This window comes from Devosia sp., assembly GCF_030689745.1.
GTDB classification, from domain to species: domain Bacteria; phylum Pseudomonadota; class Alphaproteobacteria; order Rhizobiales; family Devosiaceae; genus Devosia; species Devosia alba.
This window is the reverse complement of record NZ_JAUYGL010000003.1, coordinates 1-53,075: the sequence shown is the minus strand read 5'-3', so window position 1 is coordinate 53,075 and position 53,075 is coordinate 1. Positions and strand designations below refer to the sequence as shown.

Below are 53,075 nucleotides of genomic sequence, written 5' to 3'. Positions count from 1 at the left end.
CACCGCTTTCATTTCCTCATTCTCCTCGCCCCAGGGCCTGTTCCTCGCCAAGCTCTCAGCCGCCTCCCTGCTGGCCATTGCACCCATCCTGCTCATGGGCTGGTTCAGCCAGAAACAACTGGTTCGCGGACTGACTTTCGGAGCGGTGAAATGATGGCGTGCCACCAAACGGCTATGAGCATGCGGCCTCACCCCACTCTCAATCCCTCCCCATCAAGGGGAGGGAGGCGCAAGCTGCGATGCCGGTGTTCATCGTCTCCCTCCCCCCTTGTGGGGAGGGATCAAGGGTGGGGGTCATCTCTCCTTGCCCGCCCTTTCTGTTTCGTCACGCTAAAGGACTAGAAAATGGGTTCGATCTCCCTGCAACACGTCAACAAGTCCTTCGGCGAAGTCGAAATCATCCCGGACATCAGCCTGGACATCAACGATGGTGAATTCGTCGTCTTTGTCGGCCCCTCCGGCTGCGGCAAGTCCACCCTGCTGCGCCTGATCGCCGGTCTGGAAGACACCACCAGCGGCACCATCCTGCTCGATGGCGTCGACATGACCAAAGCCCCGCCGGCGCGCCGTGGTCTGGCCATGGTGTTCCAGAGCTACGCCCTCTATCCGCACATGACCGTGCGCGACAACATCGCTTTCCCGCTCAAAATGGCCAAGGCCAGCAAGCAGGAGATCGACAAGAAGGTCGAATATGCCGCGCGCACGCTCAACCTCTCCGCCTATCTAGATCGTCGCCCCCGCGCCCTGTCGGGCGGTCAGCGCCAGCGCGTCGCCATCGGCCGCGCTATCGTGCGCGAACCCAAGGCCTTCCTGTTCGATGAACCCCTGTCCAACCTTGATGCGGCCCTGCGCGTCAACATGCGGCTCGAAATCACCGAACTGCACCAGCAGCTCAAGACCACCATGGTCTATGTCACCCACGACCAGGTCGAAGCCATGACCATGGCCGACCGCATCGTCGTGCTCAATGCCGGCAATGTCGAACAGTTCGGCTCCCCGCTCGATCTCTACCACAAGCCCGCCAACCGTTTCGTCGCCGGCTTCATCGGCAGCCCCCGCATGAATTTTGTCGATGGCCCCGAGGCCGCCAAATACAGTGCTCATTCCATCGGCGTGCGCCCTGAGCATTTCAAGCTGGCCACCGCACCGACACCCAACACCTGGAAGGGCAAGGTCGGCGTCGCCGAACAGCTGGGCTCCGATACTTTCCTGCACGTTCATGTCGATGGTCTCGGCCTGATGACCATCCGTACCGATGGCGACCAGACCTTCAGCCATGGCGACGACGTCTTTCTCACGCCCGACCCAGACCGCATCTACCGGTTCGATGCGGCCGGAAAGGCAATCTAGATGCTTGGTCAACCGGGAGATACGGCGGCTCCATCGCCTCCCTCCCCTCTATGGGGAAGGATTGGGGGTGGGCGTTCAGGGAGTGCAACAGTCTCAAGGCTTGCAGATTCCGCGGAACCGTCACTTCTGATCCCGCCTATGAAGCGGAACTGTTCGCCCTGCGGCCAATCCCTATGCGGGACGATTCTACCATGACCACCAAGCTCTCCGCCGCCGCCCTCCCCGACATCACCACGGCGTCAATCCCCGCCTATGACCGGAGTGCCCTTACGGCCGGCATCGTGCATTTCGGCGTCGGCAATTTCCACCGCGCCCACCAGGCGGTCTATCTCGATGATCTGTTCGCCACCGGGTCAGACCACGACTGGGCGCTGATTGGTGCCGGCGTGCGGGATGCCGACGAAGCCATGCGGCAAAAGCTGCTGGCCCAGGATTGGTTGACCACGATTGTCGAACAGGAGGCCGATTCCAGCAGCGCCCGGGTTACCGGCGCCATGATCGACTATCTGCGGCCCGGCGACAGCGCCGCCATAATCAACACCCTCGCCGATCCGGCCATTCGCATTGTCTCGCTGACCATCACCGAAGGCGGCTATTATATCGACCCGGCAAGCCAGCAGTTTGATCCCACGCATCCCGACATCGTCTTTGACGCCGCCCATATGACGGCGCCGCGCACCGCCTTTGGCCTGATCCTGGCCGGTCTGCTCGCCCGCCGCACGGCCGGCACCGTGCCCTTCACAGTGATGAGTTGCGACAATATCCCCGGCAATGGCCATGTCACCGCCAATGCCATCATCGGTCTGGCCAGCCTGGTTGATCTGGGTCTGGCTGCCTGGGTCGAGGCCAATGTCGCCTTTCCCAATGGTATGGTGGACCGCATCACCCCGGCCACCTCCGCGCGCGAGATCGCCTTACTGGCCAAAGAATTCGCCATCGAGGACAATTGGCCGGTGTTCTGCGAGCGATTCAAGCAATGGGTGCTCGAAGACAACTTCCCGGCCGGTCGCCCGGCGCTGGAAAAGGTCGGTGTGCAGTTCGTCACCGATGTCGCCCCCTATGAACACATGAAGATCCGCATCCTCAACGGCGGCCATGCCACCATCGCCTATCCGGCGGCACTGCTTGATATCCATTTCGTGCATGATGCGATGGCAGATCCAATGGTAGGTGACTTCCTCGCCAAGGTGGAGCGTGACGAGATCATCCCCGTGGTGCCCCCCGTGCCCGGCACCAATCTCGATGACTATTTCGCCCTCTGCACTCGCCGCTTCGCCAATCCCAAGATCGGCGACACCATCCGCCGCCTGGCCCTGGATGGCTCCAACCGGCAGCCCAAGTTCATCATTCCGTCGGCCCTGGATCGGGTAAACAACAGCCAATCCGCAAAAGGGCTTGCGCTGGTTTCAGCGCTCTGGTGCCGCTATTGCTATGGCACCACCGAGAGCGGCGCCATCATTGCCCCCAACGACCCCAGTTGGGACCGGCTGACCGTCCAGGCCAGACTGGCCAAATCCGACCCAACGGCCTGGCTGGCCATGACCGACATCTATGGCGATCTGGCCAAAAGCCCCAGTTTTATCAAGGATTTCACCCATGCGCTGACGACGCTCTGGTCGATCGGCACCAGGGCCACCCTGGAGCGCTATCTGGCCAATGGGCTTTGACATGCCCGGATCGGCATCCCGCCGGAGAACCGAGTGCGCCCAACCTGCGCCTCCCTCCATCGTGCGGGGAGGGACTGGGCGTGGTGTCCTGGCTCGCCGATCATGACTATCGACCTCGTCGTTTTTGATTGCGATGGCGTGCTAGTAGATAGCGAGCCACTGGCCATGCGGATCTTGGTAAAAGCCATTGCCAATCAAGGCATTACCATTTCCCCTGCGGACGCCTATCGCGACTTTCTCGGTCGCTCACTGGCCTCAATCTCGGCCAGCCTGCACGACAATCACGGCGCACCGCTGGGTCCCGCCGCCCTGCAGGCGATGCGCACTGACCTCTACGCCCTTTATCGCCAAGAGTTGCGGGCCAGCCCCGGTCTGCCGGCCATTCTCGATCAGCTCAAAATGCCTCTTTGTGTGGCCTCATCCTCCACCCCCGAACGCATCCATCTCAGCCTTGAACTGACCGGCCTGCTGGCCCGGTTCGCGCCACACATCTACTCAGCCAGCATGGTCGCAAACGGCAAGCCGGCGCCCGACCTGTTCCTGCACGCCGCCAGCGCCATGCAGGTCGCGCCCCAGAAATGCCTGGTCATCGAAGACAGCCCCGCCGGCATCATCGCCGCCAAACGCGCCGGCATGCGGGTGTTTGCCTATGTCGGGGGCAGTCACGCGCTGCCCAGCGGCTTGCGCCCGGCCCTTGAAGCGCTCGCCCCGGATCGTGTTTTCGATGATATGCACACCCTGCCCGATCTAGTAAGGTCACTGCGGCAGAAATAAAGGGTGCGCTGGGTTTGACGACTGACCTCCTGGTGGCAGTGGATGTGGGCACCGGTAGTGCCCGGGCAGGCGTGCTGACCGCGGAGGGCGGGCTCCTCGCGCGGGCCGAGCACGCCATCGTCATGAATCGCACCGATGCCAACCATGCCGAGCATGACAGCGGCCAGATTTGGCGCGCCGTCTGCGCCGCCGTGCGGGAGGCCATAACCAGGGCTGGCGCTGAACCCGGCCACGTCGTCGGCCTCAGCTTTGACGCCACCTGCTCACTCGTCGTCCGCGATAGACAAGGGCATCCGGTCACCGTCTCGACCAATGGCGATGACCGCTGGGACACTATCGTCTGGCTCGATCATCGGGCACTGGCAGAGGCAGACGAATGCACATCCACCGGCCACAAGGTACTCACCTATGCGGGCGGCGTCATGTCACCCGAAATGGAAGTGCCCAAGCTGATGTGGCTCAAGCGCCATATGCCCAAGTCATGGGGCCGCGCCGGGATGATGTTCGACCTGGCCGACTTCCTGTCCTGGAAAGCGACCGGCTCGCAAGCCCGCAGCCAGTCTACTCTCACCTGCAAATGGACCTACCTCGCCCACGCCGAATCCGGCTGGCAACCGGACTTCCTGGCCAAGGTAGGTCTCTCCGATATGCTGGACAAGGCAGCACTGCCGGACCAGGCCAGTCCGGTCGGCACCGATCTTGGCCCGCTGACTGCAGCTGCTGCTGCCGATCTGGGCCTGACCACCGCCTGTCGCGTTGGCGCCGGCCTCATCGATGCCCATGCCGGGGCGCTGGGTGTGCTGGGCGCCTTCACCCACGATGTCGGTACCATCGACCGCCATCTGGCGCTGATCGCCGGCACCTCAAGCTGCGTCATGGCCCTCTCCGCCGAGGACCGCCCCACGACAGGCGTCTGGGGGCCCTATTTCGGGGCCGTCCTGCCCGGTGTCTGGCTCAATGAGGGTGGCCAGTCGGCCACCGGCGCGCTGCTCGACCACATTATTCGCTGGCACGGGGCGGGCGGCGAACCCACGCCCGAGATGCACCATACCATCGCCCAGCGCATCATAGCGCTCCGGCAGCGCGAAGGTCTCGGCCTAGCCGATCGTCTGCATGTCCTGCCCGATTTTCACGGCAATCGCTCGCCGCTGGGCGATCCTTTCGCCCTGGGCGTCATCTCCGGCCTGACCCTCGACAGCGACTTCGACTCGCTGTGCCGCCTCTACTGGCGCACCGCAATATCCATCGCCCTGGGCGTACGCCACATCCTGGAGACGCTCAACACGCGTGGCTATGCCATCGACACGTTGCACGTCACCGGCGGGCACACCAAGAACGCTGTGCTGATGGAGCTTTATGCTGACGCCACCGGTTGCACCGTCGTGCAATCCGCCGCCAAGGATGCCACCCTGCTCGGCATGGGCATGGTCGCGGCCACCGCCGCCGGGCTCTATCCCACGCTTGATGCTGCTTGTGCCGCCATGCAGCAGGGCGGCCGCTCCAGGCCCCCCGACCCGGCCGCCCGCCCGCAATTTGATAAGGATTACCGGATTTTCCTCACCATGCTCGCCCAGCGCCAGACCATCGACGCCATGGTCTGATCGGCAATTTTCGATCTCACGCACCGGCGCAATTGCGATCACGGAACCAAATCTGATCTTCGTCCGTTCTTTGATCAGGCGCAACATTGCGCGGCATGATGACCGGACCCGGTCTGCTTATCGGCCATAGCGGAGGCAGTTATGACAAATATCGATTTCAAAGCGCTCGAGCAGACAACGGCCTGGACCGAAGGCTATGATGGTCAGACCCATTACAGTAATGTGCTCAAGGCGCTGGCCCCGGCTTTTGTCATTCTTGCCACAGCCGCTGGGTTGATGCTCGCCATGCTCTAGAGCGCCCCTATTATCCATTACCAACGGAGAACGACCATGGGCTTGGGTACAATTCTCGTCATCATTCTGATACTGCTGCTGATTGGCGCACTGCCAAATTGGGGCTACTCACGTGGCTTCGGCTACTTCCCCTCCGGTATTCTTGGCGTCGTGCTGGTGGTTGTTCTCATTCTGGTACTGATGGGGCGCATCTAGCGCCCCATACCGGAAACGGCGCACCCGGCTTCCGGGTCCACAAGAGTGGAGCGCGCCCGGCGGTCGCGGTTGCCCCCCGTCGTCCGCCTTGAATGCACTCCGTTGCGCCTCTGGCGTTCGGGGTGCATTTCTTGATCTCTGCCGCGCCGGGGAACTGCCGCGCCATTGCCGCGTTACATCTAGACATTAAAAGGAGCATCTCATGGCAACCACATCCGATCTTGCGCCTGGTCGCGCCACCAAGACCCCCAACCGGGCCCGCGCCGCCGCCAGCAAGCCGCGCGAAGATCAGCTTGAAGACCAGATCACGCAGCTACAGACCGACTTGAAGGCCATTGCGGCCACGCTGGCGAAACTGAGCAGCGAAAAGGTCAACGAAGCGACCGACACTGCCAAGGGCGAACTTCGTCATATGCAGCGTCAGGGTCAGCATGTCATTGACGATGTTCAGGAGCAGGCAGGGGAAATCGAGCAGCAGCTCAAGGACACCATCCGCGAAAAGCCATTGACCGCCGTGGCGAGCGCCATCGGTATTGGCTACATTCTGGCTTTGCTGTCGCGGCGCTGATTACCATGAACTTCATGGTGCCACTGGCAAGCCTGCTGGGTCTTGAGGTCGACCATATCACGGACCGCATCAAGCATGCGGTGGTGGTCAACGCCTTCATCATCGTCTTCGGCTTGATGGGGGCTGGTTTTCTGATCGCTGCCGGCTTTATGGCGCTGGCCCAGATCGTCGGCGGCATTTACGCCGCGCTGATCTTCGCCGGCACATTTCTGCTGCTGGCGCTGGCGGTCTATGCCGGCATGCGTATTGGTGAGGGCCGTCGCAAGCGTGAAATCGTGGAAAAGCGGCGCTCCAGCGAAACCAACGCCTTGTTGACGACGGCGGCACTATCCGCCCTACCCATGGTGCTACGCTCGCCGCTGCTGCGCACTATCGGCCTGCCGGTGGCTGCAGTGGCTGCTTTTTTGCTGATTCGAAGCAGTAGCGAAAACGACCCGGATTGAGAAATGCTGGGTCCGCCGTCAGGCGGGCTCAGTGGGTAGCGGCAGCCACACATCAGCCGCTACGCCTTCGGGCCGGAATTGCAGCGTCACTTCGCTGTCGATAACCTTGCTCAGCCCGCGCTCAATCAATCGCGCGCCCAGACCATATTCCTGTTCAGGCGCAACCTGGGGTCCCCCCCGTTCCCGCCATTGCAGCGTCAGCCCGCGCACCGGGTACTCCTTGAGCGTCCAGTTGATGCTGACCACGCCCTCGTCGCTCGACCACGCCCCGTAGCGATGCGCATTCGTCGTCAGTTCATGCAGGATCAACCCCAGCCCAAGCGCATGATCGGCGGGCAGCATGATGTCGTCCCCCTTCACTTCAGCGCGGTCGGGCCTGTCCCGGAAACCTGGACCAAACTGGGCGGCAATGACTTCATCCAGGTGGACGCCGGACCAATCCCGATCGGCCAGAAGTACATGCGCCTCAGAAATCGTCCGCAAACGGCCTGAAAACGCCTCGATAAAGGCTTTTGGATCTGGGTTTTGTCGTATCGTCTGCCGCGCCACGGACTGGATCATGGCCAGGGTATTCTTGACGCGATGATTGAGCTCGCGCAGCAAGAGCCGCGTCTGCTCGGCCGATTGCTTGCTCTCGCTGATGTCGATGCTCGCGCCCATCATGATCAATGGCCGACCTTCAGTATCCCGCTGATACACGCGCCCGCGCATCGTCAGCCACCGGCCTGTGCTCGCCACCCGGGCCTCGGCATTGTAGTCTACCCCATTGCTCAGGCTGGCATCTATCCCCGCCTGTACCGCAGCACGGTCGCCCACATGGGTTGCTTCGTGCACCTGGTCGATGTGAATCGGACCAGCTTCGGGCAGGTTGTACATTCGTCGGAAGGTTTCGTTGCAGGCGACTTCACCCGTTCGAATATCCCACACCCAGCTACCCACCTTGCCGGCCTCGAGCGTCAGCGCATGGCGCCATTCTTCGCGCAACAGGGCTGCCGCCGTCCGGGCACGCACCCTTGCTTCATCCTTGAGCGCAAACAGCGCAGCGGTCACCGCCGCCAGATCAACCAATTGCGTCATCATTTCGGGATCAACGCTGTCGCGCGGCGTCGCGCTGAGCACGCAGAGCGCGCCAATTTTTTGCCCCGCAACGATGATCGGTGCGCCAGCATAAAACCGCAGGAATGGCCACGCTGTGACCGGCGAAGTGTCTTCGAATCGATCATCCTGACGCGCATCGAGAACCACCAGGGTCTCGTCCTCAGGCATGCCAAGCGTCTGCGCGCAGAATGCCATTTCCGTGTCGGTGTCAATCATTTCGGCCAAGCCGAAGCACGCCCGGAGCCACTGACGATCCTGACCCACCACACTGATCAGTGCGAACTCGGTTTGGAAGATATGGGCAACAGCGCGCGCTAGCCGGTCGAAATCGACGTCCGCTTCGCCTTCCTGCCCCACAAACGCCGAAACTGCTGCAAGGCGCTTCGGGTCAGTCACAACCGTCTGGACCTGCTCGGGTAAATTGGCTCCTATTGCTACCACGTCGCGTCCTGCTTACCCAAAGCGCCCAACCAACGGTCGAAACCATCGGACAATTGACGGGAACGTCGCTCACGTCCCATTAGTTCCCAAAAGATCATGCCGCTGCCGCCTTATCTTGCTTGGGCAAGATCACCCGCAGCGCGCCTGGCCGGATCGCCAACTCCACGGAGGGTTCAAGCTTGACCAGTTCACCGTCAATCACGGCCTGTGCGCTGCGTTTGCGCTTGGGAAACCGCAACGTAACCGCGGTTACTTCCGTCTCCGACACCATTTCGTTCGATCGCCACGTACCCAGCAGGATACCGGTCGCCAGCGCGACCAGTTCTGACGGCGACACCGGGGCAGCGACATAAACACCCAGCACCCCCGCATCGAGCCGATCGGCATGGGGAATATGACCGTCACCCACCCGATTATTGGAGATGGCGACGCCCGATACCCGTCGCCTCTCGATCCCTTTGGCGGTGTGCAATTCCACTTCAAAGACCGGCGGCCTAATCACGGCGGCGGCAATCGCGCGCAGGCTGGCGAAAATCTTGCCCACGCGGCTGCTATAGGTCATGCCTTCGCGTATCCGCACCAGCCGGGCATGTATCCCAACGCCAAACTGATGCACGAATAGACGGCCATTGGCCGTCGCCACGTCAACCTCGCCCAGTTTCCCTCCAGCCAGGGCCTCCAGCGCTTCGTTCAGATCAAGGGGCACCTTGAGTGCCCGGGCAAACAGATTCATCGTCCCTGCGGGGAGCACCGCCAGCGGCATTCCCGTTTCGTAAGCGATTCCGGCGGCGGTCGAAATCGTCCCGTCGCCGCCACCAGCCAGAACAGCGCCTACCCCAGTGCGGGTTGCGGCCTGCCGCAATGCCGCTTCAACCTCATCACCCGGCACAATTTTGCATTCAACGGTATGGGCATGTCCCTCGAATGCGGCCTGCACCTGCGCACAGAGTTCATCCAGATCCATGGTCCGCAACGTCCCACCATCGCGATTCAACACCGCTACAACGTGCATGCGACAACTCCGTCAGCCGGATTCAATTTGGTGCCTGCTGCTGTTCAATTCCCGGCAGCGGCACAACCACTTTCAGGCCGCCCTCCAGGCGCCGCTCATACGCCGGCACGCCACCGAACTGATAGGCCAACTGCTTGATGATCACCGAGCCCAGGCCGCCCTCGCCCGGCTGGCTGCTCTCCTCGATCCCCACACCATCATCGATAACCGACAGTGTTGGTACGCCAGTTGCGTCCCGCTTGAGCCAAACCAGAATGCGCCCTGCCCGCCCTGCAGGGAAGGCATGTTTGAGCGCATTGGTCACCAATTCGCCGACCAATATGCCAATCGTCGTCGCATCTCGCGCACTGATCAAAATCGGCTCGAACTCACCCACCAAGGATACCCCGTCTGCATCGCACAGGGTAGTCGCCATATCTTGCAGGACCGCCTCAAGAAACTCGTCCGCTCTGGCGGTTTCGAGATCATCACCCAAACGCAGCCGACGATGGCCCGATGCAATGGCGTGAACCCGGGACCGCGCGGCCTCCAGCGCTTGCTTGACCTCATCAGATTCGCTGCGGAGCAGCTGCAGGCCCAGCAGCGACGACACCGTCGCCAGCGAATTGCCAATCCGATGGCTGGTATCCTGCAACAGAGCCTCAACCCGCTGTCGTTCGCGCTCGGCGTGTTCGCGCGCCTCTTCGACAGCCTGGGTACGCTCGCGCACATGAGCTTCCAGAGCTTCGTTCTCGCTCTGTAGCAACCGGCGATTTTGCGCCAGCATCCGCACATCGCGCTGGGCCCGCGTGAACAGCACAAAGGCCAGCGCAACCGCTCCGGCCAAAGCCACCACGATGGCCCCAACCAGCCAGAGTCGTGCCAGATCTATACTCTGGTTACGCTCGTGCAGTTTCTGGCTTTCGTCGCCGATGAATTGCTCAAGCGCCAGACGCATCGGTGTCATCGGCCCCGCACTGGCGCTGCTCAGCAGCAAGGCGCGCGCCTCGGGCATACGCTGCGCCATCGCCAGATCCATGGTGCGCTTCAACTCGATCATGCGTTGGTCAATATCGTCCAAGATCGCCGCCAACCGGGCGGACTGCTCCGGATCGTGCTTGGTCAACGAAGTCAGCGACTTTGCCCGCGTGCTGATAGCCGCCGTGGATCGGCGATAAACCTCGAGATAGTGTTGTTCCCCCGTCAGCACATAGCCCAGCTCGCTGCTCTCTGCGTCAATGAGCGACAGCGTCAGCTCGCGCGCATGGTTGCGCACTTCATGGGTGCGCGTCACATCATCGATCTGCCGGTCTATACCCTGAACCAGCACCAGCGCGGCAATCACTGCCAACACCACCAAAGTCAGCGACACCAGCAACGCCAACCGCTGCATCATACGCGGCAGCTGCCCCGGATCGTCCGCAAGAGTTTTCATGCCGGGCGCGGATTCTGGCGGCATGCTCATATCAGTGGCCGCCGCCCTGCGGGCAGCCCTTCCCAAGCGGCCAGCTTCATCAACCCGTCTACATCGATCACGTCACACGCGCGATCCAGCCAGCGGATCAGCCCGCAATCGGCCAGCTTGCGCAGCGTTTTGTTGGTATGAACCACCGACAAGCCAAGCGTATCCGCCACATGCTGCTGGGTGATGGGGATCAGCAGGCTACGCTCGGATACCAGACCAACCGAGGTTGCCCGCTGGTGCAGGAACGCCAGCAGATAGGCAGCGCGTTCCATCGCTGTCCGCCGCCCCAGGCTCAGCAGATGGTCGTCAAGCATGAGCTCTTCACGCGATGCCAGCCAGGTAATATCAAATGCCAGACCGGCGTGATTTCGAAACAGCTCCGGGAGTCGGTCACGCTGAAATACGCACAGTACCAAACTGGACAGCGCTTCTACCGAGTGCTCCATCACGTCCATTATGGAGCCCTGCAGCCCCACCAGGTCTCCCGGCAAGATATAATTGAGAATCTGCCGCCGCCCGTCCGCCAACAATTTGTAGCGAAACGCCCAGCCGGACAGCAAAGTATACAGGTGCGAACTATGCGCGCCCTCATGCACTATGGTCGCGCCAGGTTCGGCAACCAGTTCACCAGTTTTGAACGTCGACACAAAGCGCAGTTCTGCCGCTTCAAACGGCCTGAAGCCGGGCATGGCGCGCAATGGGCACTGTTCACAGGGCACGCGGCGCCCGGGGGCGGGAAGAACGACACTCACGCGACACCGGGATCTTGAAGAAGACGCATTAGAGAGCAAACGGACCGACCGGCAAAGCGTTCCTCGACATGTCAAATTTAAATGACACTGTCATCGATCGCGCCCATTGAACTGGTTTTGGCGGTGGATTTGGCATGCTCAACGGACATACGGTCCTCATCGTCGAGGCAGAGTTTCTAATCGCCCTCGACATTCAGACCATGCTCGAATCTCTGTCAGCCGGTGCACTGCTCTTTGCCCGCTCGCCGCATGAGGCTCACGCCTGCAGTCAGCAATGGCCCGCCATTGACCTGGCCATTGTCGAGCTGGCCGACGATTATCACACCACCACTGACCTGTTGCGCGGCCTGCACGAAGCGGGCGCAGCCCTCATTGTGACTACCGCCGACAGCACGATGCAGCAGGGGCATCCCGATTTCCCGGACGCCCCTGTTATTGTCAAACCGATGCTTGAAGAAGATTTCCGCCGCGCCATCGGCGCAGCTGTCGATCAACGCAACTAGAATGAATGGTTGTGGGTAGTAACCTGGGATGAGACAGCATCCGGACCATACTCGGATTCACCGACAATCTGCAGGATGTCCTGCAGTCGCGTGCGAGCGCGGCTGACCCGGCTTTTCATCGTGCCGACCGCGCAGTCGCAGATGTCGGCGGCCTCTTCATAAGAAAAGCCCGAGGCCCCAATCAGAATCACAGCTTCGCGTTGATCATCTGGCAACTGATCCAGCGCTTTTTTGAAATCCTGCATATCCATTGAGCCATACTGGGGTGGGTGCACCGAGAGCCGTTCGGTGAATACGCCATCCGTGTCCTGCACCTCGCGCCCCCGCTTGCGCATCTGGCTGTAGAACTCGTTGCGCAGAATGGTGAACAACCACGCCTTGATATTGGTGCCCATCTCGAAGCTGGTTTGCTTGGCCCAGGCTTTCATCACGGTGTCCTGCACCAGATCGTCGGCCTTGTCGTGCTTTCCGGTCAGCGAGACCGCAAATGCGCGCAGGCTTGGCAGTGTGGCAAGCATCTCGCGCTTGAAAGACGTCGGTTCGGCGGTCATGCCGTTACTCTCCGTCTCGGGGTGTGCTTGTCGCTTTTTGCTGCTGCTCGGCGCTATCAAGCTTTTCCAGCAGGTCGAGCAACTGGTCGGGAACGCCTTCGTCCTGCACGGCCCCATAAAGCGCACGCAAACGCGACCCGATATCGGTGTTTGGACCGAGCCCGTCATCTGCCCCCGCCGTCTGCGTCCGCATCCGTTGCTGGCTCAAAAGTTTGTCCTTTTTCATGCGTATCGAAACCATCAGTGTTATTTGGTAGCCTAATGCGCCACGATTAAAAAAGTTCCGCAAGCGCCGGAACTATTCATCAACGGCTCCGTTATGCAAATTCGTGTGTCTACAACGAGCTTACACGAGCCTTAAGCGTCACTGGGAGTTCATTTAATGACTTTGTCCACGCGGATCGCGCCGCATTTACCCTATCTTCGGCGGTTTTCCCGGGCGGTAACCGGATCACAAACCTCAGGTGATGCGTATGTCGCCGCCACGCTTGAGGCGTTGATTGCCGATATTTCGCTGTTTCCGGTCGCCAGCAATGACCGTATCGCGCTCTACAAGCTGTTCTCCGCATTGTTCTCTACATCGTCCGTACCGGTGCCCGAGCCGGTGTCCAGCTATGCTTGGGAACAACGCGCTGCCAGCAACCTTGCCAATTTGTCCCCGCGTCCGCGGCAGGCTTTCCTGCTGGTCGCCGTTGAAGGTTTCAGCCATCCCCAGGCCGCCGAGATTCTGGGCGTTAGCGATCAGGAATTCGCCGGGCTAATCGACGAAGCTTCAATGGAGATTTCTCGCCAGGTGGCGACCGAAATCATGATCATCGAAGATGAACCCCTTATCGCCATGGATATCGAGCAGCTGGTTGAAAGCCTCGGCCACAAGGTGGTCTGCGTGGCCCGCACCCACAAGGAAGCGGTCGCCCTGTTCGCCAAGAACCAGCCCCGCATGATCCTTGCCGATATCCAGCTCGCCGACGGCAGCTCGGGCATTGATGCGGTCAACGACATCCTCAACACCCATTCGGTACCGGTAATTTTCATTACCGCATTCCCCGAGCGGCTGCTGACTGGCGAGCGCCCAGAGCCGACCTTCCTCGTCACCAAGCCTTTCAACCCCGATATGGTCAAGGCCCTGATCAGTCAGGCCCTGTTCTTCGACGAGGGTTCACGCGCCGCAGCGTGAGTTTGCTAGGACCATAATTGACGCAAAAGGACCGGTTCGCCGGTCCTTTTTTTAAACTCGGGCCTTCTGCCTAGGGCGCAGGGAACGGGCTTTCGATCCGCCCGGTGGCCGCGTAGACCAGCAGGCCGATCCATTCGCGCATCGCCACGCCGGTAGTGGTCAGATTGAGCACCGGGTTGACCAGGTCAAACCCGATGCTCTCGGCACCCGTGCTGCGATAGTCCACCGGCCAGGCGATAACGGTCATTCCCGCCGCGCGGAACAATCCCACAGCGCGTGGCATGTGAAATGCGGATGTCACCAGTACAGTGACGCCCGATCCCGGTCCGAGGAGGGCCGCGGTCAGTTGGGCGTTCTCCACCGTATTGCGCGACTGGTCCTCCAGCAGCACCCGATCCGGCGCTATGCCCATCGCAACAAAAAACCGCTCGGCGGTGACAGCCTCTGCCTCGATGTCACCCCCCAGCGCGCCAGAGCCACCGCTCAATACGATCCTGGATTGAGGGTAGAGCTGGGCCAGACGCAATGTCTCTACCAGCCGGTCGCCGGCCTCGTTGAGTTCGGCCACGGCACGTGCCGCACTCACCCGTCCCACAGTTGCACCACCCAGCATCACGATATTTGTTACCCTCTGCGGCATGGCTGCGGGCCGAACAAAGCGATCTTCCAGCGGTGCGATCAGCAGAAAGCCCAGCGAGGTAAACGCGCTGAGCCCCAGCACCATCAAACCGGCACTGCCCAGCATCAGCCCAAATCGCCTGCGCCCCCATGTCACCAGCAGACCGCCCAGCAGCACGAGGCCGAAACTCAAGCTGATCGGCTGCACCATCAGCCAGAACAGCTTTGACACCACAAAGAACATCGCCCGGCCCTCCCGCCATCCCGTCTCAGCCGATACAGCATGCCGTACCGCCTAGCCATGGCGATTTCCGCTTGCTATCTCCTCTGCTTCTGCTTTTGTTGCAGGCGGTCAAGGTTGCCAGCCTCAGAAAAAGGCAACCACCAGTCGAGTAGACGCCTGTTCGCGCAGGCCATTGGGTGAGCATGGCGCAAGCTGCGGCCGCAAATGCGGAGAAATTGCCGGTCGTGGCCATTCGCGATCTGCACAAGTCCTTCGGTGCACTCGAAGTGCTCAAGGGCATTTCCTTTGTCGCCTGTGAGGGCGAAGTAGTTTCGCTCATCGGTTCGTCCGGCTCGGGCAAATCCACCCTGTTACGCTGCATCAACATGCTCGAAGTTCCCGATAGTGGCTCGGTCAGCATTGATGGCGAAGAAATCAAGCTGAGCGGCGATGCGCCCCATCGCCAGATTGCTGACGAGCGCCAAATCCGCCGCATCCGCTCGGAACTGGGCATGGTGTTTCAGAGCTTCAACCTGTGGGCGCATCTGACTATCCTCCAAAATGTCATGGAAGCGCCACTGATCGTGCAGAAGCGCGACCGCAGCGAGGTCGAGGCAGAGGCGCGTGCCATGCTCGACAAGGTCGGTATCGGTGAAAAGGCCGATGCCTATCCCGCCCAGTTATCGGGCGGCCAGCAGCAACGCGCTGCCATTGCCCGCGCCTTGTGCATTAATCCGCGCGTCATGCTGTTTGATGAGCCAACATCAGCGCTCGATCCCGAACTTGAAGTGGAAGTACTTCGGGTCATCAAGGTGCTGGCCGATGAAGGGCGAACCATGGTGCTGGTCACCCACGACATGGAATTTGCCCGCTCGGTCTCCGATCGGGTAATCTTTCTGCATCAGGGCGCCATCGAAGAGGAGGGCACACCTGATCAGGTCTTTGACGCGACACAGTCAGCGCGCCTAAAACAATTCCTCAATGCCGCCAAACACGACTAGGCGACAGGGTCCGCTCAATGGACGCCTGCAAAAAGCAACACGCAACGGAGAAACCCATGAAAAAGCTCATTCTTGCCGCCGCCGCGCTCATTGTGCTCGGCACCACAGCCCAGGCCCAGGAGACGGTGCGCATCGCCACAGAAGGCGCCTACGCTCCGTGGAACTTCCTCGATGACAGCGGCAAGCCCGCCGGCTACGAGATTGATCTGGCCAACGCGATCTGTGCGCAAGCCGCCCTTACCTGCGAAATCATCACCAATGACTGGGATTCCATCATCCCCAACCTGCTCGCCGGCAACTACGACGTGATCATGGCCGGCATGTCGATTACCGATGAGCGCCGCCAGACCATCAATTTCACCCAGGAATATTTCCCCGCGGATCCATCCCGCTATGTGGCCCTCGCCGGCACCGAAATCGACTTTGATAATCTCTCGGGCGTGCGCATCGGCGCGCAGAGTGGCACCATCCAGGCGACTTACGCCCAGGACAATCTGGCAGCAGACAATACAGTCATCGTCTTCAACACTGCCGACCAGGCTGTCGCCGATCTGGCCGCCAGCAATCTCGACGTCATCTTCGCCGATGGAGCCTATGTCGACCCCATCGTCGCTGCTTCCAACGGCACGATCGAGTATATCGGTCCCGAAATCATGATCGGCGATGGCATGGCTGCCGGCCTGCGCAAAGACGAAGCCGCACTTGAGGCCACGCTGAATGATGCCATCACCGCCCTCAAGGCCGATGGCACAATGGACAAGCTGATCGCTCAGTGGTTTGACGGTCGCGGCCCCTATTACGCTCAGTAAGCCCCGACCATTCCGCCCTTGATCCCTCCCCTTGGGAATGGATCAAGGGCGGGGTTTTCGTCACAGGGATGGAGGCCGGTAACAGCCCCACCCATCGCTCCCCATCAGGGGAGCGAGCGCATTCGGGATAACCCAATGATCTTGCCTATCTGGACCAGCCCATGAGCGACAATCTCGCCTTCTGGCTGAGCTATCTGACCAATGGCAAGCACCTGACCTGGTATGCCAGCTTCCAGTTCACCATTTTTGCGGCGCTCGCCGGCGGCATGCTGGCAGTGATATTCGGTCTTGCCGGCGCTACGTTGAAGAACTCTCGCTTCTTTGCGCTGCGGCTGATCGGCTCGACCTATTCCTCTATTGTGCGAGGCGTCCCGGACGTACTGTTCTTCTTGTTCTTTCCGCTGGCCTTCGAACAGGCTGTCGAATGGTTCATGGCCAGCCAGGTCTGCACCCCAGAAACCCTCGCCGCTCAATCCGCCACCTGGCCGCCCTGCAAGGAGGCCAACTGGTTTCTCGGCACGCCCGAATATCTGATCCTGGCCTCGGTCTCGCTCGGTCTGGTCTATGGCGCCTTCGCCACCAATGTGATCCACGGCGCGATGCGCTCGGTGCCCCAGGGCCAGCTTGAAGCCGCACGCGCCTATGGCATGTCGGCCACGCAGGTGCTGTGGCGCGTCCATATTCGCCAGATGTGGGTCTACGCCCTGCCTGGCCTCTCCAATGTCTGGATGCTGATCGTCAAGGCGACCTCGCTGCTGTCGCTGCTGCAGATCGCCGATATCGTGCTTTGGGCCGATCGCCTGGGCGCCCCCAATTATCTGTCCGCGGTCGGCCTGGTCCATGACGACTGGCGCTGGCGCTACTACCTGGTGCTCTTCGTTTTTTATATCCTGGTGACCTTCGCCTCCGAAAAGGCGTTTGGCGCGCTGATGAATCGCGCCGGTCGGGGCATTCTGAGCGAGGCGCGCTCATGACCTGGTTCATTGAGGAACTCGCCCTGTTCGCGCCGGCGATCGTGTTCAACATCTACTTTGCCGTGGCCTCGATCCCGCTTGGCTTCGTGGCGGCAGTGTTTCTGGCGCTCGGCAAGGACTCTGCCAATCCGCTGATCTCGCGCCTTAGTCGCGGTTTCATCTACGCCTTTCGCGGCTCACCGCTGTTCATCCAGTTCTTCATGATCTATTCGCTGACCCTCTCCTTCAATATCAGCTTGTGGAAGCCATTGGGCCTGTCCTGGTTCGTGCTGCATCCCCTGTTCATCGGTCCGCTGGTGCTGACACTGAACACGGCCGCCTATACTGCCGAAATCTTCTATGGTGCCCTGCGCGCCGTGCCACGCGGCGAAGTCGAGGCCGCCCGCGCCTATGGCATGAGCCGGCGCCAGCAGTTCCGCCAGGTAGTCTGGCCCAATCTGATCCGTCTGGCCTGGCCGGCCTATACCAATGAAGTGGTATTCCTGTTCCACGCCACCGCAATTGTCTATTTCGCGCTGCCGGTGATCGGCCTGCAGAAGGACGTCATGATCACCGCCAAGGAATTGTTCGAACGCGACTACAACGCCTTTCTGCACTTCTCGGTAGCGGCGCTGTACTTCCTTGCCGTATCGCTGGTGATCTTCTTCCTGTTCGGGCTGGTCTATAAACGGCTGATGCGGCACATGCCGGCCGCGCCGCGCATGCGGTTTATGCCCAAATGGATCAGATAGGCTCACCATGAAAATCATCGCCGATTTATGCATCGTCCCGATGGGCGTAGGCCCATCGGTCTCGGCCTATGTGCGCGAAATCCGCACCATCATCGAGGCCTCGGGCCTGGTGCATGTCATGCATGCCAACGGCACCAATATCGAGGGCGAAATGGCCGCAGTCACCACATTGGTCGAGACCTGTTGCGCCCGCCTGACCGAGCTGGGCGTCGAACGGGTATTCTGCACCATGGTGTTTTCCACCCGCACCGACAAACCCCAATCCATGGCCGACAAACTCGCCAGCCTCGACCAGTAGCATTCCACAATGTCCATTGGACGGCACCAGATGACGCTGGCCATTAGCACGTCCGCACCTCGGCCACGCTCAATTGCTACAAAGTCGACACTGCCAACGCGTCCGCGCATGGTCGCCTGCCAAACCAGGCGCCAGCATTGCCAAGCTGATCCTGCGGATTCGGGCATCTGCGCGCAGCCTACCCGGCGATTGCCGCCAACTGCCTCTCGGCTTCTGCCTTGACCACCCCTGCCCGCCCCGGCACGCGGGTCAGCAGATAATGCAGCATCTCGGCGGGGTCCAGCGGCCGGGCAAAGTAGTAACCCTGCAATTGGTGGCAGGCGAGCTCGGTCAGGAACATTGCCTGTGCCCGCGTCTCGACGCCTTCGGCGGTGATCTTGAGCTGGAGCGTGCGACCCAGCGCGGCGATGGCTTTGAGGATGTCGCGCGCCACGTCATCCTCGCCTGAGGCGTGAACAAATGAGCGGTCGATCTTGATCTTGTCGAACGGAAATTTCAGCAGATGGCTCAAGCTGGAATAGCCGGTGCCAAAATCATCCATGGCAATGATGACGCCCAGCGCGCGCAGCTCGCCCAGCTTGCGCACCACCTCGTCGGGGTCTTCCAGCAACAGACCTTCGGTGATTTCGATCTCTAGCCGGCCCGGTGCCAGGCCGGACTGGTTCAGCGCCTTCTGCACCACCTGCGCAACATCGGAACGCCGGAAGTGCTTGGCCGACAAATTCACCGCAACGTTTAAATGTTCAGGCCAGTCGACGGCCGTCAGGCAGGCCTGCTGGATGGTCCAGTCCCCAATATCAACAATCAGATTGGAGTGCTCGGCAACCGGGATGAACTCGGCCGGCGGCACGGGGCCCCGGCTCGGATGGTTCCAGCGGATCAGCGCCTCGAACCCGACCGGCTGCTCATCCTCAGCCGACACCATGGGCTGGTAGTACAGCACCAGTTCGCCCTTGGTTATGGCATCACGCAGCTCTACCTCGATCATCCGGCGCTCGCGCGCCGCATTGTCCATCTCGCTTTCAAAGAACCGGTAGACGCAGCGTCCATCGTCCTTGGCGCGGTATAGCGCCAGATCGGCGTGACGCAAGATTTGATCAGGCCGCGTGCCGTTCACCGGCGCCATGGCGACGCCGATGCTCATGCCGATATTCACCTCGTCGCCATCAAGAAGATAGGGTCGCCGGACCTCTTCGATGAGCTGGTCGGCCAGCCGGGCAACGCTGTCGGCATCGCCGCTATTGGGCAGTATGATGGCAAACTCATCGCCCCCCAACCGGGCTGCCAGACCTGGCTCCTGCACCAGGCCGGCAATCCGCTTGGCCACCTGCGCCAGCAGACGGTCACCAGCCAAATGCCCCCAGCTGTCATTGACCGACTTGAACCGATCCAGATCCAGGACCATCACCGAGAACGGCGCACCATAGCGTTCCAGTCGCCCCACGCAGCTATTGAGCTGTTCGGTGAACTTGTTGCGGTTCAACAGACCCGTCATCACATCGTAATGGGCCAGCGTCGTCATACGGCGCTCTGCCAGCTTGCGCCCGGTGACGTCCGAACCGGTTCCGATATAACCCACAAAGGCGCCGAACTCATCGCGCGCTGGGGTGCCCGTCAGGCTCCACCAGCAGTCTGTCCCTGCTGCCGTCACACGCAGCTCGATATCCTGAAATGTCTCCTGCGCGGCGATATCGCGTATCAACTGGCCCATGAGCGGGTCGTCGGGCGGCGTGATACCCTGCATGAAGTACACGAAATCCGCGCCAACCAACTCTTGCTCGGCCACACTGGTTGCCGCGGTGAAGCCGCTCGACATGCGGTTGATCGCGCCCTGGGCATCAAAGCCCCAGATCCAGTCTGAAGTGCTTTGCTCGAATTCGCCCAGCAGGAGCCCGATAATCTCGCGCTTCTCGCGCAACTGCCCCTCTGAGGCTCGATGCGCAACAAAGGCCGCCGCGTGGTCGAACGTGATCCGCGCCATGATGGCGGTGAACGCCATCAGCAACACCGCCTGCACCCACAGGTCAGGCGAGGAGCCGATCCCCAACGCCGTCCCCAGCACGCCGACAAGCAGCGGGATGGTGAACGCCGCCAGCGCCTGTGGGTAATTCACCAACGCCATCATCGAGATACAGAGCAGCCCGCCGGCCACGATCGTGGCGGCGCCGCGCACCGTGCTGTTCATATCAACCGGCAACAAATTGAACACCACACCCCACAGCGTGCCCAGCATCAACGCATACAGCACCGTGCGCGCAGGTGATGTGCCTGCCTGCTGACGGCTTTCCAACGCGGCGAACTTCCGGGCCAGAAACACGGCGTGCGCCTGCAGCAGGTTAATCATGCCAATGATAGCGGCCAGCAACCAGAACCCGGAAGCGCCCCAGCTCAGAAGCAAGAACACCGCTGACACCACGACCGTGCCACCCAGCATGGCAGGCATCATCACGCCCACTGATTCCAATTGCTGGCGCAGCAATTTCTGCCGCACAGCCAATGGCAGGACGTCCGCGCCAATGGCGCGATCAACGAACCCATTGACCAGGGAAATCAGGCCCGTCTTGCCGGTGACACTCATGCCGCGAGCTTGAACGAAAGCCCTTAATTTTACGTGAGTTTGGCGACCCGCATGCCATTCATTCGTGTCACAATGGCACATCTACAGTCCCAGTTTCTGGCAGGCCCAGATCCCACAAAAAACAACTCACGTTAAGCCGCCATTCAAGCCGCCTCACTAGGTTCGGCCGCGTGGGACCCCGGCGAATCGCGTGTGGAGAGCGTCAATGAGTGTACAATTTAAACCCGTTCCTGAAGCTGCTCTGACCGGAAGCCTGAGGGATTTTCGCTCGCCGCAGGGCACCGATCTGATGCAGCGGGTGACCGGCTTTTATAAGTGGCAGGACCTGCGCCGCGATCATGATCTGTGGCCCTACGCGCGCTCCACCGCATCGGCGCCGCAGGCACGCTGTAACGCCCTGAGTGACGCCGGCGACAGCTTCGCGGGTATCAACTTCGCCAGCCAGGACTATCTGAGCCTTTCATCGCACACTGCCATCAAGCAGGCCGCGATCGAGGCCATTGGCGAATATGGCGTGCACAGCGCCGGATCCGCGGCGCTGTTGGGCAACACCACCAACTCGCTCCTGCTCGAGCAGGGTCTTTCGGCGTTTCTGGGTGGTCGTGAGATCGTGCTCTATCCCACCGGCTGGCAGGCCGGCTATGGCTCGGTCCAGGGCTTCGTACGCAGCGATGACCACGTCGTCCTCGACATTCTCGCCCATTCCTGTCTGCAGGAAGGTGCCAAGGCCGCCACGCGCAACATTCACTATCACGGCCACCTCAACCTCGACGCGCTGACCCGCAAGCTGGAACGCATCCGCGCCGCTGATACCGAGAACGGTATTCTGGTGGTGACCGAAAGCCTGTTCTCAATGCACTCCGATACGCCCGACCTGGCTGCCATGCGCGCCCTGTGCGATCGGTTCAATGCCACCCTGCTGGTCGATTGCGCCCATGATCTGGGCTCTGTGGGCGATGATGGCCTTGGCCATCTTGGCCTGCAGAACGCGATGGATAGCGCCGACATCATCATCGGCAGCTTCTCCAAGACTTTCGCCTCCAATGGCGGCTTCATCGCCGTCAAGACCAGGGCTGCGGCCGAATATCTCAAGTATTACAGCGCCACCCACACTTTCTCCAATGCCCTGTCCCCCGTGCAGGCTGCCACGGTGCTGACCGCCCTCAAGATCGTGCGCTCTGAGGAAGGTCGCGTCCTGCGCCGCAAATTGATGGACAATATCCTTTACCTGCGCGCCGAATTGTCCCGCGCCGGCCTGGAGGTGCTCGGCGATCCATCGCCCATCGTGCCCGTCAGCCTGGGCCTGGAGGGTGTTGGGCGCTTCGCTTCGCGCCATCTGATGGCCCGAGGCGGTATTGCCAATCTGGTGGAATACCCGGCGGTTCCCCAAGGCGGCGCCAGGTTCCGCTTCCAGGTTATGGCATCGCACAGCCGGCAGGACATCGAGGAGGTCGTCACCATCCTGGCCAGCGCCATGCGCGACGCCGATCTTGAATATCGCCTGGGCCACGAAGGCGGGAAAGCCATTGCGCTTCCCGGCGCCCAGGACGCAAGCGTCTAGTTCTGATCCGTCGCCGCCATGGGTGTCTTGGTGCCCATGACTGCCGCTATCTTGCCCAGCAGGCGCGGCAGATCCACAGGTTTGGTATCGAAGTCGATGCAGCCAGCAGCCAGTGCCTTGACGCGATCGGATTCAAACGCGCTGGCGGTCAGGGCGATGATTGGCACGGCTGCGGTCGCCGGATCGGCCCGGATGCATCGCGTTGCTTCATAGCCGTCCATCTCGCCCAGCCCGATATCCATCAGGATCACATCGGGCATCAGCAATTTGGCGGCGGTAATGCCGCTTGGGCCATCCTCGGCAAAGCGAATGGCGAAGCCTCGCCGCTCCAGCCGGCGTCCCAGCACATCACGATTGATCGGGTTATCCTCGATAATTAGGATCAGAGCCATTCACCATCCATTCTAAACTGCGGCGTCTTTGGTGCGCCCGCGTGTTGCCTTGAGCGCGGCCAGAGTTGCCTTCACCTTTGCCGCGTCCAACGGCTTCATCACAATGCCATCTGCCCCCGCGGCGAGCGCCTTACCACGTTCCGCCAGAATGGAAATCATGATCACGGGGATGTCAGCCGTCGCCGGATCGGCTTTAAGCGCCGCCAGCACGTCCCAACCATCGAACCCGGGCATCAGAATGTCGAGGAAAATCGCAGCCGGCTTGACGGTTCGTGCGAGTTGCAGTGCCGACTGTGGCGCGTCCGAACAGATCGGCGTGTAATTCTCGCGGACGAACAGCCGCTCGGCTAAATCCAGAAAATTGGGGTCGTCATCAATCACCAGAATCCGTTGGCGCTTGTCGTGCTCCAGAGGCTCGCTCGACCCGGCCTTGCCAGCAGAACTCTGCTGATCATCCTCGGCCTCGTCAAGAAACTCTCTCTCCGCGGGCGTGAGCTTCTCCTCCATTGGGTTACTCTGCGGCGCCGCCGCAGCTGGCTCAACCCGCACCGGCAGACGAATGGTAAAGCGGCTCCCCCGACCCACTTCGCTCTCAATCTCAATTTCACCGCCCATCAGCCGGCACAGATTCTGACTCAGCGACAGTCCAAGCCCGGTGCCGCCATAGACCGCAGCAATCTTGGCATTTGCCTGGCTAAAATTTGAAAACAGCATCGACTGCTGCTCCCGGGAAATGCCGATACCAGTGTCGAGTACGGCGATTTCAATCCAGCTCCCATCGCGCCTGGTCGCCAGGGTGATGGTCCCATTATGGGTAAATTTGGCGGCATTCGACAGCAGGTTGAACACCGCCTGACGCAATTTGGTTGCATCGGCACGGATCACCCCGAGATCGTCACCGCGCTCGATGACGAAGCTGTTGCTGTTCTTGGCGGCCATCGAGCGGCCGGTGGATGCAACTTCGTCGATCAAATCGTGCAGATCCACATTCTCGATGTGCAGGGCCATCTTGCCCGCCTCAATCTTGGAGATATCGAGAATGTCGTTGACCATGGCCAGCAGATGTTTGCCGGCGGCGCTGATCTTTTGCAGATCGGCGATCTGCTCGCCACGCCCGTCCAGTTCGGCGTCCTCCAGCAGGAGTTCGGCATAACCCAGTACGGCATTGAGCGGCGTGCGCAGCTCGTGACTCATCTTGGCCAGAAAGTCGGACTTGGCATTATTGGCCCGCTCGGCCTCGTCCTTGGCGCTGGTCAGGGCCTTCAACGTATATTGGTGCCGGCCAATTTCCTTGATCAGCTCGGACTGGCTGTCTACCACGCTTGAGTAGTAGGCCGCCATCATGAACACATAGATATTGGCCCCCAGCGCCGACAGCACGCCGGCCACCACCATGTTTTCGATCGCAATGTGCTCGGGGAAATCGCCATAAACGTGCACCCCGTACAACCCCCCCAGACCCAGCGTGATCTGGGCCAGTACGAACACTCGGGCGGTCCAGCTCGAGCCCATATACATGAACGCCAAAAGCGGCGTCAGCACGAACCACACCAGGAATGGTGAGCTGGCACCGCCGTAATTATAGGTACCCCACAAGATGCAGAAGGACAGGTTTGTCACCGAGGCCATTGCCAGCAGCGTATAGGCGCGCGGAAATAGCTTCACCAGCGCCAGAAATGGCCAGAAACCATAGATGGATGCCGCCAGAATAAGCACATGCGGCCAGGGGTCAGGATCGGCAAACCACAGAAACAGCGGAATCGGTGTCGCGATGAACGGCCCGAAAATGTGGCTGATAATGAACATCTGCACGCGCTTGCGCGTGTGCAGGTCCTTTGCCAGATGCGGAGCGATGAACCAGTCCACCACTCTAGCGAAAGCCATCGTAATTTTCACTTTGCGCCTCACGCCGGTACTCGCCGCAGAGTGGGCACAACACTTTTAGAAGTCGTAAACTATTGCACCGCGGTACACTAAGCCCACAACCTTTGGCCGTGCACCAGCCCTATAGCTGCACAAGTTGATGCTCAAGGGCTGTCATCACACCGCGCAGTTCGGCCAGGCCTTTCATTCGGCCAATTGTCGGATAGCCCGGCTGCGACCGCCGTCCCAGATCATCCAGAATATCCTGGCCATGATCGGGCCGCATGGGGATAGAGTGATCCTTGCGGCCGGCCGCCTTGCGCTTGCGTTCTTCACGCAGCACCGCAGCGATCAGCGCCACCATATCGGTGTCACCCGCCAGATGCTCGGCTTCGTAGAACGATCCCACAATGGCGTCATTGTCGCGCTTGACGTTGCGCAGGTGCAGGAAGTGCACCTTGTCGCCGAGCCGTTCCATCATGCCGGGCAGGTCGTTGTCCGGACGCGCGCCAAGCGAACCAGAACACAGTGTCACCCCGTTGGCCGGGCTATCGACTGCATCGAGGATATAGGTGTAGTCGGCCTCGGTTGACATCACCCGCGGCAACCCCAGCAAGGCGAATGGCGGATCATCGGGGTGACAGCAAAAGCGCAGGCCCAGATCCTCCGCCAGTGGAATGATCGCCTCAAGGAAATCGACAAAATTCGCCTGCAACCGCTCGCGACTGATGCCGGCATATTCGGACAGATGTGCTCGCACATCATCCAGCGACATGGATTCGGTGGAACCGGGCAACCCCATGGTCACATTGCGTGCCAGCTGCTTCTTGCCGGCATCGTCCAGCGCCGCCGCGCGGCGACCGGCCTCATTTGCAATCGCATTGGTGTAATCGGCGCCGGCGCCGTTTCGCTGCAGAATATGGATATCGAATGCCGCAAAATCATGGATATCAAACCGCATGCATGAGCCGCCATTGGGCACGCTCCACTGCAGATCAGTGCGAGTCCAATCCAGGACCGGCATGAAATTGTAGCAGATCACCTCAATGCCGCTATCGGCCAGGTTGCGCATCGAAAGCTTGTAGTTCTCGATATGACCGCGCCAGTCATTGTTCTGTTTCTTGATGTCTTCCGACACCGGCAGGCTTTCTACTACGTCCCAGCTCAGTCCCGAGGCCATACCATCCCTGCGGGTGGCGATTTCTTCATGCCGTTTGGCGATCTCTTCGGTCGTCCACACCACGCCATTGGGCACGTGATGCAGGGCGCTGACCACGCCCTGAGCGCCCACCTGTGTGATATCGTCAATGCTGCACAGGTCTTTGGGCCCGAACCACCGCCACGTCTGTCGCAAGATAGTGCTCCATATTCTTGTATGGTAGTGCCATGCCACAACCGGGTGCGGCTGAGAAGGTCTATTTGTTGGCGGGTTCAGCCAGGGCCACGACGGGCAGGCATTGGCGCACCATGGGCACGCCCGATTTCATCGCAAATCCTTGTCATAGACAAAGCGCGGCATTTCCCATTTCCAGACAATGGCCATCACCCGCAGGGAAAAACCGATGGTCATTGCCCCGATGATCACCAGGTCAAGCGGCCAGCCCAGCATCAGGCCGCCGAAATATACAATCCCGGTCAGCGCCGACACCGTCGCGTACAGCTCCCCGCTGAACACGAGCGGGATGTCGTTGCACAGCACGTCGCGCAAGATGCCGCCGACAATCCCCGTCAGCATGCCCGCCATGATCACGATCACCGGGTGCTGTCCCATCTCCATGGCCACATTGCAGCCGATGATCGTAAACACCACCAGGCCCAGCGCATCGAGCAGCAGGAATGGCCAGCGCAGCTTGTGCACCGCGCGCGCGATGACAATGGTGAGCAGCGCCGCCCCGCAGGCCAGCACGAGCAGCCAAGGATTGCTCACCCAGACCAGCGGATAGTGGCCCAGGATGATGTCGCGCGCCGAGCCGCCCCCCAACGCCGTCACACAGGCAAGCATGCAGACCCCGAACCAGTCCATCTGCCGCCGCCCGGCCGCCAGAGCCGCCGTCATCGCTTCAGCGGTGATGGCAATATAAAAAATGGTGATGAGCATCTGGTCCTGCCGTCATAATCGGGTTTGTGCACGCTAAGCTATAGCGCACCATGCCCGTGTCCAAGCCGGAGCTCATCATGCGCCAACCCAGCAGCGTCAAGGGTCTTGAATATCTCGGTCGCGTCCGCCTGTCGTCCAACTTCTTCCTGCGTGACTTTCTCTATTCCGAGATAGCGACCATCCACGCCATACCCAATATTCCTGACGACCCCGAGCTCGCTATCGCGGCTGGCACCGCCTTGTGTCAGAACCTGCTTGAGCCGCTGCAGGCTCGCTTCGGCCGCATTGCCATTCGCTCCGCCTACCGTTCGTCGGCGGTCAACCATTTTGGCAATATCAACAAGCTCAATTGCAGTCGTAACCAAGCCAATTATGCCGGCCATATCTGGGACCGCCGCGACGCTGATGGTCATATGGGGGCCACCGCCTGCATCGTGATCAATCGCTTCGTGCCCTATTACGAGCGCACCGGCGACTGGGAGGCCATGGCCTGGTGGGTGCATGATCATCTGCCCTATGGCGAGATGGAATTCTTCCCCAAGCTGGCCGCTTTTAATCTGACCTGGTCAGAAGGACCCAGGCGCCGGATCTCGAGCTACATCCCGCCCCGCCGCGGCCTGCTGACCGACCCCGGCATGGCCAACTGGTCTGGCAGACATGACAGCGCCTATGCCGCCATGCTGGGCGAACTGGGCACATAGACCCGGCTCATCGGTCCTGCGCCCTCCCTCCCCCTTGTGGGGAGGGTGGCCCCGAAGGGGTCGGGTGGGGGTTTGCCTCCGAGAATTCCGAGCGCGTACTCCCCCACTCTTGATCCCTCCCCACAAGGGGGAGGGAAACGCAGGAGCCGAAACGTCAGCTACAGAAAATCCGCCCGCAGCGGCGTAAACACATCGATCAGCCGGCCCTTTTCCAGCGCCAGCACGCCGTGCACCAGCCCCGAGGGCACGATGAAGCTGCCACCGGTCCCCACCGTCTCGGTCACCCCGTCAATGGTCACCTCGAAGCTGCCTTCGGCGACATAGCTGACCTGGACATGCGGATGGCTGTGCAGCGCGCCAACGGCGCCCTTGTCGAAGCCGAATTCCACCTGCATCAGCTCGGGCGTGTGGATCAGCACTCGCCGCGTATTGCCCGGCGCCAGTTCGATGGTCTCGCCTTCGTCCGCCTGCGCGAACAGTTTCTGCTCAGTCATGATTCACCTCGCCAGCCAGCCGCCATCCACAGGGATGACGGCGCCATGCATATAGTTGGATGCACGCGACAGCAGGAACACCGCCGTGTCGCCAATGTCTGATGGAACACCCCAGCGTCCCACCGGAATACGGCCCAGAATAGCGGCCGACCGGTCCGGATCGGCCCGCAGTGCCTCGGTATTGTTGGTCTCGATATAGCCTGGCGCGATCGAATTTACGTTGATGCCCTTGGCCGCCCACTCATTGGCCAGCAACCGGGTAATCCCCAACACACCGCTCTTTGCTGCGGTATAGCTGGCCACCCTGACGCCGCCCTGGAAACTCAGCACCGAGGCGATGTTGACGATCTGCGCGCCACGGCCAGCGGCCAGCGACTTCCTGCCCAGCGCCTGACAAAGGAAGAACATCGATTTCAGATTGACGTCCATCACCTCGTCCCAATCGGCCTCAGTGAAATCCACCGCGTCGGCACGCCTGATGATCCCGGCATTGTTGACCAGCCCGTCAATCGGTCCTTGTTCGGCCCAGGCCGCATCAAACATCGCCTGCGCTGCCGCGGTCGAACCCAGATCGGCCTTGACCGCGACAAACGCCGCCCCCGCATCCGCCAACAGGTCCGCCGTCTCATCCATGCCCGAGCGTCCGACGCCGATCACCTTGCCACCGGCCCGCCCGACACTCAGCGCGATGCCTTGCCCGATGCCCGTATTGGCACCGGTGACCATCACGGTCTTGCCCATAAGGCTAAATGCAGAAAGGTCGATCACAGCAGTTCATCCATCCCGATCTTTTCAACGTCGGTATAGTCGACATTGTCGCCCGCCATTGCCCAGATGAAAGTATAGGAGCCCGTGCCAGCACCCGCATGGATCGACCAGGGTGGGGAAATGATCGCCTGCTCATTGCGCACGATCAGATGGCGCGTTTCATCCGGCTCACCCATCAGGTGCACGACGATTGCTGCGGGATCGAGTTCGAAATACAGATAGGCCTCCATGCGCCGATCATGGATGTGGGCGGGCATGGTGTTCCACACCGAACCCGGCGCAAAGCTGGTCAGCCCCACCACGAGCTGGCAGGTCCTGACGCTGTCGGCGTTCACGAACTGGAAGATTGAGCGTTCATTGGCCGCTTCCTTGCTGCCCAGATCGAGGCGCTTGGCATCAGCCTGACGGATCAATTTGGTGGGATGCTGCATATGGGCTGGCGCACTGAGCAGATAGAATTTTGCCGGCGTGGCGGCATCGGCCGAAGCAAAGCGCACATCCTTGTTGCCCATGCCGACATAGAGCATGTCCTTAGTGCCAACGGCATGGACAACACCATCCACCTCAATGGTGCCTGCCCCCCCGATATTGGCGGCAATCAACTCGCGACGATCGAGGAAGTTCTCGGTGCCGGTCGGCTTGATCGCCGCCAGCTCGAGCGCGCTGGCGCCCGGCATCGCACCGCCAACGGCCATCCGGTCATAATGGGTATAGGTCCAGTTCACCCCACCCAGGGTGAACAACTCCTCGATCAGGAAGTGCTCACGCAACTCCTCGGTATTCATGGCGCTCGCGCTCACCGGATCAATGGCAAAACGGATATCGAAATCGGTGCTCATGGTCTGTCCTGTGTCCTGTCTATTGATCGCGTAGCCGCTGGCGATAGCGCTCCTGGCTAAGCCAGAGATGCTGGCGCATCGCCTCGCGCGCGCCCTCCGCGTCCTGCGCCGCGATGGCCTGGAGAATGGCGAGGTGCTCTCGCTGCAGTCCCTGCTGGTATTCCAGCGTCAAGGAGCTTTCTGTACGCCAGGGCGAGACCACATCACATGGAATAGTCCGGCTGCCCAGACCATCGAGCACCTCGATGTAGAATGGATTGTTGGTTGCTGCAGCGATGGCGCGATGGAACGCGAAATCGGATTTGCCGGTGGGTGCTCCCTGCGTGAGCAGGCGCTCGAACTCGTTCCACGCCTCCTGGATCGCGGCCTCCTGGCTGGCACTACGCCGTAAAGCGGCCAGGGCAGCAGCCTCGATCTCAATGCCCATGCGCACTTCGAGCACATTGAGCGCCACCGAAATCTTGTTCGAGCGCTCCGCCCCAATGGCGGCAAACGCACTGGCAGCATTGGTCATCACGAAGACGCCGGCACCCTGCCGCGACTGCACCAGGCCATCAGCGGACAGTGCGGCGATGGCCTCACGCACCACGGTGCGGCTGACCCCGAAGATCGCGGTCATCTGGTTCTCGGTGGGCAGTTTGCCGCCCGCCTCGTACTCGCCTTCACTGATCCGTTTGCGCAGCGCTCCGATCACCAGATCAGCCAGTTTGGGCCTTCTGGCGGGCGCAAGCCTCTCGTCATTCACACTCATCAGTTCCCCCGGAACAGCGCCGGCAGCCACAGCGACAGGGCAGGAATATAGGTAACAAGGCCCAGCACCGCGACGCCGGCGCCATAGAACGGCCAGATCGAGCGCATCGCTTCCCAGATCGATATCTTTCCCACGGCAGCGGCAACAAACTGCACGGGCCCCAGGGGTGGCGTATTGAGCCCAATCCCCAGATTGAGGATCATGATCACCCCAAAATGCACGGGATCGACGCCGAACGAACTTACCACCGGCAGGAAGATCGGCGTGGTAATGATGATGAGCGGTCCCATATCCATGAACGTGCCCAGCACCAGCAGAAGCACATTGACCAGCAACAGGATGACCAGTGGATCGTCCGAAATATTGGTCATGAAATCAATCATGATGGTGGCGATCTTGAGATAGGCCATCAGCCAGCCGAACGCGGCCGCCGCACCGATAATGAACAGCACCATGGCAGTCGTCTTGACGGCGTTCAGCGTCGAGTGGACAAACTCATTCCAGCTCATCGTGCGGTACACGAGCAGCGTCACCAGCAGCGCATATAGCACCGCGATACAGGAGCTTTCGGTCGCGGTAAAAATTCCCGACCGCACACCGCCAAAGATGATGGCAATCAGCATCAGGCCGGGAATGGCAATCACCAGATAGTGCCCGACCATTCCGAAGCCCGGAAACGGTTCGGTCGGATAGCCCCGCCTGCGCGCCACCACATAGGCCGTCAGCATCAGTGCGCCGGCCAGCAACAAGCCAGGAATGACACCAGCGGTAAACAGGTCGGCAATCGAGATATTGCCGCCGCCAGAGATCGAATAGATGATCATGTTATGGCTTGGCGGCATCAACAGGGCGATCAACGCCGCCATGGACGTCACATTTACTGCATAGTCGGCGCCATAGCCGCGTTCCTTCATCTGCGGCACCATAATGCCACCAATGGCAGCAGCCTCCGCCACGGCAGACCCGGATATACCGCCGAACAGCGTCGACGCCAGAATATTGACCTGACCCAGGCCTCCCCGCACATGCCCGATCAACGACCCGGCAAAGGTGATGATCCGCGAGGCAATGCCACCGCGCATCATCAGGTCACCGGCATAGATGAAGAAGGGAATGGCCATCAGCGTAAACATCGACACGCCGGAATTCAGCCGCTGAAATACCACGACCGGCGGCAAGCCCAGATAGACCACGGTCGCAAAGCTCGCGATGCCCAGGCAGAAGCCGATCGGTGTTCCGATGATCATCAGCCCGATGAACACACCAAAGAGAATGAGAAATTCCATCGTTCTGTCAGACCTCGGTGATTTCGTTCGGGTTGACGTCATCAACCGGCTCGCCTGCCAGGCGAAGCGCCATGCGCTCAATGATGAAAAGGCAAATCAGCGCGCCCGACACGATAATCGGGAAATAGGTGAATGAGGTGGGCAGCCCGATCACGGGAATTGTCGTCGACCAGAACCGGATCGCCAGTTCCGAACCGTAGAACACCATGCCGCCCGCAAAAATAAAGATGAAGACGTCGCTGATGCCACGCAGCCACGGCAATGAACCATTGGGCAACACATAAAGCAGTACGTCGAAGCCCATGTGGAACTTCTCGCGCACGCCCACGGCTGCCCCAAGGAAGATAAACCAGCTCATGACCATGATGCCGCCGCCTTCGGTCCAGGCGGGGGATGAGTTGATCACAAAGCGCATGAAGACCTGATAGGCAACAATACTGGTCATGGCCACCAAACCAAATCCGGCCAGCCATAGGGCGAGGGTGGATAGGCGTCCAAGCACGCGGCTCACCGACAGCAGCCAGACTCTCAAGATAGCCTCCCGGGTAAACGCGGCCACCACGCCGCCTTGTTCAACAATCAGGCCGGCACCGAAATGCCGGCCTGAGACTGTGACTACTTGGTCGCCTGGATACGGGCGACCAGGTCCTGCAGCGCAGGATCGGTGACATATTTTTCATAAACCGGGGCCATGGCTTCGATAAACGGAGCCTTGTCCACTTCGTTGATAACCGCGCCGGCGGCTTCAACCTTGGCCTTGGAAACGAGTTCCTGTGCAACCCAGAGCTCACGCTGCCTGGCCACGGATTCCTTGGCGGCTGCCTGAACGGCCGCCTGGTCCTCGGCCGACAGGCGATCCCAGACGATCTTGGACATTACCAACACTTCGGGCACCATCAGGTGTTCATCGAGCGAATAGAACTTGGCAACTTCGAAGTGGCCCGCAGTGTCGTAGCTTGGGTAGTTGTTCTCAGCACCGTCGATAACGCCGGTCTGAATGCCCGAATACACTTCGCCATACGGCATTGGCGTGGCATTGCCGCCCAGCGCCTTGACCATGTCGACAAAAACGTCCGACCCCATCACGCGCAGTTTCATGCCATCAAGGTCAGCAAGCGAGTTGATTGGCTTGCCACTATTGTAGAACGAGCGGGCGCCACCGTCGTAATAGGCCAGTGCCTTCAGATCCACAGCATCAAATGCCGCAAGGATTTCGTCACCGATCGGGCCGTCAAGCACGGCATGGAAGTGATCGACCGAGCGAAAGATATAGGGCAGCTGTGTCACGGTGGCCGCTGGCACCTGAGTGCCGAATGCGCCAATCGAGATACGGTTGAGATCAATCACGCCGAACTGGGTCTGTTCGATTGTGTCTTTTTCTTCGCCCAGCTGAGCCGAGTGGAACACCTCAACCGTGTAACGGCCACCGGTCTTTTCACTCAGCAGTTCGCCGAAATACTTGACCGCCTCAACGGTCGGATAGCCATCGGGATGCGTGTCCGATGAGCGCAGCGCCGTCTGGGCACTGGCTGTTGAAACCATCAGGGTTGCAGCGACGAGTGCCGTCGCTGCCAGTTTAGGCAGATGAAACATAGATGTCCTCCCAAATGTCTGATGACACCAGTCGGGCACATCCTCCGAGCCCGTCGCAACCGATGCCGTTCATTGCAGCACAGGGTTGCCCCCGCCACTCAAGCCCGATGCATTTCCTGAACCCTGCCCCGACCTTGGTCTGTAAACTGGTATGGAAGAACCGCAGGATAGTCAACATACAATAATGTTCATGTTGTATGATGAATTTCAGACACCCATGGCCCGCCTCAACGCCTATCACCAAACAGTAGCGCCGCCAGGGATGACCCGGGCGGCGCTGCCACATTCTCAAAACTGTCGAACACTGATTAGATGTGGATCGCACCGTCACCGAGGGAAAGAGCCGCTTCACGCACCGCTTCCGACAGGGTCGGGTGGGCATGGATTGAGCGGGCCAGATCTTCGGCGGCACCAGAGAATTCCATCAGAACTACCAGTTCGTGGATCATCTCGCCGGCATTCTTGCCGACGATATGGGCGCCCAGCACCCGGTCCGTGTCGACATCGGCCAGGATCTTGACGAAGCCCTGCGTCGCCAGCATTGCCTTGGCCCGTCCATTGGCACTGAACGGGAATTTGCCGATCTTGTACTCAATGCCATCGGCTTTGAGTTCATCCTCAGTCTTGCCCACGCTGGCAACTTCGGGGCTGGTATAGACCACCGACGGAATGGCCCCGTAATTCACGTGTCCGGCCTGCCCGTTCAGGATTTCGGCCACGGCAATGCCTTCATCCTCGGCCTTGTGCGCCAGCATCGGGCCAGCAATCACATCGCCAATCGCATAGATGCCGTCGACCGAGGTCTTGTACTGGCCATCCACCCGTACCCGGCCACGCTCGTCCAGCGCCACGCCCACAATGTCGAGGCCTAAGCCTTCAGTGTAGGGTTTACGGCCAATGGCCACCAGCACCACATCGGCATCGAGCAACTCGACCGCGCCACCCTTCGCCGGCTCCACACTCACCTTGAGCGAACCATCGTCCTGCTTGTCGACGCCAGCCACCTTGCTCGAAAGCTTGAACTCCATGCCCTGCTTTTGCAGCATGCGCTGGAACTGCCGCGCCACTTCGCTGTCCATGCCAGGCAGGATGCGGTCCAGATACTCAACCACCGTCACCTGGCTGCCCAGGCGCGCCCAGACGGACCCCAGTTCGAGACCGATCACGCCCGCGCCAACCACGACCAGCTTGCCCGGCACCTTTTCCAGGTTCAGCGCGCCGGTAGAGGTTACGATCTTCTTCTCGTCGATCTCGATCCCCGGCAAATTGGCCGAAACCGACCCCGAAGCGATCACGATATTCTTGCTGTCGATCTCGATCATCGCGCCATTCTGCGGCGTCACATGCACCTTGCCTGGCGCTGCGATGGTGCCAATACCCTGGAACGTGGTGATCTTGTTCTTCTTGAACAGGTAATCCACCCCACCAACATTGGCGGCAACCGTCTCGGTCTTGTGGGTCATCATCTGCTTGAGGTTCAGCACTGGCGCGGGAATATCAATCCCCAGCGCCTTGAAGCCATGCCCGGCCTCCTCGAACAGCTCTGAAGCGTGCAGCAGCGCCTTGGACGGGATGCAGCCGATGTTCAGGCAGGTGCCGCCATGGGTGGCCCATTTCTCCACCACGGCAACCTTCATGCCAAGCTGCGACGCGCGGATCGCTGCGACATAGCCGCCCGGACCCGAGCCGATAATGGTGAGGTCAAAAACGTCTGCCATTGGAAGCCCCGAAACTGTTTAGTGTTGCTGCGCCAGTGCGACACGCACGGCCAGCAAGATGAAGGTAATGCCGGTGACCCGATTAAACCACCTGCCAAAGCGGAAAAAACCTTGTCGTACCGACGCTGTCGTAAAGAAAACCGAGACCAATGCGAACCAGGCAAAAAGCATCATGCTCATGCAGGCCACATAGAACACTTTGATATCACCGCCGGTATGCACCGAGACCAGACTGGTAAATAGCGCCAGAAAGAACAACACGGCCTTGGGATTGAGCAGATTGGTCAAAAAACCCAGCGCAAACGCCGCAAAATCGCCGCGTCGCGCGCCAGCCAGTTCGCCCTCGATCGGCGGTTTGGGCGGCGGACTGCGCAGCGCCGCAATGGCCAGATAGACCAGATAGGCCGCGCCCAGCCATTTCAGCACGTTGAACAGCAGCAGCGACTGGCTCACAATCAGCCCGACGCCCAGCAGCGTGTAGCTGCCATGCACCAGAATCGAAACGGCCAGTCCGGCGGAGGTGAACAACGCAGCCCGTCGATCATGGGCAATCGACTGCCGCAGCACCACGGCAAAATCGGCGCCGGGGATCACCGCATTGATGCCGAAGGCTAGCATCAAGCCAAGAAATTCGAGCCAGGGGAAATCCATCGGGCACCAATTGCTGCGTCAAGTCCGTCCAAGCGGGCATCTCTGTTTAGCCAGTTCTGCCCCGTTCGCAAACCGCCAATATGCGCGCGACTACTGGGCGGCTATTGCCTGCGCCTGTTTCAGCGGCCCGGGCAGGCTCTCGTCGATATCGAGAGCGCCGCTGTTCACCTGCTCGACAAACGCCTGGCAGAAACTGTCTTTGTCTTTTGCCTGATTGTAGGCGCTCATGATCTGTGTGCCGCCATAGGTCTCGGCCGCGACAACTTCCTCGGGTGTGCCGCCCCCCAGCCGCTCGGCAACCCGATTGGCCAGCTCCAAAAAGCCGATATTGCGCAGGTACCAGTTGTCGTTGGCCGTCTGGTAGGCACTGTCGAGCCCGGTGGTTTCATAGCAATGTGTCGTCATGGCCGACACGATCGCCTTGGTCCCGTGAAAAGCCATCAGTTCGCCGACCAGTTCAAGGTCAGTCGCAGCCCGGGCATGGGCGGGGGCCAGAGCGGCAAGGCAGATGACGGCGGAACAGATCAGGGGACGCAACAGACGCTCAACTCCAGAAAACCGCGCTAGCAATGAGCTGTCATGTGCTGCACTCACGTTAACAGAATGTTAGCATCGAGCGTCACCGACATCACGAAAGCGCCAACAAAAAGGGGCCCGCCACAGCGGACCCCCATCAGTGCAATTTCAATGCGGCGATCTAAAGATCAAGCACCAGGCGTTCCGGTGATTCCAGGCTTTCCTTGACCCGCACCAGGAAGGTCACGGCTTCCTTGCCGTCAACGATCCGATGGTCATAGCTCAGCGCAAGATACATCATCGGCCGGATAACGATTTCGCCACCAACAACCACTGGCCGTTCCTGGATCTTGTGCATGCCCAGAATACCCGACTGCGGGGCATTGAGAATTGGCGTGCTCATCAGCGAGCCATAAACCCCACCATTGGAAATGGTGAACGTGCCGCCCTGCATATCGGCCATCGACAACTGACCATCGCGTGCCTTCTTGCCCAGGCCGTTGATGGATTTTTCGATGTCGGCAATGCTCATCTGATCGGCGCCGCGCACCACGGGGACAACAAGGCCCTTCTCGGTGCCAACAGCCACGCCGATATTGGCGTACTGCTTGTAGATCAGATCGTCGCCATCAATCTCGGCATTGACCGCCGGGATCTCCTTGAGCGCGTGCACCACAGCCTTGGTGAAAAAGCCCATGAAGCCAAGCTTGACGCCATGCTTCTTCTCGAACAGTTCCTTGTACTGGGTGCGCAGGTTCATCACCGGCGCCATGTCCACCTCGTTAAAGGTGGTCAGCATGGCTGCTGTGTTCTGGGCATCCTTGAGACGACGCGCAATGGTCAGGCGCAACCGGGACATCTTCACCCGCTCTTCGCGCGAGGCTTCGTCGGCCGAAGATGGCGCACGCGGCGCTACCGGCGCCTTGGGGGCGTCAGCGGGCTTTGCCGCCGGGGCGGCCTGGCTGGCGGCAGGGGCTGGCTTGGCGATGGCCGACAGCACATCTTCCTTGAGCACCTGGCCCTGCTTTCCCGAGCCAGCGATCGCGCCGGCCTCAAGATTGTTTTCGTTAATCAGCTTTTGCGCCGACGGCGCGGGTGCGCGATCTGTCGCCGTCACCGGCTCGGCGGCCGGCTCAGGCTTGATCTCTTCGGGACCCGCAGCATTGTTGGCAGGCGTGTCGGACTTGGCTTCCGACTTGGCATCGGGCTTGGCTTCAGCCTTGGGCGTCACCACGGCACCGGCGCCACCAATGGCGCCGAGCAGTGCGCCCACATCAACCGTTTCGCCCGGCTGAGCAGCAATGGCCTCAAGCACACCAGCGGCAGGCGACGGCACTTCGATGGTCACCTTGTCGGTTTCAAGCTCGACCAGTGGTTCATCGGCGGCGACGGTTTCGCCAACCTTTTTGTACCATTGCCCAATAGTGGCTTCGGTAACGCTTTCGCCCAGCGTCGGGACACGGATTTCTGTCGACATGTCTAGTCCTTTTATTGCGCGAAGGCTTCGTCGAGGAAGGCCTGCAACTGTGCCAGATGGGTCCGCATCAAGCCGGTGGCCGTGGAAGCGGACGCCGGACGACCGGTATAGCGCACGCGCTGACCGGTCCGGCCCATCTGATCGAACACCCATTCAACATAGGGCTGAATGAACGCCCAGGCACCCATATTCTTGGGTTCTTCCTGGCACCAGATGACCTCGGCATTCTTGAACCGGTTCAACTCGTCCAGCAACGCCTTGGCGGGGAACGGGTAAAGCTGTTCGATACGCAGCAGATAGACATCATCAATGCCGAGCTTCTCGCGCTCTTCGAGCAGATCGTAATACACCTTGCCCGTGCACAGCAGCACGCGACGGATCTTTTCATCAGCCGCCAGCTTGATCGTGGTCTTGGGCGCACCAGGGGCTTCAGCATCGTCCCATAGCAGACGATGGAACACCGAATCTGACCCCATTTCAGCCAGCCCAGAGGTTGCACGCTTGTGGCGGAGCAGGCTCTTGGGCGTCATCAGGATCAGCGGCTTGCGGAAGTCGCGGGTTACCTGACGGCGCAAGGCATGGAAATAGTTGGCCGGCGTCGTGCAGTTGGCGACCTGCATATTGTCTTCCGCACACAGTTGCAGGAAGCGTTCAGGACGCGCCGAGGAATGTTCGGGCCCCTGTCCTTCGTAGCCATGCGGCAACAGCATCACCAGCCCACTCATGCGGAACCACTTGCGCTCGCCCGACGAAATGAACTGGTCGATCACCACCTGGGCGCCGTTCACAAAGTCACCAAACTGGGCTTCCCAGATCGTCAATGCGCGGGGATCTGCCAGTGAATAACCATACTCAAAGCCCAGCACTGCTTCTTCCGAAAGCATCGAGTTGATGACCTCGTAGCGGCACTGATCGGGAGCAAGGTTGTTCAGTGGCGTATAGCTCTTATTGTCGACCAACTGATCATTGAGCACCGAATGGCGCTGGCTGAAGGTGCCGCGTTCCACGTCCTGACCGGACAGCCGAACCGGATGGCCTTGCGTCACCAGTGTGCCGAAGGCCAGCGATTCCGCAGTAGCCCAGTCAATGCCTTCGCCCGATTTGATCGCCGCCAGACGGTTGTCCATGAAGCGCTTGACCGTCTTGTGGACGTTGAAGCCTTCAGGGATGCGCGTCAGATCGGTACCAATCTTGATCAGCTGATCGATGGCAACGCCGGTTTCGCCCCGACGCGCACCATCCTGATCGGCGGGGCGGAAATCCTTCCACTGCCCATCAAGCCAGTCTGCCTTGTTCGGGCGATAGTCCTGACCGGCCTCGAACTCTTTTTCCAGCGACGCACGCCAGTCGGCCTTGAGCTTGTCAACATCAGCTACGGTCACCAGACCTTCGCCAATCAGCTTTTCAGCATAGATCTCCAGCGTCGTCTTGTGCGCCCGGATCTTGGAGTACATCAGGGGCTGGGTGAAGCTGGGTTCATCGCCTTCATTGTGGCCGAAGCGGCGATAGCAAAACATGTCGATCACGACTGGTTTGCCGAACTTCTGGCGATATTCGACCGCGACCTTGGCCGCAAACACCACAGCTTCAGGGTCATCCCCGTTCACATGCAGCACCGGCGCCTCGATCATCTTGGCGACGTCGGTCGGATAGGGCGAGGAGCGCGAATACATCGGGCTGGTGGTGAACCCGATCTGGTTGTTGATCACGAAGTGGATTGACCCACCCGTGCGATGGCCTTTCAGGCCACTCAACCCCAGACATTCGGCGATCACCCCCTGGCCGGCAAAGGCGGCATCGCCATGGATCAGCAATGGCAGCACCATGGCGCGATCTGGCCTGCTATCGGTAGGCATGTTGACCAACTTGCCTTCGGGCGCGATATGCCGATCTTGCTTGGCGCGCGACTTGCCCAGCACCACCGGGTCGACGATCTCGAGGTGGCTCGGATTGGCCGTTAGCGACAGATGCACCTTGTTGCCATCAAAGTCGCGGTCCGAGGACGCGCCCAGATGGTATTTCACGTCGCCTGAACCCTCGACGTCGTCGGGATAGAAGGCGCCGCCCTTGAATTCGTGGAACAGCGCGCGATGCGGTTTCTGCATCACCTGCGTCAGCACGTTGAGGCGACCACGGTGGGCCATGCCCAGCACGATGTCCTTGATCCCCAGTGCGCCGCCGCGCTTAATGATCTGCTCCAGCGCCGGAATCGTGGCTTCACTGCCATCCAGACCAAAACGCTTGGTGCCGGTATATTTGACGTCGATAAACTTCTCGAAGCCTTCGGCCTCGACCAGCTTGTTCAGAATGGCCTTCTTGCCCTCGGCGGTGAAGGCGATTTCCGTGTTCGGCCCTTCAATCCGTTCCTGGATCCATTGCTTGGCTTCAGGATCGGAGATGTGCATGAACTCGATGCCCAGCGTACCGCAATAGGTACGCCGCAGGATCGCCAGCATCTCTGGAATCGTCGCGTATTCCATGCCCAGATAGTGGTCGATGAAAATCTTGCGGCCGTAGTCACCCTCGGTGAAGCCATAGCTTTTCGGATCAAGCTCGGGGGCTGGCTCATCAGCCTTCATCTTGAGCGGATCAAGATCGGCATGCAGATGCCCGCGCATGCGATAGGCGCGGATCATCATGATGGCGCGAATCGAATCGCGCGTAGCCTGCAGCACGTCGGCGACGCTCGACTGGGCAACACCCAGCGCCGCGGCCTTCTTGCTGATGGCCTTTTCGGTCTTGATGGCGATGTCGCCCCAATTGCCGTCCAGCGCACTGACCAGGTCGCCATCCGCGGCGAGCGGCCAGTCCTTGCGGGTCCAACTCGGGCCGTCCGCATTTTGCTGCGCCACACCCTCGCCGTCATCCAGTTTGGAAAAGAAGCTCTGCCAGGTCTCATCAACACTGGACGGGTCGCTCTTGTACCGTGCGTACAATTGCTCGATGTAGTCGGCGTTCCCACCATAGAGGAACGAGGTCAGCAAGAACGTGTCGTTCTTTTCCTGTCGTGTCATCGCTTTATGTTGCGAGGCCCGCGCCCCGCCATCCTTCTGAACTGACCGGATAATCTCCGGCCCCGTGAGCGGTCATTGCTGATTGTGACTATTGACCACTCTTCCTTTGCAATCTGTTAACACTTACGGCGCCCCGCAAGGCGCCGCGGCTCATGATTTCAATCCGCAACAGTCACCCCAACGGGGTAACATCGTTCTATGTCCGAAACGCGGCCTACTTTCGACCAACACGACAATCTTGCCGCGTTTGCCGGCGTCCCAGATAGCCTCGCCAGCGAGGTCCCCTATGGACGTCGCTGGCGAGGCCTGACCAACCGGTGACCCCAAAAGAATCCCGCCGAGCCGCATGACTTAGCCCTTGAGCAATTCTGCCAATGTCCGGCCGATGCGCGCCGGCGACTTCGACACGCGGATGCCCGCAGCCTCCATCGCCGCAATCTTGTCTTCGGCACCGCCCTTGCCGCCCGAAATGACGGCGCCAGCGTGGCCCATGGTACGGCCTGGAGGTGCTGTCAGACCGGCAATGAAGCCAGCCATCGGCTTCTTGCGGCCACGCTTGGCTTCGTCGATCAGGAACTGGGCGGCGTCTTCTTCAGCCGAACCACCGATTTCCCCGATCATCACGATCGACTTGGTCGCGTCGTCAGCCAGGAACATTTCAAGGATATCGATGATCTCGGTGCCCTTGACCGGGTCACCGCCAATGCCGACAGCCGTGGTCTGGCCCAGGCCTTCATTGGTGGTCTGGAACACCGCTTCATAGGTCAGCGTGCCCGAACGCGACACGATGCCGACCGAGCCCTTCGAGAAGATCGAACCGGGCATGATGCCGATCTTGCACTCTTCCGGCGTCAGCACGCCCGGGCAGTTGGGGCCCAACAGCCGTGACTTGGAGTTTTCCAGACGCGCCTTGACGCGCACCATGTCGAGCACCGGAATGCCCTCGGTGATGCAGACGATCAGCGGAATTTCTGCGTCGATGGCTTCGATGATCGCAGCTGCGGCGCCGGGAGGCGGCACATAGACCACCGAGGCATTGGCGCCGGTGCGTTCCTTGCCTTCGGCAACGCTGGCATAGACGGGCAGCGATGCTGAGGCATCCAGGCCGCTGGTCCAGGTTTCACCGGCCTTTTTGGGGTTCACGCCGCCCACCATTTGGGTGCCGTAATAGGCCAGGGCCTGCTCGGTGTGGAAGGTACCGGTCTTGCCGGTGAGGCCCTGAACGAGAACCTTGGTGTCTTTATTGACGAGAATGGACATGGGTTTGGTCTCTCTTACAGGGCTTAGGCAGCGGACTTGACGGCGGCAACAATCTTCTGCGCCGCATCATCAAGGTCATCGGCCGAAATCACGTTCAGGCCCGATTGATCCAGGATCGCCTTGCCTTCCTTGACGCGGGTGCCTTCCAGGCGAACAACCAGCGGCACTTCGAGGCCCACTTCCTTGACCGCAGCGATCACGCCTTCGGCGATCACGTCGCAGCGCATGATGCCGCCAAAGATGTTGACCAGAATGCCCTTCACTGCCGGATCGGCCGTGATGATCTTGAAAGCCGCTGTGACCTTTTCGGTGGTGGCGCCGCCACCAACGTCGAGGAAGTTTGCCGGCTCGGCGCCATAGAGCTTGATGATGTCCATGGTCGACATGGCCAGGCCCGCACCATTGACCATGCAGCCGATATTGCCATCAAGCGCCACATAGGCCAGATCGAACTTGGACGCTTCGATTTCCTTGGCGTCTTCTTCGCTCAGATCGCGCAGCGCCTTGAGGTCTTCATGCCGGAAGGCGGCATTATTGTCGAAGCTCACCTTGGCGTCGAGCACGCGCAAATGGCCATCAGTCATCACGATCAGCGGATTGACCTCAAGCATGCTCATGTCGGTGTCGACAAAGGCCTTGTAGAGGATAGGCATCAGCTTGGCCGCATCGGCCTTGGCATCGCCATCCAGCGCCAGCGCAGCCGCGATCTTGGCCACGTCGGCTTCGGTGACTCCAGCGGTCGGGTCGATATCGACGCTGATGATCTTGTCTGGGGTCTCTTCGGCCACGGCCTCAATGTCCATGCCGCCTTCGGTCGAAACCACGAACGACACCCGGCCGCTGTCGCGATTGACCAGCAGTGAGCAATACAGCTCGCGGGCAATGTCGGCACCGTCTTCGATATACAGGCGATTGACCTGCTTGCCGGCGGGGCCGGTCTGCTTGGTCACCAGCGTATTGCCCAGCATCTCCTTGGAGAAGGCAACCACTTCATCAATGGTCTTGGCCAGGCGCACGCCGCCCTTGGCGTCGGGGCCCAGTTCCTTGAACTTGCCCTTGCCACGGCCACCGGCATGGATCTGGCTTTTGACCACATAGAGCGGCCCCGGCAGCGACTTGGCGGCAGCAGCGGCTTCATCGGCCGAAAAAATCGCCACGCCCGCCGCAACCGGCGCACCGTAGGACTTCAGCAGCTCTTTGGCCTGATGTTCATGGATGTTCATGTCTAATTCCCTTGATGGGTAAATCGCTTTGCGGTCACGGAGCATCCGCTCCCACCACCTCATTCCCGCAATTGCGAGAATCTCTGTTCATGCCCCCAAAGGGGAAATCCCCGCTTGCGCGGGGATGTTGTTTTCTCGTTATGCCAGCTTGGGGGCGATCTTCTTGCAGGCCTCGATCAGCCCTTCAACCGCGCCGACCGACTTGTCAAAGGCCTTCTGTTCGGCAGAGTTGAGCGCGATCTCGACGACCTTTTCCGCGCCACCGGCACCGATCACCACCGGGACACCGACATAGGTACCCTTCACGCCGAATTCGCCATTGAGATAGACGGCGGCGGGCAGCACGCGCTTCTTGTCCTTGAGATAGCTCTCGGCCATGGCAATGGCTGAGGTGGCCGGCGCGTAAAAGGCCGAACCGGTCTTGAGCAGGCCGACGATCTCGGCGCCACCATCACGGGTGCGCTGGATGATCTCTTCAAGCTTTTCCTTGCTCATCCAGCCCATCTTGACGATGTCGGTCAGTGGAATGCCAGCCACGGTGGAATAGCGGGGCAGCGGCACCATGGTGTCCCCATGCCCGCCCATCACGAAGGCATTGACGTCCTGGATGGAGACATTGAGTTCGTCGGCGATGAAGTGGCAGAAGCGCGAACTGTCCAGCACGCCCGCCATGCCGACCACCTGATTGGTGGGCAGGCCGGAGAACTTCTGCAGCGCCCAGACCATCGCATCGAGCGGGTTGGTGATGCAGATCACGAAGGCCTTGGGCGCATACTTGGCGATCCCGGCACCAACCTGCTCCATCACCTTGAGGTTGATCTCGAGCAGATCGTCGCGGCTCATGCCCGGCTTGCGCGGCACGCCGGCGGTGACGATCACCACGTCAGCGTCTTTGAGGTCTTCATATTTGGAGGTGCCGGTGATCGAGGCATCATAGCCTTCGACCGGGGCCGACTGTGACAGGTCAAGGGCCTTGCCCTGTGGCACGCCGTCAACAATATCGAACAGCACGATATCGCCAAGGTCTTTAAGAGCGGCGAGATGGGCGAGTGTTCCGCCGATTTGACCAGAGCCGATAAGAGCGATCTTCTTGCGCGCCATATGTCGTCATCCCCAACTAGGTTGAATTGGGCGCACGTTTAACCCTAGCGGCTAACAGGGGCAAGTGAACCCTTCGTATAAACCGCGCTTTCGCCCTTGCCCATGGGCGAAGGGGTGTTGCCGGATAGGCAGGGAGCGTCTCCAACCCGATCAGGACAGGCTAAGAAGGAGCACTCACCGCTTCCCGCAACCCCTGCGCCAGATAGTCTTCCGACTGCATCTCGATCAGCCGCGACACGGTGCGCTGGAATTCGAATGCCGTCTTGTCGTCCTTGCCGAGCTGTTCAAGGGGAACGGCAAAGCTGGCGCCCAGCTTGACGCCCCGATCATAGAGACTGTCGATCAGAAGGATGAACCGCTTGGCGGCATTGGACATGGTGCGGTCCATTTGCGGCACATCATCGATAATGATGGAATCGAATTGATTGGCAATGCGCACGAAGTCGCGCGAACCCAGCGGCTTCTCGCACAGATCGGCAAAGCCGAACCGCGCCGCACCCAGCGCCGCCAGCGGCACCGCAATCGACCGCCCTGTGCTTTGCACCCTGTCCGGCTCACCCGGCTCGCCACCGGTAATGCGTAGCCATAGCCGGTCCATCTCGGCCCGCACCGCCGCACCTGTGCCGAACGCATAGACGTGCTGCCCGGCAAATTTCATCCGCCGGTAATCCTGCGCCGCTGGCAATTCAGCTACCGTCAGATGCTCTCTCAGCAGCGCGATGAATGGCAGAAACAACTGCCGGTTCAGCCCGTCCTTGTACAGCCCCTCCGGCGCCACATTGGAGGTGGCCACCGGCGTCACCCCGCCCGCAAACAGCTTCTCGAACAGCCGCGACAGCAGCATGGCATTGGTAATGTCGTGCACATGCATTTCATCCAGGCACAACAAACGCAGCCCCGATTTCAGGATTGGCTTGACCACCGCCTCGACCGGATCGGCATCCTTGCCCTTGGCGCTTTTGCGAAAGGTCGCCATCCCGGCATGGATCTCGTCCATGAACTCGTGAAAATGCACGCGCCGCTTGCCGCTGATGGCGGCCGCCGCAAAGAACAGATCCATCAGCATGGTCTTGCCGCGCCCGACCTCGCCATGCAGGTACAGGCCGCGCACCGGTGCAGTCTTGCTGTCAAACAGCTTGCCCAGCATCCCCTTGGGCTTGTCGGCCAGCAGCCCCGCCAACACAGTGTCGAGCAGTTCCGCAGCATCGTGCTGGGCTGGATCAGCCGTCAACGCCCCACGCGCCACCAGCGCGGCATACGCCGCGCCGACAGGGCCAGATCGCTTAGAAGTCTTGGTACGCGCAGCCAATTACGCCGGCCTCTCGGTAGTGGGGTCAGGCGGGGGCGAAAGTCGCAATCAGCGAGAGCCGGCGCGCAACCTATCCAGGGATAGCTGAGCACCGGCAGCGCAACTGATCACGATTTGCAGACCGGCATCAGCCGACGATTAGCGGGCCATCGAGATGGCTTGACCGCCACTCATTGTCCCAATGTAGCGACCGGCGCTTGGCGCCAGGAAGGCCGCGATATTGCCGTTCTCGTCATAGAGCTGGAGCTGGCTGCCCACCTGCTGCCAGCCGGAAACGCTTGCCAGGGCCGGAATGGCACAGCCCGGCGCCGAAGCGCGGTAATAGCTGGTGCCGGTCTTGGCGGTCATGGGCAGGTTAAGGCGGCATTGCTGCGCCCCGGCGACGACATTCCACACTCCTTCGGGGCCGCTGGTCATGGCGCCAGCATTTGGCTGGGCCAGCGGATCGAGTGACACGATCGAGGATGGGGTGCCGGTAGTGGCCGTTGCCAACTGAGGATTGGCGGCGACGCCACCCAAGGTAGGTTGACCGGACAGTCCAGGTGCCGGCGTACCGGTGGCGCCGATGGCCGGCAGCGTGCCCTGCTGCACGACAGAATTCTGCACCGGCTGCAATTGCGCCGGGGCGCCGATCGTATTGAGATTTGCGGTGTTTGATCCCGTCGAGGAACAACCCGCTATCAACAGCGCAATTGCTGCAACGCCCGCAGCGGACAACGATCCGCGCATCCAAACACTCATTGGTCGCTCCTACCCAAAGGCTTAACAAACGTTAACAGTTAGGCTGGCTTATAACCAAAGCTTTCCCTGCGTTCAACCGCCGCAGCCCGCAACGGACCCAAGGCGTATCAGTGTGGCGCTTTTACGCGTTGCCCGCCATCATTTCTTTCAACAACTCGGCGGCCAAAATCGTTGCATCATCGGCCTCCTCTTCTGGCACCTGGACGGGCACCCCGCCTTTGCCGAAGACATTGCCCACCCCCGGCAGACCACCTTCGCCGTGTTCAAGCGGGTGAAAGCCATGCGCCCGCAGCGCTGCCATCAGCACGCGAGCCGTGGTTGGATTGTCGACATCGGCGATGATCTGATAGCTCATGAGCGGCTCCTGTTGCCCGATCCTGACGCCCCCCGCACCGCAGGGCAAGCCCATTGCACCCGCAGCCGCCCGCGAACGTATGTGCTCCAGGCACGGCTTGCCAAGCCGTCACCAAAATGATGCAATCCCGGCCAAGTCCTTTCACTGCAAGGTGATTTGCCGCTATCCCACTCACAGCGCTTAGTTTGCTGGACAACTTGCCTGCCCGGAGACCAGATGGGCGCCTATATTTTACGCCGCATCCTGCTGATGATCCCGACCGTGTTCGGCATCATGGCCATTTCGTTCCTGATCACCCAATTCGCCCCTGGCGGCCCGGTCGAGCAGGCGCTGGCCAATCTTTCCGGCCAGAACACCTCCATGGTGGAGCGCATCAGCGGCAGCGACGCTGGCGATTTCGCCGCCCAGCCGACACAGCAGCAGGGCGGCTCCGCCTATCGCGGCAGCCAGGGACTGGCGCCGGAGCTGGTCGAACGAATCGAAAAGCAGTTCGGCTTCGACAAGCCGCCGCTCGAACGCTTCGGCATGATGTTGTGGAATTACCTCCGCTTCGATTTCGGCGACAGCTACTACCGCGACATCTCGGTGATCGATCTTATCAAGGAGAAAATGCCGGTCTCCATCTCGCTGGGCCTGTGGATGACGCTGATCGCCTATGGCATTTCCATTCCGCTCGGCATCAAGAAAGCCGTCACCGACGGCAGCCGGTTTGACGTCTGGACTTCCACCATCGTCATCATCGGCTATGCTGTGCCCGGTTTTCTCGTCGCCATCGCGCTGATCATCCTGTTTGCCGGCGGCAGTTTCTGGTCGATCTTTCCGCTGCGTGGCCTGCATTCCTCGGGCGCCGCCAATTGGCCGTTTCATCTATGGCTGCTTGATTATCTCTGGCATCTGGTGTTGCCCGTAATCGCCATGGGGCTGGGCGCCTTTGCCACCACCACCTTGCTCACCAAGAACTCGTTCATCGACGAAATCGGCAAGCAATATGTCACCACCGCCCGCGCCAAGGGCCTGAGCGAAAACCAGGTGCTGTATCGCCACGTCTTTCGCAACGCCATGATGCTGATCATCGCCAGCTTCCCGGCCGCCTTTGTCGGTGCCTTCTTCGGCGGTTCGCTGCTGATCGAAACCATCTTCTCGCTTGATGGCCTGGGCCTGCTCGGCTTTGTCTCGGTGGTGAGCCGCGATTATCCGGTGGTATTTGCCACGCTCTATATCTTCAGCCTGCTCGGCCTCGTCATCTCGCTGCTCTCGGACCTGGCCTATATGTGGGTCGATCCGCGGCTGGATTTTGAAAGTCGCGAAGTATGAGTACCGTCAGCGACACCGCCCAAGCCCCGCCGCGCCGCCGCTGGCTCAGCCCGATCAATCAGCGCCGCTGGCAGAACTTTCGCGCCAATCGTCGCGGCTGGTGGTCGCTATGGCTGTTTCTGGCCTTCTTCGTACTCACCCTGGGCTCCGAATTCATCGCCAATGACAAGCCCATCATGGTGTCCTATCAGGGCGAACTGCTGTTCCCCGCCTTTGTCGACTACCCGGAATCCCGCTTTGGTGGCTTTCTCGGCGCGCCCGACTATCGCGGTGACTTCATGGCCGAACAGATTGCCGCCAATGGCTGGGCCATTTGGCCGCCAGTACGTTTCAGCTACAGCACCGTCGATGTGTTTCAGCCCGGCTCGGGCGCCATCGCCCCCACCTGGATGCTCAGCCGCGAGGAAGCCTGCCAGCGCTATCCGCTGGGCGTCGATGATCCCAACTGCAATTGGAGCAATTATCATTGGCTGGGCACCGACGGCCAGGCCCATGATGTGCTGGCCCGTCTGCTCTATGGCGTGCGCATCTCCATCCTGTTCGGCTTCACCCTGACCATCCTGTCCTCGGTGGTTGGCCTCGTCGCCGGCGCCGTGCAGGGCTATTTCGGCGGCTGGCTCGACCTGATCGCCCAGCGTCTCATCGAAATCTGGACGGCCATTCCCGCCCTCTATCTGCTGCTGATCATCTCCAGCGTCATCGCCCCCACCTTCTGGGTGCTGCTGGGCATTCTGCTGCTGTTCTCCTGGGTCACCCTGGTGGGCATTGTGCGCGCCGAATTCCTGCGCGGCCGCAATTTCGAGTACATCGCCGCGGCCCGTGCCCTGGGCGTTTCCAACCCCACCATCATGTGGCGCCATCTGCTGCCCAACGCCATGGTCGCCACGCTGACCTTCATGCCTTTCATCCTGTCCGGATCAGTGGTTACCCTCACCTCGCTCGACCTGCTCGGCCTCGGCCTCGAACCCGGCACGCCCTCACTGGGCGACCTGCTGTTTCAAGGTAAGGAAAACCTGCAGGCCCCGTGGCTCGGTCTCACCGGCTTTTTCGCCATCGCCATCCTCATGACCCTGCTGGTCTTCATCGGCGAGGCCGTCCGCGACGCCTTCGATCCCCGCAAGGCATTTGCATGACCGCCCCCCTGCTCTCCATCCGCGACCTGACCATTGCCTTCGGCGCCAATGCCGCCACCCGCAATGTATCGTTCGACATCGCCCCGGGTGAAACCCTGGCGCTGGTCGGCGAAAGTGGCTCGGGCAAGTCGGTCACCGCGCTCTCGGTGCTCAAGCTGCTGCCCCCTACCGCCCGCCTCTCGGGCCAGATCCTGTTCAAGGGGCAGGACCTGGTCACCGCCCCGCCCGCAGACCTGCGCGCCGTGCGCGGCAACGATATTTCGATGATCTTTCAGGAGCCCATGAGCTCGCTCAATCCGGTGCACACCATTGAGCACCAGATCGGGGAAGTCCTCGCAATCCATCGCGGCCTGCGCACCAGCGCTGCCCGCGCCCGCACGCTCGAACTGCTCGACGCTGTCGGCATTCCCGATCCGAAGAGCCGGCTCGCTTCGTTTCCGCACCAGCTCTCGGGCGGTCAGCGCCAGCGCGTGATGATCGCCATGGCACTGGCCAATGAGCCCGATCTGCTGATTGCTGACGAGCCCACCACCGCGCTCGATGTCACCGTGCAGGCGCAGATCCTGGTCCTGCTCAAGGATCTGCAAAAACGCCTCGGCATGGCCATGCTGTTCATCACCCACGATCTGGGCATCGTCAAAACCATTGCCGACCGCGTCTGCGTCATGACCGAGGGCGAAATCGTCGAAACCGGTCCAGTAGCGCCGCTATTTGCCCGGCCGCAGCACGCCTATACCCGCCATTTGCTGGCCGCCGAACCGCGCGGCACCCCACCGGCCAGCGACGCCACCGCCCCCGTGATTGTCGAGGTCAGCGATCTCAAGGTCTGGTTCCCCATCAAGCGCGGCCTGTTGCGCCGCACCATTGGCCATATCCGCGCCGTCGATGGCGTCGACCTGACCATCAGGCGCGGCGAAACCCTCGGCGTGGTAGGCGAATCCGGCTCGGGCAAATCCACCCTCGGCTACGCCCTGCTCCGGCTATTGCCCTCCAAGGGCCGCATCGTCGTGCTGGGCAACGATCTGCAGACGCGCTCCTGGAAAGCCATGCGCCCGCTGCGTGCCGATCTGCAGATCGTGTTTCAGGACCCTTTCGGCTCGCTCAGCCCCCGCCTGTCGGTCGACCAGATCATTGGCGAGGGCCTGGCCGTGCATCAGCCCCGGCTCAACACGGTGGAGCGCGACGCCCGCGTCGTCGCGGCGCTGCAAGAAGTCGGCCTGCCGCCCGCCGCCCGTTTCCGCTATCCGCACGAGTTTTCCGGCGGCCAGCGCCAGCGCATTGCCATCGCCCGGGCCCTCGTGCTGCAGCCCCAATTCGTCGTGCTCGATGAACCGACGTCGGCGCTCGATGTTTCCATCCAGGCTCAGGTGGTCGATCTGCTGCGCGATCTGCAGCAGCGCCATGGCCTGACCTATCTGTTCATCAGCCACGATCTCAAGGTCGTGCGCGCCCTGGCCAACCAGCTCATCGTCATGCGCGATGGCAAGATTGTCGAGCACGGCCCCGCCGCCGACATCTTTGCCGCTCCCAAATCGGATTACACCAAAACCCTGCTCGCCGCCGTCTTCGACATTGCCACGCTCACCCCTGTTGCCAGCCCATGATCGCGGCTAGTCTCGTCTTGAACTTTCAACGACCCCGGAGCCGTCCGATGCAGTTCGCACCCATCCTTACCCTCGGCCTGTTGTTCGGCCTGGCCGCACCCGCCCTGGCCCAGACCGCCACCGATGTGTGGACCCACGCCTTCACCATGACCGGTGAGCCCAAATACCCCGCGGACTACAGCCATTTCGACTATGTCAATGTGGATGCCCCCAAGACCGGCACGGTGCGCCTGGGCCAGTTGGGTGGCTTTGATACCTTCAATCCCGTGCTGCCCAAGGGCGAACCGGCCAACGGCATCGGCCTGGTCTACCAGACCCTGATGACCCCCTCGCTCGATGAGGTGAACACCTATTACGGCCTGCTCGCCGAAAGCCTGAAGATCGCATCCGACTATGGCGCGGTGACCTTCCGCATCGACCCCGACGCCCGCTGGCACGATGGTGAACCGGTGACCGCTGAGGATGTGGTCTGGTCCTTCAACATCGAAAAACAGCTCAGCCCCAATTCAGCGCAGTACTACGCCAATGTCACCCAGGCCGAGGTCACCGCTCCCGGCGAAGTCACCTTTACCTTCGATCAGACCGGCAATCGCGAACTGCCGCTGATCCTGGGCCAGTTGATGGTGCTGCCCCAGCATTGGTGGGAAGGCACAGACGCCAATGGCAAGCCGCGTGATATCGCCCAATCCACGCTCGAGTCGCCAATGGGTTCAGGACCCTATGCGCTGGCCAGCTTCGACGCCGGGCGCACCATCACCTATCAGCGCGTTGAGGAATATTGGGGTCTCAACCAGCCTACCCAGGTCGGCAGCAACAATTTCGACGAGTATCGCATCGAATATTTCCTCGACGAGACGGTGCGCTTCGAGGCTTTCAAGGGCGATCAGTTTGACTGGTGGAGTGAATACGCTGCGCGCCGCTGGGCGACGGCCTTCGATTTCCCGGCCATCCAGCAGGGCCGCGTGGTGCAGGAATTGTTTCCGCAGGACTATGCCAGTAACGGGCTGATGGTCGGCTTCATCCCGAACCTGCGCAAACCGAAGTTTCAGGACGAACGGGTGCGTCAGGCGCTCAACTACGCCTTTGATTTCGAATCCCTCAACCAGACCCTGTTCTATGGCCAGTATGAGCGCATCGACAGCTACTTCTATGGCCTGCCCTTCAAATCCAGCGGCCTGCCAGAGGGCGAGGAACTCGATATCCTCACCTCGGTCAAGGATCTGGTGCCGGCATCGGTATTCACCGAGCCCTACACCAATCCCGTCAATGCCGACGCCGCTGCGCAGCGCGACAATCTTCGCCACGCACTGACCCTGCTCAACGAGGCCGGCTACACGCTGGACGGAACGCGCATGGTCGACGCCAATGGCGAGCAACTCACGCTGGAAATTCTCAGCAACCAGCCCTCGCTGGAGCCCGTGTTCCAGAATCTGGTCACCAATCTGGGGCGGCTGGGGGTGCAGGTCAGCATCCGTATCGTCGATGCCCCGCAATACATCAATCGCCTGCGCAGCTTCGATTACGACATCATCTATACGCAATGGGCGCAGTCTTTTTCACCCGGCAACGAGCAGCGCTATTTCTTTGGCTCCTCCACCGCCAATCAGGAGGGCTCCACCAATTATGCCGGCATTGCCGACCCAGGGGTGGACGCACTGATTGAAAAGGTGATCGGCGCCAAGGATCGCGCCACCCAGGAGGCCGCGACCAAGGCGCTCGACCGGGTCCTGCTGCATCACCACTATGTGGTTCCCGGCTATACGCTGCGCACCGCCCGCACTGCCCGCTGGGATCGCTTCAGCCATCCCGAGCCACTGCCCGAGTTCTCCTCGGGCTTCCCCACCATCTGGTGGTACGACGAAGCCAAAGCCGCCAAAACCGGCGGCGCTCAGTAGTATCCCAAACGCCGCCCGACTTCCTCCGCTACGGGGGAGGTCGGGAGGGATGCCCAACCCAACCTGCGATTACCCGGGTTTGCGCGCTACCAGATCGATAACGGCCGACAGACCGGCATGGGCGGCGCCCTCGGTCAGCTCGGTGTCATAGCTTTCCAGTGTGATGATCTCGAGCTCGGCGAACTGCGCGCGCAGCAAGGCCTCGGTATAGAGATTTTCAGCCTGCGGCGGCCCGCCCGTGCCATGCGCCAATTGTTCGGGCCGGTAGCCTTCGAGCAACAGCAACCCGCCCGGTTTGAGCGTCCGCACCATGCCG

Annotated in this window: 51 protein-coding genes and 2 pseudogenes; 22 read left to right on the top strand and 31 right to left on the bottom strand. The window is 60.7% G+C overall.

All coding sequences use genetic code 11. The features are described 5' to 3' along the window. The 9 genes and pseudogenes from Q8O80_RS00295 to Q8O80_RS00255 form a co-directional block, all read left to right on the top strand. Positions 1 to 154 (top strand): annotated as a pseudogene (locus tag Q8O80_RS00295) (carbohydrate ABC transporter permease); the annotation flags it as partial. Positions 155 to 345: 191 nt separating this feature from the next. After that, entirely contained in the window at positions 346 to 1,350 is a 1,005-nt protein-coding gene (locus Q8O80_RS00290; RefSeq protein ID WP_305575718.1) for an ABC transporter ATP-binding protein, read from the top strand. Between the two features lie 191 nt (positions 1,351 to 1,541). Beyond that, a complete protein-coding gene (locus Q8O80_RS00285) occupies positions 1,542 to 3,017 on the top strand; it encodes a mannitol dehydrogenase family protein (RefSeq protein WP_305575716.1) in 1,476 nt (491 codons plus the stop codon). A gap of 102 nt (positions 3,018 to 3,119) precedes the next feature. Further along, entirely contained in the window at positions 3,120 to 3,791 is a 672-nt protein-coding gene (locus Q8O80_RS00280) for an HAD family phosphatase (RefSeq protein ID WP_305575714.1), read from the top strand. Positions 3,792 to 3,805: 14 nt separating this feature from the next. After that, positions 3,806 to 5,392, top strand: a complete 1,587-nt coding sequence (locus Q8O80_RS00275; RefSeq protein WP_305575712.1) for an FGGY-family carbohydrate kinase — start codon at positions 3,806 to 3,808, stop codon at positions 5,390 to 5,392. Positions 5,393 to 5,533: 141 nt separating this feature from the next. Next, positions 5,534 to 5,686 carry a hypothetical protein gene (locus Q8O80_RS00270; protein WP_305575710.1) on the top strand — a complete coding sequence of 51 codons (153 nt, stop codon included), beginning with the start codon at positions 5,534 to 5,536 and terminating at the stop codon, positions 5,684 to 5,686. A 36-nt stretch (positions 5,687 to 5,722) separates the two neighbouring features. Beyond that, positions 5,723 to 5,881 carry a DUF3309 family protein gene (locus Q8O80_RS00265; protein ID WP_305575708.1) on the top strand — a complete coding sequence of 53 codons (159 nt, stop codon included), beginning with the start codon at positions 5,723 to 5,725 and terminating at the stop codon, positions 5,879 to 5,881. A 202-nt stretch (positions 5,882 to 6,083) separates the two neighbouring features. After that, complete coding sequence (locus Q8O80_RS00260) at positions 6,084 to 6,449, top strand: YqjD family protein (RefSeq protein WP_305575706.1); 366 nt, start codon at positions 6,084 to 6,086, stop codon at positions 6,447 to 6,449. Positions 6,450 to 6,454: 5 nt separating this feature from the next. Further along, positions 6,455 to 6,892 (top strand): hypothetical protein, encoded by a 438-nt coding sequence (locus Q8O80_RS00255; RefSeq protein ID WP_305575704.1) that lies wholly within the window; start codon positions 6,455 to 6,457, stop codon positions 6,890 to 6,892. Positions 6,893 to 6,910: 18 nt separating this feature from the next. Here Q8O80_RS00255 and Q8O80_RS00250 read toward each other — a convergent pair whose 3' ends face one another. The 4 genes from Q8O80_RS00250 to Q8O80_RS00235 form a co-directional block, all read right to left on the bottom strand. Further along, the gene (locus tag Q8O80_RS00250; RefSeq protein WP_305575702.1) at positions 6,911 to 8,386 is read right to left on the bottom strand and encodes a sensor histidine kinase; all 1,476 of its coding nucleotides are present in this window, start codon (positions 8,384 to 8,386) and stop codon (positions 6,911 to 6,913) included. 139 nt (positions 8,387 to 8,525) lie between these two features. Next, on the bottom strand, positions 8,526 to 9,443 hold the full coding sequence (locus Q8O80_RS00245; protein ID WP_305575700.1) for a diacylglycerol kinase family protein: 918 nt from the start codon (positions 9,441 to 9,443) through the stop codon (positions 8,526 to 8,528). Between the two features lie 22 nt (positions 9,444 to 9,465). Beyond that, entirely contained in the window at positions 9,466 to 10,857 is a 1,392-nt protein-coding gene (locus tag Q8O80_RS00240) for a sensor histidine kinase (RefSeq protein ID WP_305575698.1), read from the bottom strand. 26 nt (positions 10,858 to 10,883) lie between these two features. Continuing rightward, positions 10,884 to 11,576 carry a Crp/Fnr family transcriptional regulator gene (locus Q8O80_RS00235; RefSeq protein WP_305575722.1) on the bottom strand — a complete coding sequence of 231 codons (693 nt, stop codon included), beginning with the start codon at positions 11,574 to 11,576 and terminating at the stop codon, positions 10,884 to 10,886. A 197-nt stretch (positions 11,577 to 11,773) separates the two neighbouring features. Between Q8O80_RS00235 and Q8O80_RS00230 the strand changes: the two genes are divergently transcribed. Next, the gene (locus Q8O80_RS00230; RefSeq protein ID WP_305575696.1) at positions 11,774 to 12,142 is read left to right on the top strand and encodes a response regulator; all 369 of its coding nucleotides are present in this window, start codon (positions 11,774 to 11,776) and stop codon (positions 12,140 to 12,142) included. Here Q8O80_RS00230 and Q8O80_RS00225 read toward each other — a convergent pair. Both Q8O80_RS00225 and Q8O80_RS00220 read right to left on the bottom strand, forming a co-directional pair. Next, a complete protein-coding gene (locus Q8O80_RS00225; protein ID WP_305575694.1) occupies positions 12,139 to 12,693 on the bottom strand; it encodes an RNA polymerase sigma factor in 555 nt (184 codons plus the stop codon). The genes Q8O80_RS00230 and Q8O80_RS00225 overlap by 4 nt on opposite strands. 4 nt (positions 12,694 to 12,697) lie before the next feature. Beyond that, entirely contained in the window at positions 12,698 to 12,886 is a 189-nt protein-coding gene (locus Q8O80_RS00220; protein WP_371136058.1) for a NepR family anti-sigma factor, read from the bottom strand. A 189-nt stretch (positions 12,887 to 13,075) separates the two neighbouring features. Here Q8O80_RS00220 and Q8O80_RS00215 point away from each other — a divergent pair, with 189 nt between their 5' ends. After that, positions 13,076 to 13,870 (top strand): response regulator, encoded by a 795-nt coding sequence (locus tag Q8O80_RS00215; RefSeq protein WP_305575690.1) that lies wholly within the window; start codon positions 13,076 to 13,078, stop codon positions 13,868 to 13,870. A gap of 70 nt (positions 13,871 to 13,940) precedes the next feature. On the opposite strand, the gene Q8O80_RS00210 is transcribed toward Q8O80_RS00215, so the two are convergent. Beyond that, positions 13,941 to 14,732, bottom strand: coding sequence for a YdcF family protein (locus tag Q8O80_RS00210; RefSeq protein ID WP_305575688.1), 792 nt, complete (start codon positions 14,730 to 14,732; stop codon positions 13,941 to 13,943). Positions 14,733 to 14,914: 182 nt separating this feature from the next. Here Q8O80_RS00210 and Q8O80_RS00205 point away from each other — a divergent pair, with 182 nt between their 5' ends. From Q8O80_RS00205 to Q8O80_RS00185, 5 genes are all read left to right on the top strand, one after another. Next, a complete protein-coding gene (locus Q8O80_RS00205) occupies positions 14,915 to 15,712 on the top strand; it encodes an ABC transporter ATP-binding protein (RefSeq protein WP_305575686.1) in 798 nt (265 codons plus the stop codon). A gap of 56 nt (positions 15,713 to 15,768) precedes the next feature. Continuing rightward, entirely contained in the window at positions 15,769 to 16,521 is a 753-nt protein-coding gene (locus tag Q8O80_RS00200) for a transporter substrate-binding domain-containing protein (protein ID WP_305575684.1), read from the top strand. A gap of 161 nt (positions 16,522 to 16,682) precedes the next feature. Then, on the top strand, positions 16,683 to 17,495 hold the full coding sequence (locus tag Q8O80_RS00195) for an ABC transporter permease subunit (RefSeq protein WP_305575682.1): 813 nt from the start codon (positions 16,683 to 16,685) through the stop codon (positions 17,493 to 17,495). Continuing rightward, a complete protein-coding gene (locus tag Q8O80_RS00190) occupies positions 17,492 to 18,226 on the top strand; it encodes an ABC transporter permease (protein ID WP_305575680.1) in 735 nt (244 codons plus the stop codon). Before Q8O80_RS00195 ends, Q8O80_RS00190 begins: the two co-directional genes overlap by 4 nt. A 7-nt stretch (positions 18,227 to 18,233) precedes the next feature. After that, entirely contained in the window at positions 18,234 to 18,524 is a 291-nt protein-coding gene (locus tag Q8O80_RS00185) for an MTH1187 family thiamine-binding protein (RefSeq protein WP_305575678.1), read from the top strand. A gap of 178 nt (positions 18,525 to 18,702) precedes the next feature. Here Q8O80_RS00185 and Q8O80_RS00180 read toward each other — a convergent pair whose 3' ends face one another. Further along, positions 18,703 to 21,102: a bifunctional diguanylate cyclase/phosphodiesterase gene (locus tag Q8O80_RS00180; protein ID WP_305575676.1), complete on the bottom strand. Its 2,400-nt coding sequence runs from the start codon at positions 21,100 to 21,102 to the stop codon at positions 18,703 to 18,705. A gap of 205 nt (positions 21,103 to 21,307) precedes the next feature. Here Q8O80_RS00180 and Q8O80_RS00175 point away from each other — a divergent pair, with 205 nt between their 5' ends. Continuing rightward, the gene (locus Q8O80_RS00175; RefSeq protein ID WP_305575675.1) at positions 21,308 to 22,663 is read left to right on the top strand and encodes a pyridoxal phosphate-dependent aminotransferase family protein; all 1,356 of its coding nucleotides are present in this window, start codon (positions 21,308 to 21,310) and stop codon (positions 22,661 to 22,663) included. Here Q8O80_RS00175 and Q8O80_RS00170 read toward each other — a convergent pair. From Q8O80_RS00170 to Q8O80_RS00155, 4 genes are all read right to left on the bottom strand, one after another. Continuing rightward, positions 22,660 to 23,055 carry a response regulator gene (locus tag Q8O80_RS00170; protein ID WP_305575674.1) on the bottom strand — a complete coding sequence of 132 codons (396 nt, stop codon included), beginning with the start codon at positions 23,053 to 23,055 and terminating at the stop codon, positions 22,660 to 22,662. The genes Q8O80_RS00175 and Q8O80_RS00170 overlap by 4 nt on opposite strands. Positions 23,056 to 23,067: 12 nt before the next feature. Continuing rightward, the gene (locus Q8O80_RS00165) at positions 23,068 to 24,939 is read right to left on the bottom strand and encodes an ATP-binding protein (RefSeq protein ID WP_305575672.1); all 1,872 of its coding nucleotides are present in this window, start codon (positions 24,937 to 24,939) and stop codon (positions 23,068 to 23,070) included. 121 nt (positions 24,940 to 25,060) lie between these two features. Next, entirely contained in the window at positions 25,061 to 26,272 is a 1,212-nt protein-coding gene (uxuA, locus tag Q8O80_RS00160) for a mannonate dehydratase (RefSeq protein ID WP_305575670.1), read from the bottom strand. A 129-nt stretch (positions 26,273 to 26,401) separates the two neighbouring features. Next, positions 26,402 to 27,016, bottom strand: a complete 615-nt coding sequence (locus tag Q8O80_RS00155) for a trimeric intracellular cation channel family protein (protein WP_305575668.1) — start codon at positions 27,014 to 27,016, stop codon at positions 26,402 to 26,404. A 77-nt stretch (positions 27,017 to 27,093) separates the two neighbouring features. Here Q8O80_RS00155 and Q8O80_RS00150 point away from each other — a divergent pair, with 77 nt between their 5' ends. Next, positions 27,094 to 27,717, top strand: coding sequence for a hypothetical protein (locus Q8O80_RS00150; RefSeq protein ID WP_305575666.1), 624 nt, complete (start codon positions 27,094 to 27,096; stop codon positions 27,715 to 27,717). Positions 27,718 to 27,875: 158 nt separating this feature from the next. Here Q8O80_RS00150 and Q8O80_RS00145 read toward each other — a convergent pair whose 3' ends face one another. The 18 genes from Q8O80_RS00145 to Q8O80_RS00060 all read right to left on the bottom strand — a co-directional run bounded on the left by Q8O80_RS00145 (position 27,876) and on the right by Q8O80_RS00060 (position 46,813). After that, entirely contained in the window at positions 27,876 to 28,211 is a 336-nt protein-coding gene (locus Q8O80_RS00145; RefSeq protein WP_305575664.1) for a cupin domain-containing protein, read from the bottom strand. A 3-nt stretch (positions 28,212 to 28,214) separates the two neighbouring features. Further along, entirely contained in the window at positions 28,215 to 28,952 is a 738-nt protein-coding gene (gene kduD / locus Q8O80_RS00140) for a 2-dehydro-3-deoxy-D-gluconate 5-dehydrogenase KduD (RefSeq protein WP_305575720.1), read from the bottom strand. A gap of 23 nt (positions 28,953 to 28,975) precedes the next feature. Beyond that, positions 28,976 to 29,818: a 5-dehydro-4-deoxy-D-glucuronate isomerase gene (gene kduI, locus Q8O80_RS00135; RefSeq protein WP_305575662.1), complete on the bottom strand. Its 843-nt coding sequence runs from the start codon at positions 29,816 to 29,818 to the stop codon at positions 28,976 to 28,978. A gap of 19 nt (positions 29,819 to 29,837) precedes the next feature. Next, positions 29,838 to 30,569, bottom strand: coding sequence for a FadR/GntR family transcriptional regulator (locus Q8O80_RS00130; RefSeq protein ID WP_305575660.1), 732 nt, complete (start codon positions 30,567 to 30,569; stop codon positions 29,838 to 29,840). Next, entirely contained in the window at positions 30,569 to 31,855 is a 1,287-nt protein-coding gene (locus Q8O80_RS00125; RefSeq protein WP_305575658.1) for a TRAP transporter large permease, read from the bottom strand. Before Q8O80_RS00125 ends, Q8O80_RS00130 begins: the two co-directional genes overlap by 1 nt. 7 nt (positions 31,856 to 31,862) lie before the next feature. Beyond that, positions 31,863 to 32,414, bottom strand: coding sequence for a TRAP transporter small permease (locus Q8O80_RS00120; protein WP_305575656.1), 552 nt, complete (start codon positions 32,412 to 32,414; stop codon positions 31,863 to 31,865). Between the two features lie 56 nt (positions 32,415 to 32,470). Then, the gene (locus Q8O80_RS00115) at positions 32,471 to 33,448 is read right to left on the bottom strand and encodes a TRAP transporter substrate-binding protein (protein WP_305575655.1); all 978 of its coding nucleotides are present in this window, start codon (positions 33,446 to 33,448) and stop codon (positions 32,471 to 32,473) included. A 308-nt stretch (positions 33,449 to 33,756) separates the two neighbouring features. Beyond that, on the bottom strand, positions 33,757 to 35,166 hold the full coding sequence (gene lpdA, locus Q8O80_RS00110) for a dihydrolipoyl dehydrogenase (protein WP_305575653.1): 1,410 nt from the start codon (positions 35,164 to 35,166) through the stop codon (positions 33,757 to 33,759). 18 nt (positions 35,167 to 35,184) lie between these two features. After that, on the bottom strand, positions 35,185 to 35,817 hold the full coding sequence (locus tag Q8O80_RS00105) for a LysE family translocator (protein ID WP_305575651.1): 633 nt from the start codon (positions 35,815 to 35,817) through the stop codon (positions 35,185 to 35,187). Positions 35,818 to 35,907: 90 nt separating this feature from the next. Beyond that, the gene (locus Q8O80_RS00100) at positions 35,908 to 36,354 is read right to left on the bottom strand and encodes a hypothetical protein (RefSeq protein ID WP_305575649.1); all 447 of its coding nucleotides are present in this window, start codon (positions 36,352 to 36,354) and stop codon (positions 35,908 to 35,910) included. Positions 36,355 to 36,514: 160 nt separating this feature from the next. Further along, positions 36,515 to 37,810 (bottom strand): 2-oxoglutarate dehydrogenase complex dihydrolipoyllysine-residue succinyltransferase, encoded by a 1,296-nt coding sequence (gene odhB / locus Q8O80_RS00095; protein WP_305575647.1) that lies wholly within the window; start codon positions 37,808 to 37,810, stop codon positions 36,515 to 36,517. 11 nt (positions 37,811 to 37,821) lie between these two features. After that, a complete protein-coding gene (locus tag Q8O80_RS00090; RefSeq protein WP_305575645.1) occupies positions 37,822 to 40,824 on the bottom strand; it encodes a 2-oxoglutarate dehydrogenase E1 component in 3,003 nt (1,000 codons plus the stop codon). 351 nt (positions 40,825 to 41,175) lie between these two features. Beyond that, on the bottom strand, positions 41,176 to 42,084 hold the full coding sequence (sucD, locus tag Q8O80_RS00085) for a succinate--CoA ligase subunit alpha (RefSeq protein WP_305575643.1): 909 nt from the start codon (positions 42,082 to 42,084) through the stop codon (positions 41,176 to 41,178). A gap of 23 nt (positions 42,085 to 42,107) precedes the next feature. Next, on the bottom strand, positions 42,108 to 43,307 hold the full coding sequence (sucC, locus tag Q8O80_RS00080; RefSeq protein WP_305575640.1) for an ADP-forming succinate--CoA ligase subunit beta: 1,200 nt from the start codon (positions 43,305 to 43,307) through the stop codon (positions 42,108 to 42,110). Positions 43,308 to 43,445: 138 nt separating this feature from the next. Then, complete coding sequence (mdh, locus tag Q8O80_RS00075; RefSeq protein WP_305575638.1) at positions 43,446 to 44,408, bottom strand: malate dehydrogenase; 963 nt, start codon at positions 44,406 to 44,408, stop codon at positions 43,446 to 43,448. 160 nt (positions 44,409 to 44,568) lie between these two features. Next, positions 44,569 to 45,717 carry a cell division protein ZapE gene (gene zapE / locus Q8O80_RS00070; RefSeq protein ID WP_305575636.1) on the bottom strand — a complete coding sequence of 383 codons (1,149 nt, stop codon included), beginning with the start codon at positions 45,715 to 45,717 and terminating at the stop codon, positions 44,569 to 44,571. 138 nt (positions 45,718 to 45,855) lie between these two features. Further along, positions 45,856 to 46,458 carry an AprI/Inh family metalloprotease inhibitor gene (locus tag Q8O80_RS00065; RefSeq protein WP_305575634.1) on the bottom strand — a complete coding sequence of 201 codons (603 nt, stop codon included), beginning with the start codon at positions 46,456 to 46,458 and terminating at the stop codon, positions 45,856 to 45,858. A gap of 121 nt (positions 46,459 to 46,579) precedes the next feature. Then, complete coding sequence (locus tag Q8O80_RS00060) at positions 46,580 to 46,813, bottom strand: hypothetical protein (protein ID WP_305575632.1); 234 nt, start codon at positions 46,811 to 46,813, stop codon at positions 46,580 to 46,582. A 216-nt stretch (positions 46,814 to 47,029) separates the two neighbouring features. Between Q8O80_RS00060 and Q8O80_RS00055 the strand changes: the two genes are divergently transcribed. The 4 genes from Q8O80_RS00055 to Q8O80_RS00040 are packed head-to-tail and all read left to right on the top strand — an operon-like array spanning position 47,030 to position 52,759. Beyond that, entirely contained in the window at positions 47,030 to 48,127 is a 1,098-nt protein-coding gene (locus Q8O80_RS00055; RefSeq protein WP_305575630.1) for a microcin C ABC transporter permease YejB, read from the top strand. Then, entirely contained in the window at positions 48,124 to 49,260 is a 1,137-nt protein-coding gene (locus Q8O80_RS00050; protein WP_305575626.1) for an ABC transporter permease, read from the top strand. The genes Q8O80_RS00055 and Q8O80_RS00050 overlap by 4 nt, the downstream gene beginning before the upstream one ends. Continuing rightward, on the top strand, positions 49,257 to 50,864 hold the full coding sequence (locus tag Q8O80_RS00045; protein ID WP_305575624.1) for an ABC transporter ATP-binding protein: 1,608 nt from the start codon (positions 49,257 to 49,259) through the stop codon (positions 50,862 to 50,864). Before Q8O80_RS00050 ends, Q8O80_RS00045 begins: the two co-directional genes overlap by 4 nt. Positions 50,865 to 50,911: 47 nt before the next feature. After that, the gene (locus Q8O80_RS00040) at positions 50,912 to 52,759 is read left to right on the top strand and encodes an extracellular solute-binding protein (protein ID WP_305575622.1); all 1,848 of its coding nucleotides are present in this window, start codon (positions 50,912 to 50,914) and stop codon (positions 52,757 to 52,759) included. A gap of 69 nt (positions 52,760 to 52,828) precedes the next feature. On the opposite strand, the pseudogene Q8O80_RS00035 reads toward Q8O80_RS00040, so the two are convergent. Continuing rightward, positions 52,829 to 53,075: pseudogene (locus Q8O80_RS00035) on the bottom strand (SAM-dependent methyltransferase); the annotation flags it as partial.

Coding starts and splice junctions, on each gene's coding strand:
- Q8O80_RS00290 (WP_305575718.1), top strand. CDS start 346: ATGGGTTCGATCTCCCTGCAACACGTCAACAAGTCCTTCGGCGAAGTC.
- Q8O80_RS00285 (WP_305575716.1), top strand. CDS start 1,542: ATGACCACCAAGCTCTCCGCCGCCGCCCTCCCCGACATCACCACGGCG.
- Q8O80_RS00280 (WP_305575714.1), top strand. CDS start 3,120: ATGACTATCGACCTCGTCGTTTTTGATTGCGATGGCGTGCTAGTAGAT.
- Q8O80_RS00270 (WP_305575710.1), top strand. CDS start 5,534: ATGACAAATATCGATTTCAAAGCGCTCGAGCAGACAACGGCCTGGACC.
- Q8O80_RS00265 (WP_305575708.1), top strand. CDS start 5,723: ATGGGCTTGGGTACAATTCTCGTCATCATTCTGATACTGCTGCTGATT.
- Q8O80_RS00260 (WP_305575706.1), top strand. CDS start 6,084: ATGGCAACCACATCCGATCTTGCGCCTGGTCGCGCCACCAAGACCCCC.
- Q8O80_RS00255 (WP_305575704.1), top strand. CDS start 6,455: ATGAACTTCATGGTGCCACTGGCAAGCCTGCTGGGTCTTGAGGTCGAC.
- Q8O80_RS00245 (WP_305575700.1), bottom strand. CDS start 9,443: ATGCACGTTGTAGCGGTGTTGAATCGCGATGGTGGGACGTTGCGGACC.
- Q8O80_RS00240 (WP_305575698.1), bottom strand. CDS start 10,857: ATGAAAACTCTTGCGGACGATCCGGGGCAGCTGCCGCGTATGATGCAG.
- Q8O80_RS00235 (WP_305575722.1), bottom strand. CDS start 11,576: ATGCCCGGCTTCAGGCCGTTTGAAGCGGCAGAACTGCGCTTTGTGTCG.
- Q8O80_RS00230 (WP_305575696.1), top strand. CDS start 11,774: ATGCTCAACGGACATACGGTCCTCATCGTCGAGGCAGAGTTTCTAATC.
- Q8O80_RS00225 (WP_305575694.1), bottom strand. CDS start 12,693: ATGACCGCCGAACCGACGTCTTTCAAGCGCGAGATGCTTGCCACACTG.
- Q8O80_RS00220 (WP_371136058.1), bottom strand. CDS start 12,886: ATGCGGACGCAGACGGCGGGGGCAGATGACGGGCTCGGTCCAAACACC.
- Q8O80_RS00215 (WP_305575690.1), top strand. CDS start 13,076: ATGACTTTGTCCACGCGGATCGCGCCGCATTTACCCTATCTTCGGCGG.
- Q8O80_RS00210 (WP_305575688.1), bottom strand. CDS start 14,732: ATGTTCTTTGTGGTGTCAAAGCTGTTCTGGCTGATGGTGCAGCCGATC.
- Q8O80_RS00205 (WP_305575686.1), top strand. CDS start 14,915: ATGGCGCAAGCTGCGGCCGCAAATGCGGAGAAATTGCCGGTCGTGGCC.
- Q8O80_RS00200 (WP_305575684.1), top strand. CDS start 15,769: ATGAAAAAGCTCATTCTTGCCGCCGCCGCGCTCATTGTGCTCGGCACC.
- Q8O80_RS00195 (WP_305575682.1), top strand. CDS start 16,683: ATGAGCGACAATCTCGCCTTCTGGCTGAGCTATCTGACCAATGGCAAG.
- Q8O80_RS00190 (WP_305575680.1), top strand. CDS start 17,492: ATGACCTGGTTCATTGAGGAACTCGCCCTGTTCGCGCCGGCGATCGTG.
- Q8O80_RS00185 (WP_305575678.1), top strand. CDS start 18,234: ATGAAAATCATCGCCGATTTATGCATCGTCCCGATGGGCGTAGGCCCA.
- Q8O80_RS00180 (WP_305575676.1), bottom strand. CDS start 21,102: ATGAGTGTCACCGGCAAGACGGGCCTGATTTCCCTGGTCAATGGGTTC.
- Q8O80_RS00175 (WP_305575675.1), top strand. CDS start 21,308: ATGAGTGTACAATTTAAACCCGTTCCTGAAGCTGCTCTGACCGGAAGC.
- Q8O80_RS00170 (WP_305575674.1), bottom strand. CDS start 23,055: ATGGCTCTGATCCTAATTATCGAGGATAACCCGATCAATCGTGATGTG.
- Q8O80_RS00165 (WP_305575672.1), bottom strand. CDS start 24,939: ATGGCTTTCGCTAGAGTGGTGGACTGGTTCATCGCTCCGCATCTGGCA.
- Q8O80_RS00155 (WP_305575668.1), bottom strand. CDS start 27,016: ATGCTCATCACCATTTTTTATATTGCCATCACCGCTGAAGCGATGACG.
- Q8O80_RS00150 (WP_305575666.1), top strand. CDS start 27,094: ATGCGCCAACCCAGCAGCGTCAAGGGTCTTGAATATCTCGGTCGCGTC.
- Q8O80_RS00145 (WP_305575664.1), bottom strand. CDS start 28,211: ATGACTGAGCAGAAACTGTTCGCGCAGGCGGACGAAGGCGAGACCATC.
- kduD (WP_305575720.1), bottom strand. CDS start 28,952: ATGGGCAAGACCGTGATGGTCACCGGTGCCAATACGGGCATCGGGCAA.
- kduI (WP_305575662.1), bottom strand. CDS start 29,818: ATGAGCACCGATTTCGATATCCGTTTTGCCATTGATCCGGTGAGCGCG.
- Q8O80_RS00130 (WP_305575660.1), bottom strand. CDS start 30,569: ATGAGTGTGAATGACGAGAGGCTTGCGCCCGCCAGAAGGCCCAAACTG.
- Q8O80_RS00125 (WP_305575658.1), bottom strand. CDS start 31,855: ATGGAATTTCTCATTCTCTTTGGTGTGTTCATCGGGCTGATGATCATC.
- Q8O80_RS00115 (WP_305575655.1), bottom strand. CDS start 33,448: ATGTTTCATCTGCCTAAACTGGCAGCGACGGCACTCGTCGCTGCAACC.
- lpdA (WP_305575653.1), bottom strand. CDS start 35,166: ATGGCAGACGTTTTTGACCTCACCATTATCGGCTCGGGTCCGGGCGGC.
- Q8O80_RS00105 (WP_305575651.1), bottom strand. CDS start 35,817: ATGGATTTCCCCTGGCTCGAATTTCTTGGCTTGATGCTAGCCTTCGGC.
- odhB (WP_305575647.1), bottom strand. CDS start 37,810: ATGTCGACAGAAATCCGTGTCCCGACGCTGGGCGAAAGCGTTACCGAA.
- Q8O80_RS00090 (WP_305575645.1), bottom strand. CDS start 40,824: ATGACACGACAGGAAAAGAACGACACGTTCTTGCTGACCTCGTTCCTC.
- sucD (WP_305575643.1), bottom strand. CDS start 42,084: ATGTCCATTCTCGTCAATAAAGACACCAAGGTTCTCGTTCAGGGCCTC.
- sucC (WP_305575640.1), bottom strand. CDS start 43,307: ATGAACATCCATGAACATCAGGCCAAAGAGCTGCTGAAGTCCTACGGT.
- mdh (WP_305575638.1), bottom strand. CDS start 44,408: ATGGCGCGCAAGAAGATCGCTCTTATCGGCTCTGGTCAAATCGGCGGA.
- Q8O80_RS00065 (WP_305575634.1), bottom strand. CDS start 46,458: ATGAGTGTTTGGATGCGCGGATCGTTGTCCGCTGCGGGCGTTGCAGCA.
- Q8O80_RS00060 (WP_305575632.1), bottom strand. CDS start 46,813: ATGAGCTATCAGATCATCGCCGATGTCGACAATCCAACCACGGCTCGC.
- Q8O80_RS00055 (WP_305575630.1), top strand. CDS start 47,030: ATGGGCGCCTATATTTTACGCCGCATCCTGCTGATGATCCCGACCGTG.
- Q8O80_RS00050 (WP_305575626.1), top strand. CDS start 48,124: ATGAGTACCGTCAGCGACACCGCCCAAGCCCCGCCGCGCCGCCGCTGG.
- Q8O80_RS00045 (WP_305575624.1), top strand. CDS start 49,257: ATGACCGCCCCCCTGCTCTCCATCCGCGACCTGACCATTGCCTTCGGC.
- Q8O80_RS00040 (WP_305575622.1), top strand. CDS start 50,912: ATGCAGTTCGCACCCATCCTTACCCTCGGCCTGTTGTTCGGCCTGGCC.